Raw genomic sequence first — 57,671 nt, forward strand, 5'->3', positions numbered from 1 at the left:
AGACCTCCAACGCGTTGAAGCATACGGACAATCTGTTGTGCTAACCAGCAATAATTTTGATGTAAAATATCTTCAATTGTTTTTAAACCAAAACGCTACGGCCAAAATCAAAGCCACTGTGAGCAGTATCTACAGTGTAGTGTCTGATAATGCAGTATTAAAAATAAGCGGCGCTGCAGATCAAAGTACAATAGTAGCAAGCAATATGAGCAACGTTAAGCTCAATAACTTCGCAAGTTTAAAATCTTCGCAATTTGCATCAGAGGCAATAATGATTGCGGAAAGATCAATAATTGCCAACGCTAAATAATAGTTGCCAAACCCTTTCCACAAATACCGCCTGGTAACTGCTAAATGTTTACTTTGTGGTATTGGTAAGCAAACTACATGAAAAAAATAGCATTACTTATTGGCGCTACCGGGCTTGTTGGAAATGAGCTGGTGAAATTACTCCTTGCAGACGAGCGTTTTAATAAGGTGTTGGTATTTGTGCGCCGTCCAACGGGACTTTCGGCAAGCAAATTGGAAGAGTACCTGGTTAATTTCGACGATCCTGCAAGCTGGTCTCATCTTGTAAAAGGCGATGTATTATTTTCCAGTATGGGCACCACACTTTCGCAAGCAGGGAGCAAAGATGCGCAGTACAAGATTGATTATACCTACCAATATAACTTTGCAAGCACAGGGGCGGCAAATGGTGTTCCTACTTATGTTTTGATTTCCTCGGCAGGCGCAAGTACAGATTCAAAGCTTTTTTATTCCAGGATGAAGGGGGAGTTGGAGCGAGATGTGAAGCTGCTCAATTTTTCCAGCATATACCTGATACAGCCAAGTTTATTAGTGGGCGATAGAGATAAGAGCCGTCTTGGTGAAAAAGCAGGCTTTTGGGTGCTTACAGCTTTAAATACATTGGGACTATTTAAAAAGTACCGCCCTATAACGGGATCAACTGTTGCCTGGGCAATGCTCAATGCCGGCATTAATGCAGATCCTGGCCAACATACCATCACATTAACCGAGGTTTTTAAGCTAGCGGGAGCATAGCGATAAGCATATTTAGTGGCAAATAAAAAGCAATCAGATAAGGTGTAAATTTACTTGATCGCTTTAAGTATTAAATTTTTATTATTTTCTTCCGCCAAAAATTCTCAATAAGAAAAGGAAGATGTTGATGAAATCTAAGTATAAAGAAAGCGCACCCATTATTGCTAATTTCTTAGCATCTGCAGCAACAATTTCACTTCCATCAGCTTCAATACCTTCGCCAATTTGTTTTAGTTTTTGAACATCGTATGCTGTTAAGGCAGTAAAAATAGCTACGCCAAAGAAACTCATTACGTAGCTAAATGTGCTGCTACCAATCCATAGGTTAACAAGACTGGCTATAAAAAGACCAGCAACACCAACCATTAAAATGGGTCCAAATTTAGTCAAGTCAACATCCGTAGTGTAGCCTAAAAATGCCATTATCCCAAATATAGCTGCGGCGGCTCCAAAAGCAGCAACGATAGAGCCTGCTGTATAAATCAATAAAATGAAACTTAAACTCACGCCCAGTAGTACCGAGAATAATACAAATACGCCAATTAATGCGCCGTAAGATAAGCGGCTAAATCCTGCGCCCATCAATAATACCAAGCCAAGCGGTGCAAACATTGCAATGTAACCCAAAACAGTTCTTTGTCCTGTTTGAAAGTTAATCAACTGACTAAGCGCTGCTTCAGAAGATGATATTAAAAAAGCTGCTGCTGTCGATAAAGTCAAGGCAACGAACATCCATAAGAAAACATTTGCAAAGAATTTCTTGGCTACTGTTTTTTCCTGCTGTACAAAGACAGATTCCTGTGCCCACTCGTAATTATTTTTATTATCCATGTGTCTTAAATTTTATATAAATATAGCAATACTTTTATAGATACAAATGTTATGCCCCGAGCCTTTTTGTCAGGATTTCTTCAACTTTCTTAAATATCTGAAGTGGTTTAAGTGTGCGCCATGCCAAATCGTCAAGCTGTCCGCCAAAATTAATGTAGTAATCAATATTACTGTCCCTAAATTCTTTTATAACATGCTCTTGGAAATTGATGCCTGATATCCAGCCATCTTCTACATCCTGAAACCACTCTTCGTAATAACTATCTTCATCTGATGAATGGAAGGTAAGCACATTCTCACCTATCAGGATAAACTTATTGACGCCTTCGTCAATTATCAGCTCAATAATCTCCCTTTTTAGTAACATAATATCATTGTTGATGGCATCGTTCCATTCCCCAATAAATTCTATAATGGTATAACCCCTTTCATAGTCCGTATACAGTACTTTGATGTATAAGGTGTTGGAGCCGAAATCATCCCATTGCGGGTGAATCAGGAAATTGTATAACTGTTTATCGAAATAAAATTCAGAGTACTGGGTTTCAAAGAACGGAGATCTTTCATCTTCAGCAGCGATATAATCGTCCCTCCATTGGTAATAAGGTTCTATCTCGTGCATAACTATTTGTTCTTTTGAGCAGCTTCTACAGCCTTACGCACACTTCCGTAGCGAATAAGCAATTCTGCCGCCTCGTTATGCACTATGTTCAATTCTTCCATCACCATTTGCGTACCCCTATCTACCAGTTTATGGTTAGTTAACTGCATATCCACCATTTTGTTCCCTTTTATCCTGCCCAATTTTATCATCACTGTGGTACTCAGCATATTTAGTACAAGCTTTTGCGCGGTGCCAGATTTCATTCTGGTTGATCCGGTAAGAAATTCCGGGCCCACTACAACCTCAACCGGATAATCACTTTCGGCAACAATTGGTCCCCCTTCATTGCAAACGATGCATCCTGTTAACACTCCAACCTCACGTCCAGTATTTAAACCGCCAACTACATAAGGCGTAGTACCAGAGGCTGCCAAGCCTACTAGGCAGTCGCCACTTTGGATATTGTATTCCTGCAAGTCCTTCCATGCTTGCTCAGTATTATCTTCGGCGTTTTCAACCGCACGTCTTATGGCTGTATCACCGCCCGCAATAATTCCCACTACCTGATCAAACGGTACACCAAATGTAGGTGGACATTCAGAGGCATCAACTACACCAAGGCGACCACTTGTGCCGGCACCAATATAGAATAGCCGGCCTCCTTTAAGCATCCTTTCGGTAACTGCCGAAGCGAGTTTTTCAATTTGGGGCATGGCTTTTTCTACAGCCAGGGGAACGATTTTATCTTCTGTATTTATATTTTGAAGAATCTCGTTTACAGACATTAGATCAATGTTATTGTATTTAGATTCCTTTTCTGTTATTCTAATCATATTGTTTATTTTGTTGTAATACTGAGCGTAATCTATAACCACTCTCAAATAATTTTATAAAATTCGGCTTTTTCTTTTTAAACGAGAAATTATAGTGTTAATCAATTGAAGCCACAAAAAATATTAGGATAAACAAATAAAATTGATATGGGTTTATAACATAGATGATCTCTATTTTGTTAACTTTGTATGCGTTATCACGCCAATGAAGAAGACTACTCGTTATAACCTTATTATCTCCTTAACCTATTCGGCAACCTTAATAGGAGGGATGTTTATGGGCTATAAATTTCTGAAAGATCAGGGTTATCATTTTACGCGCAGCACCCATCTGGCAGACAATAATGCAGAAAAAGTAGACGAGATTATTCACATCATCAACAAGAACTACGTTGATGATATAAATGCAGATTCACTAAATCATTTGCCGATTGACAGCTTGCTGCATAAACTAGATCCGCATAGTGCTTATTTGCCTCCAGCAGCAGCCAATGATTTTGCAGAAAACCTGGGTGGTAATTTTGCCGGTGTTGGGGTAGAATATTATATCTTAAAAGATACCTTATTGGTTACCAATGTGGTTAAAGATGGGCCTGCCTATGTTGCTGGTATCAAGCAGGGCGATAAGATCTTGAAGATTGATACGTTGGTTGTAAGTGGTATGTCTCTACCTAGAGCACAAGTAATGGGCAGGATAAAAGGACCACGTGGTACACCGGTAACGTTAACAATCCTTCGCCCTGGAGCTACACAGCAGGTGGCGATAACCATGAAACGGGATAGGGTAAAGGTTAGTTCTATAGATGCTTCGTATTTGCTTAATCCAGAAATTGGGTACATACGGATCAGTAAATTTGGTGCAGATACAGATAAAGATTTTGTAGAATCTATAAAAGACCTAAAATCAAAGGGAATGAAAAAACTTGTTCTTGATTTAAGGGACAATGGCGGTGGGTACTTAACAGCAGCCACAGGTTTGGCTAACCAAATTCTTCAGGAAAATAAGCTAATTGTCTACACAGAAGGTAAGCATGAGCCGCGTACAGATTATGTAGCTACTGGTGGTGGTGAGTTTCAAGACGGTAAACTTGCGGTTTTAATCAATGAGAATTCAGCTTCAGCAAGCGAGATACTTGCAGGTGCCGTGCAAGACCTCAATAGGGGTATTATTATCGGTCGCCGTTCATTTGGGAAAGGCCTGGTACAAGAACAGTTCCCTTTTGGTGATGGCTCTGCACTTAACCTAACTATTGCAAGGTACTACACCCCTCTAGGTAGAAGCATTCAAAAGTCCTATAAAAATGGTTACGATGCCTATCAGAAAGAAATTGAAGATCGCTTTCACGATGGGGAATTAACTGACAGCAAGCAAATGCCGAAAGACACGGTAAAGAAAAGGGTTTTGACAGAAGGTGGCATCCAGCCGGATGTTTATGTAAAACTTGATACAGTTGGTTACAATAAGTTATACGCAAATCTAGCGGCTAAAAAAGTGCTTATTGATTTTGTTTACGATGTGCTGGCAAACAGGTATACTTCATCTTTTATTGATCAGAATTTAAATTCCTTTGCCATCAATGATACCGATTACAAAGACCTTGTGAAATACATTCAAAGCAAGAATATTTTAATTGATCCACATCAAATGGCTGCTGCAAAGCCCATCATTCTAAATGATGTTAAGGTGTTGCTTTGCAAATACCATCTTGGTGGCGCCGGCTATTACAAGGCACTTAACCTGGGCGATGCTGTAGTAAAGCAAGCCATTAGCAGCTTGCAGTAAGTTTACTTCTGTCTAAAATAAATTTGGATAGGTACTCCGGTAAAATCAAAATTCTCCCTTATTTTATTTTCAACAAACCTCTTGTAAGGTTCTTTGATGTATTGCGGAAGGTTACAGAAGAAGGCAAACATTGGAGAGGTTGCATTGATTTGTGTAATGTATTTGATTTTAATGTACTTTCCTTTAAGCGCAGGAGGCGGATATTTTTCAATGATTGGCAGCATGACATCATTCAGCTTAGAAGTAGGTACTTTCTTAGCCCTGTTCTTGTGCACTTCCAATGCAGTTTCTATAGCCTGGAAAATCCTTTGCTTGTTTATTACTGATGTAAATACGATTGGTACATCTGTAAATGGCTGTAACTTGGTGCGGATTCGATCTTCAAACAGCTTGGTAGTTTTGCTATCCTTCTCCACTAAATCCCACTTGTTTACCAAAATCACAATTCCTTTTTTGTTTTTCTCTGCAAGGTGGAAAATATTCACGTCCTGAGACTCTAAGCCCTCCGTGGCATCAATCATTAAGATCACAACGTCGGCTTCTTCCAGCGCCTTAATTGTGCGCATTACAGAGTAGAATTCTATGTTCTCTTTAACCTTGGTCTTCTTTCTTAGTCCGGCGGTATCAATAAACATAAACTCATGACCAAATTGGTTGTAATGAATGTGTATGGAATCTCTTGTAGTTCCTGCAATTGGTGTAACAATATTTCTTTCTTTACCAATAAGCGCATTGATAAGGGATGATTTACCTACGTTAGGCCTCCCAACAATAGTTATTTTAGGTAATGCATTCTCGTCTTCAGGAATATCTTCAAAATGAGTAATCACTTCGTCCAGCAAGTCACCGGTACCAGAGCCCGTCATAGACGAAATCGGGTAAATCTCTCCTAAGCCAAAACCATAAAAAACAGCAGCTTCATTTTGCAGCTGTGTATTGTCAACCTTGTTCACTATGGTGAAAACAGGTTTTTTGCTTCTTCTTAACAATTGGGCAATTTCATCATCAAGATCTGTAATGCCGGTAGTAACATCCACCATAAATAGCAAAACAGTTGCTTCTTCAATGGCAATAATTACCTGTTCGCGGATGGCAGCTTCAAAGACATCTTCAGAGTTGGCTACATAACCGCCGGTATCAATAACGGTAAATTGCTTGTCTGTCCACTCAGCAGACCCGTAGTGGCGGTCACGTGTAACACCGCTAAAATCATCAACAATGGCTTTGCGACTTTCTGTTAAGCGGTTAAAAAGGGTAGATTTGCCTACGTTTGGTCTTCCGACAATTGCGATAATGTTACTCATGTGTATTTGTGAATTGTATTAATTATTAAGGGGTTGCAAAGGTAAGCTTAATTTTCGTACCCGAAACCTTTTAAGTAGTTCTTTTTGCTACGCCAGTCTGGAATTACCTTTACAAAAGTTTCAAGGAATACTTTTTGGTCCAGGAATTTCTCAATATCCTTCCGGGCCTCAGTACCAACTTTTTTAAGCATGGCACCACTTTTCCCTATCAGGATGTTTTTTTGCGAGTCGCGTTCCACTACAATTTCAGCGCTAATGCGGGTAATTTTTTCTTCTTCTTTAAAAGCAGTAATTACCACTTCGGTGCTATAGGGGATTTCTTTCTGGTAGTTGTTGAATATTTTTTCACGGATAATCTCAGATACAAAGAAGCGCTGGGTGCGGTCTGTCAGATCTTCCTTGTCATAAAATGGATCATGCTCTGGAATATAATCCAAGATCATATCCATGATACCTTCCAGGTTATACTTATGCAGGGCTGAAATGGCGAATATATATTTAGGATTAAGCTTCTCTTGCCAGAAGGCAGTTTTCTCCTCAACTTGTTCCTGGGTGGCATTATCAATTTTATTGATCAATACGATCATTGGTATAGTTGTGTTGATGATCTTTTCAAGTACGTCGTTCTCATCATGTTGCTCGTTAATGTCGGTAACAAACAAGAGTAAGTCTGCATCTGTTAACGCACCTTTTACTGAGCTCATCATAGAATCTTGCAATCCGTACCGTGGTTTTATGATACCTGGTGTGTCAGAAAATACAATTTGATAATCTTCTTGATTGACTATTCCAAGAATACGGTGGCGGGTAGTTTGAGCTTTGGGAGTAATGATAGAAAGCTTTTCGCCCACCAGGGCATTCATTAGGGTAGATTTGCCAACATTTGGCTTTCCGATTATACTTACAAAACCTGCTTTATGCGCCATGAAAATATTTTTTAAAATAAATTTGCACCGCAAAGAAACGAATTATATCTTTGCATTCCAATTCGGAAGAAGAGTTAAGGATTTAACAGAAGCTTTTAAATTGTTTATAGTGCGGGGTGGAGCAGTTGGTAGCTCGTCGGGCTCATAACCCGAAGGTCATCAGTTCGAGTCTGGTCCCCGCTACCTAAAAAGGTTCGTAGTTTTGCAAGAAACTAAGGCAATCTTAAATGGCCCGTTCGTCTAGGGGTGAGGACGCCAGATTTTCATTCTGGAAACAGGGGTTCGATTCCCCTACGGGCTACGATCCCGCTTTACGATGAGTAGAGCGGGATTTTTGTTTAATTGCAGTAATGTTAATGTATGATTTTGGCCCACTCCATTATAAGCAAATCCCCCTTCGTAAAATATGTGCTTTGGCATCTATCCTAGACATTCTAACTTACTTAATCTCGCTGTATGGACTTGTTTTTATGTTGAACTTTTCTCAAAATCTTATTTTGTTCCTCGACTCGGTTAACATACGCTTTCATTCCCGGGTTTTCGATATTTTCCAGCATCTCTTTTTTTAAGTGTAGCTGCCCATTGCGAATAAACAAGCCTGTCACTTCGCAGTATCTATTTCTGTAGGATATCTTCTTGTGGTTAACAAAAAAACCATTTCGTTTGATAAGTGCAAGTATTTCTGGAAGATGATTTTTAAATCTTCTTGTCGCTGAAAACATAAGATCATCCACATAATTCGTGAAGATGATACCCTTATCTATGCATAATTCGGCTAACTCTTTAACTGTTGAAGAGAAAACAAGGTTTGCTAGTGTTGGTGAGGTTGGTGCGCCTTGAGGCAACCTACCTTCGAAAGTAGTAAGCCTGGTAATAATACGTGCTTCGCTAGTTAAAAAGCCTAACGATAATAATGTTTGGTGGACTTGGGTATTTGTGATATTTGAAAAGTAATTTTTGAGATCTATTGTTAGAAAATTTGAGCTATGAACATGAGCTATGGCATTCATAATATTGTCTTTCCCGATAATACTTCCATACATTTCGTGGGGTAGAGGAATTTTTTGAAGTACGACGTTTATTTTTCGTTGCAGCCACTTTAGTTCTTGAATAGGCTCTTGAGTATTACGATATTTGAAGATGCCGTCTTTATTTTGTTGTGGCTTCCCATATTTCTTCTTTTTTCTTACCGTATTCCGATAGATACCGAGCGATTTTGTGTTCAGACGTTCAAGTAGGTTTTTATCAATTTTTAAATCTGGGATGGTATACATCAAAATTGTTCAAAAATGAAACCGGGTCTAGAACTTGGACAGAATCAGATTTAGTAACTTAAAGATTCTTTGCATAAACCATTTCGTGATTTGCGTTGGATGTTTCCTTAATTTAAAAATCAATAACTCCATTAACCATTGTTCCGTTCTTGATAAATTTTTGCGGTTCTTTAGCAAAAGCTTTTTCATTTGCTTCTGCACCAATTTTCTTTTTTTCATGTTCATGATGCTTATAAATCCCAGACAATTCTGGCCGCAAGAACATTTTAATCACCATGGCAAATCAAGAAAACGACCCGGTTTATGAGTTCATTATTTTGGGTGCCTTGCCGCAAGGCACCATTCAAGTATGTGCCTAAAGACACTTAAAAATGGCTTTTTAGAAAATTGGTTTTCAAAGAACGGTCTAAAATAAAAAAAAGCTCTAATATAATGGTAAAAAAAACTTGTTTCTCAGCTAGTCTTATTAAATCATTAAAAATGGGTGAAATTATTTTCCTGAAGGTTGCTTTTTCTGATTGGAAACAACATTGGAATATACCTTATAAGACTATTGCAAAAGCGTTAATGAGCCGGCTATAATTTGATAGGTAACGTTGAAGTGTAATCTATTTTTTGAATAAGTCAAGGTAATCTTTAAAAACATAAAGCTTGTTTCTTTGCGCACCGGATATCTCGCTCAAAATCTCTAGCTGTTCTAAATCATTAATCAGTTTATAAGCTGTTACATAAGACTTTTGGATGATTGCTTCAACATTGCCGACATTAATCACAGGCTGGGTATATAAATAATCAATTACCTTCTGTGCATTTACATTTCGGTTACCTAATGTTTTCAGTTTTATTTCTAAGCTTTTTTGCAACTGAAGAATTGCATCGAATGTAGTGACGCCTTTTTTGGCGGTTTCTATAATCCCTGTTAAAAAAAACTTCAACCATTGGGATATGTTGTTTTGAGTCCTCGCCAACATCAGATTATCGTAATATAATTGCCTGTTATTTTCGAAAAAGTCCGAAAGATATAGGATAGGCTGCTTAAGAATTCCTTTACTTACCAAGTAAATGGTGATAAGAAGCCTGCCTACACGGCCGTTTCCATCTAAAAATGGGTGGATGGTTTCAAATTGATAATGAATAATAGCAATTTTTATTAGATCGGGTAATGGGTTTAAGTCATCATTTGCAAACTTCTCTAGATCAGACATAAGTTCATCTATTGATGTATGTACTGGCGGAATAAAAATTGCATCATTTAGAGTTGCCCCACCAATCCAGTTCTGACTACTTCGATATTCCCCTGGGAGCTTGTGCTCTCCTCTGACTCCTTGTAATAATATCTTATGAGTTTGTTTAATAAGACGAGACGAAAAAGGTAGGCGGTGTAATAATTTTACAGCCTCATTCATGGCACTTATGTAATTCTGAACTTCTTCCCAGTCATCTCTTTTCTCAGCAATTATTTCGTCTTTACTTAAAAAGGCTTCTTCCATATTTGTTTGAGTACCTTCAATTTTCGAAGATTGTGTAGCTTCTTTTGCAATATGCATTCGTATGAATAATTCTATGTTCACATATTCTGAATACATATCTAGCCGTCCTACGTGTCTATCAGCTCTACTCAACAATTGTATTACTTCCATGTTATCAAGATGCCATTCTCTGTCTATCAGGTTCGGTTGGAAGCTTTTATAATACCCCTGGTTTATTTGCTTTCCTGAATTGTATTTGTTCATTTTCAATAATCTTAAATAAAGGTATGCTTATTTAAGTAAACAACAAAACAACTTAAATAAGAAAGCGACTATTTAAGTTTATGCTGCGTTTGGTTAATTAATGCGAAGCTAATTTAAGAGATTGATCGATTTACAAATACTCAATAATTCAATGTTATCTCTAACATTTGGTCTCAATATCACTGCTATCTAAATTAGCTAAAAACATCAAATCGTCCTGAAAGGTGTTCGACAAATGTAACGCTTGGGCTACACATTGTGGATAAAACGCTAATAAGTTGATTATTAGCGTTTTTTGCGTTAAAAGCTGTCAGATATTTATATCAATGTTTTGGGTAAAATGGCAAAATCAGCGATCGCATACCTTAATGAGCATCATGAATGTGTATGCAGGGATCATTAGTACCACTTCAGTTAAATGAAATGTGTGATTAAGATTTGCCGGTCTGCTACCGGTAGCGGGTGGCAGGGTAACGATTTAAATTTAGTTATTGCAGACTAAAAGTGCTGCCGCAATCTTATTACCTGCCTTGTCCGACTCAAATGTAACTAAGGTTGCCCTGTCGCCAATTTTCAATTTAGCTTCCGTTATTGTTCCCGATGGATCTTTGATCTTCGTTTCTGGTGTTACGATAATGTTTACCAGCAGGCTGTCGCTATCCTTTATGGTGATGAGATGATTTGTAATGCCAACAATTTTCCCCAAGCCATTTGTCCCTCCGCATGGGTCATCGTTTTGGGCTTTTGCGCTCCCTGGCTGATTAACAGGTGGAAGTGGCTTATTGCTTGGTGCGGTTTCGAAACGAACAGGTAAATGGTTCGTTTGCTGGGCGATGGCCACTCCCATGGCAACCGCAACAAAAATTACGACAATAGCCGTTGCCATGGTATTCTTTTTTTTGTGAGGCATTGAAGACAACTTACGCACAGCGATAGAAAATATCCAATAGCCGAGCAGCACACCCAGTCCGTTTAAAATCACATCATCAATATCAAATATCCCAACGCGGAGCAGCACCTGTGTAGCTTCAATTGCAAAACCAGCTAGGAAAGCTATGGCCAGTCTTTTACTCCAGTTTAATGTGCCAAATGCGAGCGGTAATAGAATTCCGACCGGCATCAATAAAACGATGTTGCCTATCAAGTTGATGCCGCTAATCATTAGGCCGTTTTCACCCATCAGGTATATAAGAATTGTTTTAAAGGGGACCAGGTTTGCGGGGCCAGTTTGTGATCCCCCGAAATAAATCATCAGCTTCCCAATCCGTATCAGGGGTACGTCTTTGAATATCATTACTTTAACTAGCAGCGCACTGTATGCGAGTAGTATGAAAGCTGCGAGGTATTTCCTTTTCATTTTCTAAATTTATTATTTTTTAAATAGTTACTATCCACCGTTCTCTGAGCCGGGTGCTGACCTTGGAGCCTTTCCGGCAAATTTTTGCAACCTCAGCGAAACACTTAACAGGTAATAACGACCCAGACGGTTCACATTGGTTTGTGTAATTGCATAGGCGTTTTGCGTAACTGCAAATCCTGCATTTTCGTTAAATAGGTCGAACGCCGAGAATCGGATGGTTGAAGCATTATTCTTCAAAAAGCGCCTTTCAACAGATACGTTCAATAAATCCGGGTTTGTATTGTCTTCAAACCCTTTATAAATGGCTTTACTGTAGTCGTAACCCAGTGTCCAGTTTTTGAGGACATACAACTTCCCATTTGTGCCTAGTGTAAGCGTTTGAAAGGTATTATTGACGCCCGAGCGCTTTATGGAATTGTCGGCATGGCTGATCAGGTAACTCACATTGGTCTCGGCATCGATAATATTTGGAATATCGGCTCTGAAGCGTGCGCCTTGCAAAAGGACGAGATTTTTTGCGGTATTCTTTTGAACGGTTTGCAGATTGCCGAGCGGATCCAGCAGATCGGTTAGGTAGGATCTATTATTGTTGAACGACAGGTTTCCGTTGAAAGACCAGCTATACTTGCGTTTAGCCCAGGAGCCGACCAGCACATAATAAGCGGATGCGTTGTAGAATCCGGAGGCGTTTCGGTATTTAGTAAGTATTGTACCTGCCAGTCTGGGATTTGCACTATAATCGCCCGGATAGTTGACTGTGCTTGGGACAATTTTATTGTCGGTCTGCGTAAAGCTAAGGGTACTAAAAAATGTCCTGCCGGTGCCATCGCCAAATTTATTGTACCTGATTTGAAAGGTATTGTTAAACTCAGGCAAAAGTTCGGAATTCCCTTGTAGCGGATAGCTGGGCATGGAGAAGTCGGTAACCGGCTGCAGCTGTGCATAAGTAGGCGCAACACTTGAGCCCTGGTAATTAAAGGCGAGTGCCTGCAGATCTGTGAAATTGTAGACATATCGCAAGACAGGAGTGACATTAAATTTTGCCTTGCTCTGGTAAGCGGTTTCGGCCGACCAGCTGTTAAGCACAGTTGGCTGCGCTGCAACGCCTAAAGTAAAGTTGTATTTTTTATCCACCAGGCGATAATTTACGCACAGGCGGTTAACTGAAAACTTGAAATGATAGTCGCCACTTAAATCCGGATCACGATCTAATGTCCCTGCAGCGGTGACGGTGTCTGTTGTCCGGTTTGCCCTTGTAGCAGAACTGCGGTAAAGATAATTGAATTCCAGAAAAGATTTTTGAGCTAGCGGTTCCAGGTAGGACAGGGACAAGCTCCCGCTGTCGGTACGGTTGTTTATGCCAATTAATTGACTGGCGGGCAAGTTTGCCTTACCGGCCAGATAGGTGAACACGGGATTTTGGTCATTTTCTTTTGTAGCGGTTGCGCCTGTTAGCAACACATTGAAATTCCGTCCCTTTTTGTGGAAACGGTGGTTGAACAGGGCGATCCCGCTAAAGTCGGGAGTTGCGGAATGGCTTGATGTATTTCCGGTGTACTCAGCAAGCAAATTTTTAGATGCATTTAAAGCTTGTAGTCGGCTGGCGAGGAATTCAGCACTGTTTATACCTGCATAAGAAAAAGCCGGACTGAACTTAAAAAAGTTTACCGTATCTGGTTTGTACTCCAAATTGAATTGTAGGCGGTGATTAAGGATCTGCTCCTTCTTGTTACTGCTGGAATTCTGAACAGAGGGGAGTTGGTTGGATAGATTTTCCTGAAGGGTCGTGGCGACCGTATTGATAGCGTTGCGTGCAAAGCTATAGCTTCCGTAGACAGACAGCTTACTGTTCCAGTTATCCCGATAGTTGATGCCGAAGGCGCGGGTAGTAGTGATCCCCTCTTGCTTGTCGCCCATCAAATTAGGACCTTTTTTAGTTAAGGTATTAAAATCAAACAGACTGGCGTTGGTATTATTTAATTCGCCCAAAAAGGTGATCTGTCGTTTACCCTTGAAATTAAAGACATTGGTTGATGCACTGTACCGCTTGTCGCTGCCGCCGCCTAAAGTCGACTGGGCGAAATAGCCGTAATTCTTCTCCTTTCTAATATTGATGTTTAAGACTTTCTGCGACTCCCCGGTTTTAACCCCGGTTAGTTTGGCTTGCTCCCCATGATCGTCAATTACCTGTACATTTTGAACCAGTTCAGCAGGTAAAGTGCGGGTGAGGCTTTTGACATCACCCGCCATATAATCTTTACCGTTCAGCTGCACCTTGCTGATTTGTTTACCCTGTGCCATGATGCTTCCATCGCGGCCAACCTCCAGTCCGGGCATTTTCTTAATTGCATCTTCTACAACTGCGCCTTGTTGCACTTTGTAGGCTGCGGCATTATACTCGATCGTATCCTCTTTTATTTTAATAGCTGCGTTGGTGACCGTTATGCCCTTAAGCGCGATGGGATCAATTTCCAAAACGATCGGGTCCAGTATAGCTGCTGTACTTTCTTGATTAAGACTGTACCTGCGTTTGATTCCTTGATAACCCAATAATGAAACCACTAAGCTGAATTGATTAAGACTAAGCGAAGCAAACCTGAACCTGCCGGAACTGTCTGAAGCGACGAGAATACTGTCGCCTCCGACGAACAGTTTAATGGTTGCGTAGGGTAGGGCCAGTCCCGCTTTATCGATTACCCTGCCGGAAACCTGTCTGCCATTTTGCGCAAACACCTGTTTGGAAAAGATCAACGAAAGGAGTAAAATGATCGCTATAAGTTTCATGTTGTTTTTATCATCGATCCAAAGCAAACGGAATAAAATCGCAATGAAAAACCAATGAGACCGGGAGTGGATGAATGTAGATGAAGGATTTATCTGGCACGATGAAAGGATTGGTAGCGGATAAGGCCGTGCTAGTCGGCACAAATAGCCCCTACAGCGTATAAACTTGCAGATATTCCGCCAATGCATGATATTGCCTTTTTTTACCACTAAATGGAGAAATGAAAACAGTTGATCAAGGCCATTCGGGATTGTCGAAAAATAGGGCGATCACCATACTCATTCACGTGCTGGTTTGGAGCGGGTTTAGTCTGGCTATATTTTACGTCCCGATTTTCTCAGGTATCGAAATTGTTTATGGTCTCTGGTTTAAGCAATTCATCACGCTGGGTTTAATCGTGATCGCGTTTTACCTCAACGCGCTTATTTTAGTGCCCAGATTTCTGCTGCGAAACCAGTCGGCCAGCTATTTTGCCATTATTATCGCTTTGGTGATCTCGATTGTGCTGTTTAACGGTTGGGGCGACTGGGTTAATCCTGAGCGCATGTTTAATGCAGCATTTTTAAAAAAGATAATGCATCACATACTCGGGCATCGCGGAGAAAACATATTGCAGATGCTTACCTTGATCATGGCTGTTTTGGTGATTGGAATCAGCACCAGTCTGGCCATGGTATGGAAATGGCAGAAAGATAAAAGAGTGCGACAAGAATTGGAAAAAGAAAAGATAGCAGCGGAATTGTCCTTTTTGAAAGCCCAGATCAATCCACATTTCTTTTTCAATACCTTGAATAACATCTATGTGCTGACCCAGGTCGATTCCGTGTTGGCGGGTGAAGCCATTCATCAGTTGTCCAGTATGATGCGGTATTTGCTGTATGAAACCAAGCAGGGAGTAACACAGCTGAGCAAAGAAATTGCTTTTGTTAAAGACTATATTGGCCTGATGCAGTTGCGGTTAACTGACGCTGTTGCTGTAAGTGTAACACTTCCGGAACGCATGCAGGACTTACCGATGGCTTCCATGCTGGTGCTTCCATTTTTAGAAAATGCTTTCAAACATGGCGTGAGTACTGCGCAAAAAAGCTATATTAACATAGCGGTTTTTCAAAATGGAACGCAATTAAATATTCATCTAACCAACTTGATTGTGATTGATAAGGGGAGTAGCATAGCTGATGGTAGCGGAATAGGACTTGCCAACACGCGGCGGCGACTGGAATTGCTGTATCCTGGAAAACACCTATTGGAAATCTGTGAACGCAATGCGGCTAATGAATATACTTTGCACCTTATGATCGACTTGTCATGATCCTGAACGCGATAGCCGTGGATGACGAGCCGCTAGCCTTAGATCACCTGAGCAGATTTATTGAGCAGACCCCGTTTTTGAACCTTGCAGGGAGGTTTGCCAATCCATTAGACGCTTTGAAGGCAGTCCACACCATGAAGGTAGATGTAATATTTCTCGACATCCAGATGCCTGACCTCAACGGAATTGAACTTGCAAGTGTGTTAAACAGCGCCAACGGTAAACCGCTAATTATTTTTACCACAGCTTATCATGAGTTTGCCCTGGATGGCTATAAAGTTGATGCCCTGGATTACCTGCTTAAACCATTTAATTATCAGGAATTTCTTCGCGCCAGCCAGAAAGCCCTGAATTATGCGAAGCAGATAAATAGTAACAGTCAGCAAAGTGTAGGTATGCTTGACCCGGAAGAGGCTGATGACAAGTACCTGTTTGTGAAAGTAGAATACCAGCTGGTTCGCCTCGCATTTGAAGATATCCTGTTTATAGAGGGATTAAAAGATTATGTGAAGATTGAGCTTGTCAACTCCGATAAAGCCATTCTCTCCAGAACAAGCATGAAGGCACTTGAAGAAAAGTTGCCGCAAAAGCAATTTCTGCGCGTACACCGGTCATTTATCATTTCACTGGACAAAGTAACTTCTATGACCAAGAGCTCGGTTAAAATTGGTAAAACGCTGATCGCTGTTGGGGACCAATACCGGGACGGATTTGCATCCTACTTCCGTAAATGGAGTTAAGGAGCTATATGGTGGTCAATGAAAAACATTTTTGATAAGTGGGTGTTGGTTTTCTAATATGGAAGTCAAGTCGCGAGAACTGCTTTGTCACTATTTCCATCCGTATAAAATTTTAGCCTTAGCTCTTCACTAAGTTCAGGAATGAATAACTTCTCTTTAAAAACAGGATGAAGACTTCAATATTGAAATAAAAAAGCCCGTTTCTGCAATAGAAACGGGCTTACTAAATTCTCCACCGGCTGTGGAGTGTGGCTCCCCGAGGCGACTCGAACCATTTAACTTGCTAATCGTTTCAAATCTTCTAGAAAGCGGTTCGATATCTTTCCCCTACGGGCTACAAAACAGGATGTTAAATCATTCAAAAAGGTGTAAATTTCTGATTTACACCTTTTTTTTGCAATAAGCATCCGTATTTTCTCTATTTATTGCTAATCTTTTTCCCTTTTAAAGCCCAGTTGCCTGCTGGTAGGTTGAATATTTGGAGTTTGCCCTTGTCTTCTTTGCTCCATACTTTTTTATTGTTTAGTAGGATATAATCATAATTGCCTTTGGGCATAGTAACTATTCCTTCTGTTCCATTTGGTACTGTAACGGATAAACTGGCTGTTTCATCCTCATTGTTCCAGAATACTTTAATGTCACCCGCCACAGAAGGAACAAGGGTTTTAAAACTCTTAACACTACCGGGCTGCGGCTTTATGTTAAACTTTTTATACCCCGGGATAATTGGAGATACTCCTGATAGGTATTGCGAAAGGATCGTGAGCCCACCGCCGCTCCAGGCATGGTTAACCGTACCGCCTCCTACGCCATTGCTATCTACGTTCCAGCCTTCAAAAAGAGTTGTGAATTTGGGGTTCATCACCATAGATTTAAAGCGTTTCTCATGTCTTGCAAGCGCCTCATTTTCATATCCCATGAAGAACATAGCTTCAAAAACATACTTTTCCATATAGGGACTTGCATGTTCTTCAGTTTGGAAGATCTTTAACAAAGCTGGGTATTTCTCAGCATCCGCCACGCCTGCCAATACTGCAAGCGCCTGTGTACGGTCATCCGTTTCTCCATTATAGTCAGGATCACGATAGCTGCTACCGTTCCAAAATTGAGTATTGAAGGAGATTTTAAATTTCTGCATGAGCATCTTGTAATGTGCTTCATCCGCAGTTTTTCCTAGCTCGTTCGCGCTAAGGTGCATGCCCTTAAGACCAATATAGTACCATAAATTGTACAAAAGCAACATGTCCCTATTGTCCCCCCAGTCGCCCCATGTCCAGCCTCCAGGTCTGAAGACAATTGTATTTTTCTCATTGAGTTTCCATGCAGCTACGTAGCGCTTTGCGCCATCATAAAGGTCTGTTAATGTGTTTTTATCGCCAGATTGCTGGTAATAATTCCATAAACCATAATAGCCCACACTGGCCATTGATTGATCTGGCAATTCTTTATCCCAGTTACCCGCAGGGGAAGGGGCGAAGAGACTGCTGTCTTTTTTTTGCCAGCTAATCAGTTCATGAAGCCACTTACGAGACATAGCAGCACTAGATTTCGATAGCGCGTAGAATGCTTGTCCTGATTCATTTACTGCGTCGCCGGTCCATTGTGCCCGCTCCCGTTCAGGGCAATCCATATAACCATCACGCATATTAATGTATAAGGTACGCTGTGCTTTTTGCCAAAGTTTATTAAGAAAGGTATTGGAGCTGGTAAAGCTACCGCTCAACTCAGTATCATAGCCTGTTTCCCTAAATTTGAGCTCGGTAACCTTAACTCCTTTTGGAATAAGGTAGTAAACCTTATGCCCATTTATCCAGCCCAGACTTTCATATCCCTGAACTCCATTTTTGCTAATATATTCTGCCCTTAAATTTGCCTCTCCTCCCAGAAAGAGCAGGTAGTTGTCGGTATACATCGTAATTTTCTCTCCAGCCTTGCTGTCAATTTTGAAATATGGTGTGATTTGGGCGTTATACGGTAATTCGCAAACAATGGTATCGCCCTTGCTAATGAAAGGTAGTTTTGGACCATTTATATAATCTTTTAAGCCATAGTCCTTAAAAAAGGGTATCGGCCTTTTTATAAGTTTATTCCATGGGGATGTTCCATAAGCCCCAAATTCTACAGCAGGCTTCATGTTGCTGTCATTAAAGTCTCCGCTCTGCCAATTTCCGATTTCTTTTGAAGCATCGTATAAAATGCTGGATTCAGGAAGACGATAGTTTGGTAGCGGAGCTGCCGCTGTTTGATAGGCTTTTAATTGAATGATTTTCCAGCTTTTGTTGCTGTTAAAGGAAATAGCCTGGCTCTTTATGTAAAGCCCTGCTTTACCGCTGCTCTTGTGTGAAAAACCGTCTTTTCCAAAATACCATACCAATATTGCGACAGTGTTTTTACCCTTGCGGACAAATGGTGCCAGGTCAATCTCATCGTAATAAGTATTCTCTGGATCTGGACCTCGTTTTAGCCCTCCTTCGAAAACAACCAGCTTTTCATTGATCCATAACCAATATTTGCTGTCTGCTGCAATTTTGGTTACCATGGTTTTTGGTACTTCGCTTAGGCTAATTACTTTTCTGTAAGCCAGCCAACTGTTGGACTCGTTCCTAAACGCCGATGGACCAACCCATTGAGATTCCATGTAACCCTGGGCATTGGCATTAAAATAAGTGCTTAGACAAAGCAGAAAGAACAGAATTATGCGGTTTCTATTGGGTTTAATCATTTGGTTAGTATTTAAAATATTGCAATATCCTAAAATAATGATATTAATATCAATAGTTAGGTATCTGACAAAAATGTAACTAAATCCGTGTCTATTTTTGCATTGCAGTATTGCCGAATTTACTGTGTAAAATATGGATAGGACTAACCGCAAATAACTGACATTAAATGAATAGCGGAAGAACAATCATTGATGGAAAATTAAAGCTTAGTGTTATATTTGTTTCGTCAAACTACTAAACCGATGTATTTAAAACCACTAACCTGGCAACTGGCTTGGGGATATCCTGCTTTTAGAATTAAGTTCCTGCTAGGTATTGCCATTCTTATTGGGATTCTATTATTTATTCCTCAGTTCTTTGAAAGGATAGAGGATCGGGAAGGTATAGTGTTAAATGACATCATCTTAAGTAAGATACCCTCAGCAAATGTCTCTATCTACATATTTTCTATTCTATACTCTTCCATTATTTTTTTCTTTTTTCGAATTACAAAGGATATGGAAATTTGCATAAGTATGCTTTGGTCATTCATATTTCTCTGCCTGATACGGATGATTACGATTAGCCTGGTGAAACTAAATCCACCTATTGGAATGATAGATTTGGCAGATCCTTGCTCCATTATATTTTACAGGAGTAATTCTATTACTAAAGATCTCTTTTTTTCAGGGCATACCGCTACCATTATTTTGGGTGGATTTTGCCTTAAGCGGAGGAAAGATAAGTGGATAGCTTTTACAGCAGGAGCAGCTATAGGAATACTCGTGCTGGTACAACATATTCATTATACCATAGACGTGTTAGCGGCACCCCTCTTTTGTTGGTTGTGCTGGTATCTTGGTCAAAAGGTAGCTAAAATCTAAAACCTACACAGTATTTCCTTTAGTAACTTTTCCCTAACTATAGGGTAGGGTTAGCGTTTACATGTGTGCGCAATCTGTGAGGACTGTTTCCGCGGTGAGTCCGCCTTTTTACTGAAAAAAGGCGGACTCATGGCGGACTCACCGCGGACTCGGGGCGGACTCACTAAAACTCCTTCTATAACCCTTTTCATTTGAAACCCTATGGCATCTTATGACTGCCGCTTTCATTACTTCATAAATCTGTTATGCGGATCTTTGACTCCCGGTAGTCTCTAATAGCCTCAATGCTATACTCATGTTGTGGATCTAAAAAGGCACGTTTTTAACCTTGGCGGGGCTAGTGCCTATTGAAATTGTTTTATGTGCCATATCCACAAATGCTTAGCTACTTGGTGTTAAGGTGAAAGTATGGAGGAGTTTAACGATATAAATCTCTGATCACATTGCCCAGCTCATCTGCACTTTCCGTAATCATTCTTACAACATCCTGTATATCTTCGGCACCATTGGCTTCTTTCATCAATTTTCCTAACCCAATCAAATTGGCAACGTGCCGCCGCACTTGGTGGGAATGGTCGTATTTTATTTGTTGCAGGTCGCCTTTGGCTTGAAGGAGCTCTGTGATGTTATGGCCTAAGCAAAAAATACCTGCCGGAGCACCCTGATCGTTGAACATGGCTCTATATTCCCATCTGGTAACAATAAAAGCCCCATAGCCATCATGCTTTCTGAGGGTGGCCGGGAAAACATTGTTGGGATAACTGAAGGCAAGCTGGGATACAATCTTACAGGTCTGCTGATCATCTGGGTGTAGGGTTAAAGCATAATGTTTGCCAACCAAATTGCCATGCACTGGTTCAAACATTTCTGAATAACGCCTGTTAATGAAGCTATAATTAGATTCCATATCTACCGCAATCAGGTAGTAGGTGCTGGATTCGCCCAGTAGAGCCTTTAGTTGTTTAAAATGCTGCATGAGCGTTTTTGTATTGGTAGCTGTGGTACAAATATAGTTTAGTTCATACAATTTAAAGCTTAGTGTAAATGTCTTTTATAACCCAATCCGTCTCTAGATCACGTTTAGACAGATAATCTTCTATTGTATACTTAATATTAATATCAGGTAGTATTCCTCTGCCTTTGAATGGTGAATTTCCTAGTGTTTTTAGCGGAACTTCACCATAATTAAGAGTTAATGTTGAATTTTTTAAGCTAAGATACTTGAAAGTTCCTCCCGTGCAACCATCTCGTCCTCCGCCACTTTCTTGTCCTACAACGATGATTTTTTTATTCAAAGACTGTAAATTTGCAGCGAAAATGGCCGCAGCAGAAAAACTTCCACCATTTATGAGCAGGTATATTTTCCCGTTAAAAGCACTTTTGGAAGGTGTGATTTTTGTTTCTATTCCAGAACTAATACTATTGGGAGATATCTTCTTTGCTTTGTTAAGAAATTCTTTGGGGACGGTACCAAAATAGGCGGGTTCATTAATCAAAAAAGAAAATAAATTAGTCGCATTCGTCTGATCTCCGCCAACATTGTCCCTTAAGTCCAAAATGAGTATTTTGCTATCGGCCCGCATTAAATCTACGAACCAATTTTGGTAACCTGCCTGAAAACCAAAGGATAGATTTTTGTCGAAACTATTAATCTTCAATGTTGCATACTTTCTGTCATTCGAGATGCTAAATGTAGAATTCGGTTTTGTAAGTGAGGCTGGAGTAATTTGTGATGATGATATGGTTGTCACTAATACTGATTTTTCCACTCCGTTTTTCTTTATCTGAAAGACAATAGAATCCTGATATCCGAAAGTACTGCTGTAAACATTTTGGAAAACATTAGCATTTAAGGTAAAGTATTTAAAAGCATTATTGAAACCATCTGCACATATGCCGTTACACATTTTTTCTATTACCTGTCTGGCAGGAATTCCATTTATCGCCATCACCTTGTCGCCTATAGTAAGATCGGTATGATACCAGCTGGCTGTTAGGAACAAATTTGTATCAATTACCTTATAAGTAAATTGTTGGATAGGTAAAAATCGTTTCCCAAAATAGCCATCATAATCTTGCTTATGGATACTGCTGGCATCCATAATAAGGGATAAATGTCCATCTCCTATACTTTGCAGTACCGTAAGGAGTTTATACCTAAACTCCAATCTTGTTATGGGTTCGTTGAGTGTATGTTTAAGGCTGTCAAATTTTTTAGTCAGCTTTTTTTTATCTATAAACAAATATAAGTTTGGATGATTTTTGTTTAATTCTTGGTAAACCGCATCAACATCTTTTGAAAGTAAGTTTGGATTAACCTTTCCCTCAAATAGTTCTTTTGCTGTTTGGGCACTTAAAAAGAATGGGAAAAATATAAAGAGAAAGCTGATTAATTTAATATGATGTTTCATATTTCAAGATAGTATTTCTAAGGGTTACAACCAAGCTGTATTATTTATTGAATTGATTATGATTTCTTTCAATATATTTTCTGACAGTTCCTCATCGCTTTGTGCAAGAGCGGTGTTGAGCCCCCAGAAAAAGAAGAGTACTGTAAGAATAAAAAGTAATATGGTAGAGCGTTTTAAGCTCATCACAATAGGTTATTTTTTTAAAGCTTTTTCGTATTTTACAACAAATTACTTAGTCGTAAATTAATGAATCTAACCAAATTAGTGTTGTGCATCTTGTTATTGGGCACATCTGTAGGATGTAAGAAAAAAGTATTACATGAGATACCTCCCGAGGTTGTAGTTCCGGTAATACCGCCACCTGTTGTTCCTCCGGTAGTTGTAGCCAGCGACGTTGTTGGGAAGATCACTGTTGGTTATCAGGCCTGGTTTTCTGCCCAGGGTGATGGTTCCCCAATAAATGCATGGTGGCACTGGACACAAGATTGGGGTCAGGCTCCATCAATCACCAATATCGGTATTAAATCATGGCCTGATGTCAGGGATTTTACCAATACCTATCAAACAGCTTTCTCTAATCTGGGTAACGGTCAGCCTGCCAAACTTTTTTCATCATTTAGTACCCAAACTATCGAGACGCATTTCTTCTGGATGAAACAGTATGATATTGATGTTGCCGCATTGCAGCGCTTTAATCCAAATGGAGTAGAAGGTCCGGTGCGTGATGCCATTACCGCAAAGGTTAAGGCTGCAGCGGAGACCTATGGCCGCAAATTTTACATCATGTACGACGTGAGTGGCTGGAGCAACATGCAGACAGAAATTAAAGCAGATTGGACCAGTCGCATGGCATCTTACACACAATCTACCGCTTATGCCAGGCAAAATGGGAAACCGGTTGTCTGTATCTGGGGCTTTGGTTTTTCTGATGATAACCATCCGTGGTCTGCAGCTGCTTGTTTGGATGTGATCAACTGGTTTAAAGACAAAGGTTGTTATGTGATTGGGGGTGTTCCTACCAATTGGCGTTTATCGCCCGCAGGGCAAGACTCCCGTCCAGGCTACCTTTCTGTTTATTCGGCATTCCATATGCTTTCGCCCTGGATGGTAGGCAGAATTGGTGAGGCTGCTGATTCTGATAATTTTTATACGAATATTAACCTTCCTGATTTAACGTACTGTAAAGCGAACGGTATAGATTATCTGCCATGCGTACTACCCGGCGATTTGCAGGAGCGCCAGCGTAGTCACGGCGATTTCATGTGGAGGCAATTTTATAACATGACTAAATTACACAGTCAGGGGCTCTATATCTCTATGTTTGACGAATACAATGAAGGAAATCAGATTGCTAAAACTGCGGAAACGCAGGCCGATGTGCCTTTAGGGTCATCCTTTCTGGCCTTAGATGAAGATGGTGTGGAGTGTTCTGCTGACTATTATTTGCGACTAACTATGGATGGTGCGAAGATGTTTAAAGGCAACGCTCCACTTAGGGAAAATCGGACAACAGAGGTTATTCCCGGAAAAGGTTTGGGTGTTAGGCCAGTTCCCTTCGGACAGGTTGTTGGTTTAAAGGGGCATAATGGAAATTTTATTGGAATACAAAATGGTACCGATCAATTATTCTGTACTAATGCGGTTGTAGGATCCTCCGGACAATTCAGTATCGTTGATGCAGGAGGCGGTAAGGTGGCCTTGATGAACCAGGGCAAATACGTTTCTTCAGAGGATGGCACTCAGCCTGTTTCCTGCAATCGATCAAGTATAGGCTCGTGGGAAAGATTTACATGGATCATTAATTCTGATAAAACCATTTCTCTAAGGGGAAGTAATGGTAAATATCTATCTGCATTAAATGGTGCCAGCGCTATGACTTGCTCAAAGACCATTGTAAGTTTAGAGGAGGAATTTACAGTGTTAGTTCAGTAGTAAAATTCACTTGTTATTAACCTGTACAGCTTGCGATAGGTGTAGTTTCGGGCTATAAATCTGAATCGTGTACAATGAATTTCACATCCGGGTCTTCTCCTGATGCACACTCATTTACATATTCAGAATCAATAGCATTTAGTTCAGTTACTGTTCCTGCAACAATTTTTTGAGGGATGATCTGAAAAGCTGCTTCTTCTATTTCATCATACATTTCGTCTTCTACAGTTTTTAATACCACATGCGTGATTCCCTGTTGTTGCCAGTAGGTTTGTATGGAGGCATCAAATTCTACATATCCGTATTTCAGTACTTTCATCAAATTTAAATTGGTTGGCAAATATGCGAAAAAAAAGGTGCCCGCTTAACTGCGGACACCGTCTTTTTTGAGATTTCAATAAAAAGCAAGCTATTTTAGTTGCCTAACTATTTCCAGCCACCGCCCAGGTTACGGTAAACATTGGTAGCTGCAGTTAACTGAGCCTTACGGGTTTCTATTAGTTCAAGCTTGGAATCTAGCGCATCACGTTGTGTCATCAACACCTCAAAATAATCTACACGGGCAGATTTGAATAGATCGTTGGATACATCGATTGCTTTATTCAGTGCGGCTACTTGTTTCGATTTTAAATCGTAGCTTTTTTGCAGGTTACTAACGTTAGATAGCTCAGTAGATACTTCCATGTAAGCATTTAAAATAACTTTCTCATAGTTGTACATGGCCTGAAGCTGCCTTGCATTTGCATTTTTAAACTCTGCTTTAATTCCATTTCTGTTGATAAGTGGTGCGGCAATGTCTCCGGCAAGGGAGTACAAAAGCGACTCTGGTGTTCTAAACAGAAAAGTAGGATTGAAGGCCTGAAAGCCTGCTGCGGCAGAGATATCCAGTGATGGATAGAATTCTGCACGGGCAACTTTAACATCCAGTTTTGCTGCTATCAGGTCCAGTTCTGCCTGTTTGATATCAGGTCTATTGGCCAGTAATTGCGAAGGAATTCCGGATTGTACCAGCGCAGGTGTTACATTTAAAAATTCAGCTTTATCTCTTTGGATGTCCTGAGGATAGCGGCCAAGCAGAAAATTAATCCTGTTCTCTGTTTCCTTAACGTTTTGCATGATTTCAAATTCCAAACTTTGAGACCTCAATACCTCTGCCTGGAATTTTTGAACGGCAAGTTCCGTTGTACGGGCAGCCTCTTTCTGAACCTTTACAATCTCAAGGGCATTTTTTTGCAGCCCGATGTTTTGTTTTACTATCAGCAATTGGTTGTCCAGGGCCTGTAGCTCATAATAAGAATTTGCTACTTCAGCTATCAAATTAGTTGTTGCGAAATTCTTGCCTTCAACAGTAGATAAATACCTTGTAATCATGGCCTTCTTCGCATTGCGCAGTTTTTTCCAGATATCAACTTCCCAGTTTGCGTATGCGGCAATGGTAAAATCACCAAGCGGATCAGGGAATTCCTGGCCGGGAGCTACTTGTGTTGAGGCATCGCCTGCGCCCTGGCTGGTATAGCGCCCAACTTTTTCCACTCCTGCACCCGCCTTTAAGCCCACCTTTGGAAATAAAGCGCCTTTTCTGGATTGTATTTCGTTTTTGGCGATCTCTATTTCCTGCATCGTGATCATTAGCTCCTGATTATTTTTAAGCGCCGTATCAATCAGGGTAACCAGATTTTTGTCGGTAAAGAAATTTCGCCACTGTCCCGCTGCAGCATTTGTGGTGTCTTTATCTGAACCGAATGATTCAGGAACTGATCTGTTCTCACTGCGTTGGCTGATTTGCGGGATCTTGCAACTTACAACCGCCAGGCATAAGCCAAGCGGGATGATATATCGATTTAATTTGAGTTTATACATTGTGATCGATTTCTTCTGTTAATGGATTTTCATCCTCATTTTTAACAATGATGTGTCTTTCTGATATTTTTGCGAATACGTAATAAAGGCCTGGGATGATGATAACTCCAAAAAGAGTACCTATCAGCATTCCGCCTGCAGCTGCAGAACCAATGGTTCGGTTTCCTGTAGCTCCTGGTCCGGATGCGAAAACCAATGGAATTAGCCCTGCTATAAAGGCAAAGGAAGTCATTAGAATGGGACGGAACCTAACCGCCGAACCTTCAATAGCCGCTTTTAATACAGAATCTCCAGCTCGGTGTCGCTGCACGGCAAATTCTACAATTAGTACCGCATTCTTACCTAGCAAACCAATGAGCATAACCATGGCTACCTGCGCGTAAATGTTATTTTCCAATCCACATATTTTAAGCAGCATAAATGCCCCAAAAATTCCCGCAGGAAGCGAAAGTATAACTGCGAAGGGAAGCAAGAAACTTTCATATTGCGCGGCCAGAATCAGGTATACGAAACCAAGACAGATCAGGAATATATAGATGGCTTCGTTTCCACGAGAAACCTCATCTGCAGAAATTCCGGCCCAGTCAATGCCAAATCCTCTCGGCAATGTTTTCTTAGCCACTTCTGCAACGGCTTCAATGGCAGAACCACTACTGTACCCTGCTGCTGAAGCGCCGCTTATTTCAGAAGCGTTAAACATATTATGCCTTGTGATTTCAGATAAGCCATACACCTTTTCCATTTTCATAAAAGCGGAAAATGGTACCATTTCATTCCTGTCATTTTTAACGTAAAGCTTCAAGATATCTGATGGCAGGGCACGGTACTGAGGCAAGGCCTGAACCATTACTTTGTACTGACGGTCGAATTTGATAAAACTGGTTTCATAATTACTGCCAACCAAAGTGGAAAGCGTATTCATCGCATTGTCTATGCTTACGCCTTTTTGCTGCGCAATGTCATTGTCTATTTTAAGCATGTATTGCGGAAAACTTGCGCTGTAAAAGGTAAATACTGATGAAAGCTCTGGACGTTTGTTCAGTTCTTTTACAAAATCTCTGCTAACAGTTTCCATTTTCTTGTAATCACCTGATCCAGCTTTGTCCAGTAAACGCAACTCAAATCCACCAGCTGCACCGTAACCGGGAACTGCTGGTGGCTGGAAAAATTCTATGGTTGCACCTTGAACGTCTTTAGATTTCTCTTCCAGCTCCTTCATGATTTCACCTACAGAATGTTTTCTTTCTTCCCAGCTTTTTAAGTTGATTAAGCAGGTTCCTGAGTTTGCTCCTGTTCCTTCAGTAAGGATTTCATAACCGGCAAGTGAAGAAACGGATTGTACACCATCAATTTTTTCAGCAATTTTCTGGAGTTTTTGTGCAATTTGGTTTGTACGTTCCAACGTAGAACCCGGTGGCGTCTGGATAATGGCATAGAACATTCCCTGGTCTTCATTTGGAATAAATCCTGAAGGCAGGCTGCTGTTTAATAACCCTATTCCTGCACAAAAAACAATAAGCATTATAAAAGTAACGGATCTTCTGTTTACAATTTTGCCCAGTAATCCTTGATAACTTCCAGAAATTCTGTTAAACCAATTGTTAAAACCATCAAGTACCTTATTCAATGCATTTTTCTTTTTCACTACGCCATGGTTATTTCTAAGCATGATTGCACATAGGGCAGGTGTAAGTGTTAACGCGATAACTCCTGAAAGTACAATTGCCGTTGCCATGGTAATCGAGAATTGCCTGTAGAAAATCCCCACAGGACCTGACATGAATGCCACAGGAATAAATACTGCGGTCATTACGAATGTGATGGCTATAATTGCACCGCTGATTTCATGCATGGCTTCTTGTGTAGCCAATAATGGCGACAGGTTTTTTTCTTCCATCTTGGCATGAACCGCCTCGACGACGACAATCGCGTTATCGACAACAATACCAATAGCCAGCACGAGTGCGAATAAAGAGATTAAGTTCAGCGTTATTCCAAAAAATGACATTACAGCAAAAGTTCCGATAAGCGATACTGGTACTGCAATGGCAGGGATTAGGGTAGAACGCCAGTCGCCAAGGAATAGGAATACAACAATTCCAACTAGTATAAAAGCTTCTACCAGCGTATGGATTACTTTTTCGATAGAAGCATCAAGAAATTTCGAAACATCATAACTAATCTCATAATCAACACCTTTTGGGAAGGAAGTGGATTTGATTTCGGCGAGTTTTTCCTTCACATCTTTAATAACCTGACTTGCGTTACTTCCGTACGATTGTTTCAATACGATTGCAGCCGAAGGACGTCCATTCATATTGGAATAGATATCGTAAAATGAACTTCCAAATTCAATGTCTGCTACATCTTTTAAACGAAGCAATTCTCCATCTGTGCTGGATTTTAGGATGATGTTTTCATATCCTTCTTTGGTGCTGAAACGACCCGGATATTTTAATACATATTCAAAAGCTTCAGAACGTTTCCCAGAACTTTCTCCAGTTTTACCAGGAGAGGCTTCAAGACTTTGCTCGTCAAGTGCTTTCAATACTTCGTCAGCAGAAATTTTATAGGCAAGCATACGGTCTGGTCTAAGCCAGATTCTCATTGCGTATTCACGGTTTCCGAGAATATCGGCATCTCCAACACCATTTACCCTTTTTAACTCCGACAGGATATTAATATCTGCAAAATTGAATAGGAATTTCTCATCCATTTTTGGGTCCTTGCTGTATAAATTGATGTACAGCAACATGCTCGATTCTTCACGTGTAATTTTTACACCCTCACGTACTACAAGTGGTGGAAGTTTATTTACGACAGAAGCAACCCGGTTTTGAACATTGATAGATGCCTGGTTTGGATCAGTTCCAAGATTGAATACAACCTGAATTGATGCTTCACCATCATTACCAGCGTCAGACGCCATATATTTCATTCCAGGTACGCCATTGATCGCACGCTCAAGCGGTATAAGGACTGCTTTGGTCATCAACTCTCCATTGGCACCTGGATACTCTGCAGTAATGTTCACCTTTGGTGGTGAAATTGAAGGAAATTGTGTTACCGGTAACTTTGTCATCGCCAGCGCACCCAGAAAAATAATGATGAGTGAGATAACGATAGACAGTACGGGTCTATGTATGAATTTATTAAACATTTGTTTTTGTTTTATGGGTCGACTACTCAGCGTTTAATTTCAGTTCGGAAATGGCCTGTTTTGGCGCCACAAATTTGAATTTTATTTTGTCGTCGTCTTTCACATTTTGCACGCCTTCAAGAAGGATTTTATCAGATGCGGTAATCCCGCTTCCTACTACGTATAAATCAGGCATTTCACTGCTGATGGTAATGTTTTTGGAGTGAACCACATTGTTATTCCCTATAACGAAAACATAAAATTTATCTTGGATTTCATAAGTCGCTTTTTGCGGAATGATGAGTGCATTTTTAAGCGGAACGGTCATTTGTACTTTTCCCGTCTCTCCATTTTTCAGCAATTTTTCAGGGTTTGGAAATTTAGCACGAAATGCAATGTTTCCTGTTTCGCTATCAAATTCGCTTTCTATGGTTTCTACTTGTCCTTTGTATTTCAATGGTTCATTGTTGGCTAATAGCAATCCCACTTTCTTGCTTCCGCGGTCTTTAACGTCGGTTTGGTAATTGAGGTATTCCGGTTCAGAAACATTGAAATAGGCATACATCTGACTGTTATCTGAAAGGGTTGTCAGCAACTGGCCTTCATCGATAAGACTTCCCAGTTTTTTCGGGATACGGTCAATTGTCCCATCAAATGGCGCTTTAATTACTGTGGCTGTTAAATGGAATTTTGCCATTGACATTTCCGCTTTAGCGCCATCTAGTTTTGCTTTTGCCATTGCCAGTTCGTTATTGGAAACGATATTTTTATCAGATAGTAATTTGGTGTTTTGTAGTTCGATTTCTGCAGATTTTACTTCAGCGGCAGCTTTTTGTGATTCGGCTTCATACATTTTTGGAACAATGCGGAACAAAATCTGCCCAGCTCTTACAAATTGACCTTCATCTACATAAATGTTCTGAAGGAAACCCTTTTCCAGTGCCCTGATTTCAATATTGCGTACAGATTTGATCTGCGAAACATACTCTTTGGTGATGGAGGTGTCAACTACCATTGGACTGGTTGCTGTGTAGTTTTGAGCCTCTTCTTTGACTTCTTTTTTAGATGTACAGCTGGTGTGGCACAATATGGCGCACAAACCCACGAGCATTACTATTCTTTTCATGATATAAAATGGTTTATTAGCAATTTGATGATAGGGGATTGGGATTTCCTAAGGAATTAAAAACCAGCTAAGCGGTATAAAACACAACTATATTGGAAAAGAATAATTTCTATTCTACCCCTTCCATAATGATATGATCTGACCTACGTTAACTGAATAATAGTCTAATCATATCCGCAATGATCTTTGCAGGATATATTTATTGGAGGAGGTATGTAATAATTGGCTGCCGAATGGCAGGCGGGATTTTAATTGACGGCAAAAAAGAATAAATACAGATACGTATGCAAGTGTGATATAGTAATTAGTGAGCAATACGTATTTTCGTGCGATAGCAATATCCTCATCATCATCTTCAACACTAAGAAAATCTTCCTTTTTTTCGCTAACGCTATTGTGATTGGTTAAAATAGACTTGTGATTTGATACTTCTGTGTTAAGTAGTTTTTTTTTATCTATTTGCTGTGCAATGATAGAATGGTGAGTGCCATAATGCAATCTTTTATAAATGGAGTCATATCCTTTAAAAAGAAAGAAGCACAAGGAAAGAAATAATACAGCGGTAACCTTCATATCCAACGCCAAAAGTACCACCACCATTGATAGAAATGGTGGTAGTAGTAATTTTAAACAGTCATTTTTTTGTAAATAGTTTTTAAAAGAAGAATTTTTGGTGTTTATAGCATGTGCAAACTAAGGTTCTGATGTCCTTGAACCCAACATGTCTCCTTCCTGGCTTCGTATATTTGGTATTGCTTCGATGGGCTAAGAATACCATTTAGGTATCATTAGATATACCAATGATACAGAACCGATACCCAACGGATACCGAACGGATAACCGACGTACGAACCCAGGCCGAAGCCAGGTACTACCCAGGCCGAAGGCGTACCTGAACAAACGGGCTAAAGGTTTTTGATTAGGTAACCCTCTTCTGCTCTTTGAGGGGCGCGGTTCACATAAAATTGACGGTTTTGCGGAGCCGTAGTTCCCAGGCCATCTACATATCGGTTAAACATACAGAATGCAGCCGAAATCAATACTGTGTCGTGAATTTCCTGGTCTGTTGCGTTCTCTTTTTTGGCTGCGGCAATCATTAACTCCGTAACCTGTTTTCCTCCATTTTGCACTGCGGCAGCTATGGCTAGCAGCGCTTTCATTTTGGCTGAAATTGTGGAGGTATTGAAATTGGCTTTTATTGCGTCAATCTCTTCAATATTGCAATTTAAGTAATGCCCCGCCAGCGCACCGTGTACATTCTGACAGAAAAAGCAATCGTTAAGATAGGAGACGTAGGTGCCTATCAGTTCACGCTCTCCACGGCTAAGAGAATTGTTGTCATCGCGAAGCAGCACTTCTGCCAGGGCATTTAGTGGAGCTGCAGTTTCAGGTCTATATTGCATTAAGCCCCTTATACCCGGAAGCTCGTTTTCTAAATTGATGTAGGACATTATGATTTGCTTTGAGCTGGAAGGTTATATCCTTTTGCCATGTGTTTTCCCATTTCCTTATAGAGTTCAGGATCTGTTGGCGTAAAGCTGGCGAGCCCATCTACGTATCTGTTAAACATGCAAAAAGCTGCAGCAATCAGTACTGTATCATGAATCTCCTTATCGGTGGCTCCTTCCTTTTTTGCCAGATCAATATCCTCCTGCTTAACCTCTTTGCCTAATATTTGTACCTTCCCGGCGATGTGCAAAAGGGCTTTCATTTTGTTGCTAATATTAGCCTGTTGTACATCTTTTAATACCTCATCCACAACTGCTTCTTCCTCTCCGTATAAACAGCGGGCTGCGGCGGCATGGCTACTCATACAAAAAAAACATTCGTTACGTTTTGATACATGTGCAGCAATCAATTCCCTATCGGTCTCTGAAAGTGGTGATTCACCTCTTAAAAGTTCCTGAGCCAATGCATATAAGTATTTTCCTGTTTCCGGTCTGAACATAACCAGTGATCTGATTCCTGGAACGCCTTCCGGTACGTTGATATGTGCCATATTATTTAGTTTAAATTGCGATCTCTTTTTTATCCTTAACAAATAGTACCACTACAAAGCCAATAAGGAATACAATAGAAAAAATGAATATTGCATTTCCATATCCACCCAATGATGAGACCAGCACACCAATAAACAATACTGCAGTACCCGTAAAGAGTCTGCCTATATTGAAACAAAAGCCAGTTGCTGTTGCACGTATTCCAGTATGGAAGAGTTGAGGGATATAAGCAGATAATACGCCCTGACTGGCGCCAAAGAATATTGCAAGCAATCCGATCTCGGCAAAAATGATTGGGCTGAAGGTTTGGTTTGTTTTGAATAGTACAAATGACATGACCGAACAAACTGCAAAGCAGAGCAACATTGATTTTCTAAGTCCAAGCAAGTTAACCAGCCATCCCGAAAAGAATCCACCTGTTAGTCCACCCATTCCCATACACATCATACTTAGTCCGCGCTCCTTTGGCGCATCAACATTAATTAGGCTTTGAACCCAAGTAGGGAGCCAGGAAAATATAGCCCATAATCCGATGAGCATGGTGCCAAACATCAATGAGCCAATTAAAAGTTCTTTACGGTTCTCTTTAGAATACCAGAGCGTTCTTGCGTTATATGCTTTTTGCTGTTTGTGCTCCAGCCATGTATCCGATTCCTTTAAAAGCCAGGCACCGGCAATCGCTAGTATCACCGGTACTGCCCCAATAAAAAATCCTTCCCGCCAGGAAGATACGATGAAGTTGATTAACCCAGCTGAAAATATGCCCACAGGAAATGCAATGGAGATGATTCCGGTTACAACAGCCCTGGTTTTTTGCGGCCATACTTCACTTAGCAGCGTAAAGGACACTACCAATACGCCACCTACACCAAATCCGCTCATAAACCGGCAAATTACTACACCCATCCATTGTGGCATTAGGCCGGTCAAGAATGTGAATATACCATAACATGCGATGGCATAAAGTAATGCCCGTTTCCTTCCAATTTTATCGCTAATTAAGCCCCAGCTGAAACCACCGAATGCCCAGCCAAATATGAACAGTGCATTGATGAACCCGCTAATGCTGTTTAACTCTTCCGGATTGAGATCTCCCTGTAGGTCTTTCACCACAACAGGGAGGTAAACTGACATTAGTGTAGATACCGTTCCGCCCAGCGCACTGCTAACAAAGCACAATATGAATAAAATGCTGAGGTAGGTTTTGCTTAGTTTAATGGTGCTCATGTCCTGCTTATTTAAGAGGGTTGTCAAATGACAAGGCTACATAGTAAACTGCACCTACTGCAGGAGATCCGTATGCTTGTGAAACATATTTGTTAAAGATGTTGCTGCCACCAAGTTTAATTGTGGTATTGATGGATGGTATTTTTTTGTTGATCTGCGCATCTACCATTGAATAGGCTTTGATACGACCGGGCCTTACGCCATTAAAAGTACCATACCAGTCGAACGCGCTTTGCCAGTGCCATGCCAAATTGAAGCCAACATTTTTGAATGCATTTGAATTGCCAAAGGTTGCATTTGTGCTATATTCTGGTGTATTGAATTGCGCAATGTTGTTAATGTTTGCACTGCCAAGGTTGAAGTCCGACCAAGTTGCGTTGCCACCCAATACATAGCCGCCATTAAATAGATAAGTAAGTCCAGCGCTTACCCCCTGCGCAGATACTTTGTCTTCTGCATTGGTATACAGCTGAAAAGCACTTACAGTACGGGCTGCAACTTCAGCTGCAGCAGCAGGATTAATTTTTCCATCAGTTCCCAGTACGTTACTGGTTGGTCTTATGACCACTGTATTTAACAAAAAGTTGGTATAAGAGCTGTGGTAATAATTTAGGTCTACCAGAAGTTTTTCGTTGATCAGGCTTTTGTAACCCACCTCATATGCTTTCTGTTGCTCAGGTTTAACATAAGCTACATTTGACTTAACAAGCAAGTCTTTATTCTGATTAATGGCATTGGGAGGCGTTGCGCCGCCGCCAATTGCTGCGCCAACAGCAGGCCCAAAGATATTAACAGAAGCAGCAGTAAATGAGTTCTCGTAAACATTAAGGCCGGCGCTGTTGCCAGGTGCACCACCAAGTATGGTAATTGGCCCTACGTTTAAGTGAATGAACTGATCAACGGGTGTTGGGTTTCTAAAGCCGGTTTGATATGATGCCCTGAAATTGTGAATCTTATTAACAGTATATACACCAGAGAAACGAGGGGTAATACTGCCTTTAAAGTTTTCATTTTTATCGTAGCGGATAGAGGCACTCAGTTTAAGTTTATCATCTAGTAATTTTTTACCCGCTTGTAGGAACGCACCATATTCTTTAATCCCTATTTTGTTGGTTTTATCGTCAAATAAACTTCCGTTGGTAAACATTTTGTAATTGCGGAAGCTGCCCCCGGCAAGTAGCTCAACCACTTTTACCGCATTAGAAAAATCATATTGTGCATCTGTGTGATAAAATTTGCTGTTACTGAATACGCCGGCGCCACTTAATCCATAATTGTGGATAGAAGCATCTTTTGATTTTTCAAAAGCATCGGAACCCGGTAAGAATCTGCCCTGATCGGCAAATGTTCTTGCAGCAGTATTGTTGTTTCCAGCAACACCTGGTCTTGTACCGTTAAATGCGGCCGAATATCTTGCAAACCAGGTGTCATCTGCCAGGTTTGGCGCCACTGTATTTCCGCTCAAATCTTTCACCCAATCTCGGTTTATAAATTGTGCAAGGGAACGGGTATTGTAAGAATCATGAGAATTTTCGGTAACTACATAGCTGCGCACAAAGAAGTTGCTGCCTTTTAGTTCCAATCTGTGGTTTTGTAGAACAAAATTATTGAGGTCAAATCGGCTGCTGCCAGTATAGCTGGCAGTACCTACTCCATAATTGTATTGATAAATAGCTTCCAATCCGCTGGAAATGCGGTAATGTAATGCGCCGTTTAGCTTAAGACTGTAAACATTATAGTTCATCAGGTTTTGCTCTTCATACCCGGTGCGCGATACCACTCCTATACCCGGGAGGTTTCTGGAAACCTCATCACCATATATATTAAGGCCGTCTTTTGCAGGGTTATTTGGTCCACGCAATTCGGGCGCTGTTGTGGAGCTGATATCTGTGTAATCATTTGCATACCAATCAACTCCTTGTAAATAGGATGCGTTGATCTTAATAGCAAAACGGTCATTAAATGCATGTGCATATCTCAATGCGAAATCGTTGAGTTCTTTTGAACCACCCTGATTTGAACCCAGGTGGTTAACCCCTGTTTTTATTTGATAAGAAAGGCCCTGATAAGTAAAAGGATCTTTAGTTTTTATGTTTAGTAAACCATTAAATGCAACTGGTCCGTAGAGCGCCGATGCGGCTCCGGGAATAACCTCAGCAGATTCTATATCAAGGTCTGACGCGCCAAAAAGATTACCTATGGAGAAGTTTAGTCCCGGAGTTTGGTTGTCAATTCCATCAACCAATTGAAGAAATCTGGAATTTCCGGTAGTATTAAATCCACGGGTGTTTACCTGCTTATAGGTTACACTGCTGGTAACAGCTTCCATTCCTTTAAGGCTTTGCAATCCATCATAATAGGTAAAGGAAGGGTTTTCTTTAATGGTTTTTAGCGACATTTTTTCAATGCTCACAGGAGATTGCAGGATACTTTGGCTTATTCGTGAAGCAGAAGTTACTACTTCGTTGAGCATTACAGCCTGTGGGTTTAAAGAGATGGCGGCATCTTGCCCTGCCGAAGTTATTTCAATTTCTTTGGTTTCAAATCCTATTGCGGAGATGACAAGGGTAAGGGGGAGTTTGCCGCTATAATTCAAAGTGAATTTTCCGGCACTGTTTGTTGTAGTTCCGGCTATCTTGTCTTTTACCTTTATGCTGGCGCTTATAATTGCCGCACTGTTGTCTGTAGAGTTTACTGTTCCTGTGATCTTGGTTTCCTGAGCAAGGAGGTTGATTGAGGAGAGCAATAATACAAAAAGTAATACTTTTTTCATGTTGTTTGGTTGGGTGTAAATTGGCTAATTATTTTTTAAGATGATCATAACCTTGGGGTAATCTGGTATACCCGTGGTTAACTAATCGGTCTGCTAAAACGTTGTAATACGCAGGTTCTGTGGGCAATGAAGTGCCCAATCCGTCAACATAACGGTTATATAAACAGAACAGCGCTGCAATAAGTACGGTGTCATGTATCTCTATATCAGTTGCGCCGGCCTCGCGGGCATTGTTTATTTGGGTTTCAGTTACTTGTTTTCCACCTTTTCCAGTTGCGGTTGCAATATGAAGAAGGGCCTTCATTTTTTCGCTTACTGGTGCGGTATCAATATTTTCTTTAACTTTTTGCGCCGTGTCAGATTCTCCGGCAAGTAAGTCGGCAGCTGCAGTATGAGCTGTCGTGCAAAAGGTACATTCATTTCCATAAGATACTACAGTAGCAATGAGCTCCCGATCTGCCTCTGATAAAGTAGATGGGCCTCTTAATAGAAATTGAGTAAGGTCACGTATAGGCTGAGCGGTATTTTTACTAAATTCCAGCAAGCCAGTTATTCCTGGAAGATGGTCTTGAAGTTTTATAAATGGCATCTTTAAAGTGGCGTTGGTTTAATTTGGTTATTCGAAATTAGAATAATTATTTAATTAATCAACTATTTTTCATTTGAAAAGGCTATTTGTCAGCTTATAAATAAAGCTCAAATGGAAAATAATTAAAGAGAATAAAATATTGTGTTTTTTGAATTACCTTAGTGTTCTTAAATTTAATCACACATGAAAAAAACATTTATCGCTGCAGCCCTGATGCTGTTATGCACAGTATCATTTGCGCAGCAGGCCAATACCCTTACAAAGAAAGAGAAGAAAGCAGGCTGGAAGTTATTGTTTGATGGCAAGACTACCAAAGGTTGGCATACTTACCTTCGTGATACCGTTGGTTCCAAATGGCAGGTCGCCAATGGAGCAATTATGTTTGACCAAACTAAACCAAGTAGCGGTGGTGGTGATTTGGTTACTAACGGGATTTATGAGAACTATGAGCTTAATTTGGAATGGAAAGTTGCCAAAGGAAGTAACAGCGGTTTGATCTTTGATATTCAGGAAGACCGTAAATACGGCGCAACCTATACCACTGGTCCGGAGATGCAAGTTTTGGATAACATCGATGCAGATGATAATAAAAAGGAAAATCACCTTGCCGGATGTCTTTATGATATGGCTGGAGATGCTTCAGTTTCTAAGCCTAAACCAGTAGGAGAGTGGAATAAGGTTAGATTGATACAAAATAAAGGTCACCTAATGTTTTATTTGAATGGTATTAAAACATTTGAAGGACAAATAGGAAGTGATGAGTGGAATAAATTGGTAGCTAACAGCAAGTTCAAAGACAAATACTTTTCAAATTTTGCTAAAGTTGCTAAAGGAAAAATTGCTCTACAAGAACACCCAGGCTCAAGTTATTGGAGAAATATCAAAATCCGTACTTTATAGTATTTAAGATTATAATACCTGCTGTGGCAGTGATGATTAACGAATTTCTAATTATCACTGCCGCAGTTTTTTTATGGGTTGTTTCAACAGCCCCCAAAAGTTGTAGCGGTTAAGTTAAGGCTATATATCAAGATGTCACAGCACAGTAAAAGACTTAAAAAAACTCTTTTGTTTTGTAACAATTTTGTACATTTGTTATAGTATTTAAATAACTCATTAAACAAAACCCATCTATTTGACGCAAACTTACCTAATAAAGTATAAACACAGAGAGTTACAAAAACAGATTCTATGAGAAAATACATTTTAGGCGGAGCAGGTGTTCTTCTACTCACTTTTTCGCTATTTACTTTAAGCTGGAAGTCTCCTATTGAGACTGGACCTATAGTGCGTACTGCATCTGAAGATTCTTTATACAACAAATATGTAAATGATCTTTATGATACTGTTCATTTGGCGAATTCTGGATTGAGCAAGATTGTGTTTGAGAAAGCCATTACTGGTTACTTTAACCTGAAGATGATTGGTAAAGTGTCCAATTCAAAATCTGTGATCAGTATTGCAGACATGGATCAGGCAAGCACGTCAAAAAGGCTTTGGATTATAGACTTGGATAAGAAGAAGTTATTGTTGAATACTTGGGTTGCGCATGGACAAGGCAGTGGATCTGATATGGCCACGCATTTTTCTAATGTGAACGACTCTTTCCAAAGCAGCATTGGCTTTTATGTTACCGGAGAGATTTATAGCGGTAAACATGGTCGCTCATTGAAACTTGATGGTATGGATGATGGTTATAATGATAATGCACGCCTACGTTCCATAGTAGTTCATGGAGCTTCCTATGTTGGTCAGGGTACCATTAATGCGCTAGGCAGATTAGGACGTAGTCAGGGATGTCCGGCCGTTGCTCCCGAACTTGCAGATGAGGTGATCAATACCATTTCTGATAAGACTGTTCTTTTCATAAACGGTAGTGATCAACGTTATACATCTAGGTTTTTAAATCATCATTTGGCAGCAGATCTGGCCCAAGTAAATACTTCAGACATTATAGATACCACCACCAAATCTATTTTGGTAAATAATTAGTATTACAATTTTGCTGTTAACCTTTGCATATAGCTGTCCAATACGATATCTAATCCATATACGTCTTTTCTAAATTGTACGGTGCCCTTGTCATCTACCCAAGCAGTGATATAAGTTAAATATACAGGAACCTGAGGTTTAAGACTAATGTCTTTAGCTTCAGGATTTTCGCTTTTCATCTCAGTGCCAATGGTTTTACTCTTTTCGCCTTCACCGAATAGCGCTTTGGCAAGTTCAAGTGGCTTTTCTACACGAACACAACCATGACTTACTGCCCTCATAGAAAGGTTAAAAGCTGCTTTTGCTGGGGTATCATGTAAATAAACACTCTCGTCATTTTGGAAAAGAAATTTAATCTTGCCTAGAGAGTTGTCATCTCCTGGACGTTGCTTAAAAGCATATTTAGTGCCCGCGTCTGCTGCAGAAAAATCAATAGTTTCAGGATCTTCTACTAATTTTCCATTTTGATATACATCTATATTTTTACTAGACAGGTAATAGCGATCTTTGGCGGCATCTTTAACAATTTCTTTTGAGGCGATGCTCTCAGGAATGTTCCATACCGGGTTTACTTGTACACTATGTATCATACTGTTTAGTTGCGGCGTTTCTCTAGAAAACGGTCTATCCTTACTTAGCCCGGTTTCATCGTATTCTTTTAATGAATCTGTAAAGTTTTTATTCCGTCCTTCTCCAACACATACTTTCATGTTTAGGGTTGACTTCCCATTTTCCATTACATCCAGGTTGAAATCGGCAATGTTTACAATTACATATTTATTTTCCTTAGGCTTGTTTTTCCACCTTAGTCTTTCCAGGTTGGCTTTTAATATGCGACTGCCATCTTCCATTGACAATCCAGTGCCTGTAATACCCGTCTTTAAAGCTTTTTGAAGCGCAATGTAATTTGGGTCTTTTGGTTGTATGCTATCTAAATACGTCTTAATGTTGCTCACAGCAAAGATCTTCATCATACTGGTACTATCTGGCCTTTTTGTTTCTGTGTAATAGTTCGCATAGATTTTACGCGGACTAAGTACGCCGAATTGCATCGCATTACTGTAATCGATTAAAGAATTGGCAATTAATATTTCTAATTGGGCCAGATCAGTATAAGCCTCTCCAGCTGTCTTTATGGCTTTTTTATCATAAAACTTATTCACTAGTTGCACGATTCGTTCTGCATTAAATAGCCTTGGATCTAAACCATGCTCAGCAGATTTACTTAAAAACTCAGGTACATTTTTCAATTCTCCTTTTGGAAAGTGCTTTAGAATCAGTTTGGGTTCAAAATCATTGGCGGTGTAATATGCGGTGATTAACTTTGGATTACCGAGCTGAGATTTCTCGTCAGTCAGCATCTTTTCCATCACGACTGCAAAAGTATCTGCATTCAGATTTTTAAAAGCTTTGTTCTTTGTTTCGGCAAACAATACCTTTGAAATATCTGATCGTACTTTTTTCTTACATGAAGTAAGGACAGAAGTTGCTGCCAATATAATAATCAGAAGAGTTTTAATGCCGAAATACTGCGGATTAGTAGATTTATTCATATTGAATTCATACGAATAATTATGCCAATTATTTAGCAGCCAGAATAAAAATAGGTTAAAGCAATTTTATTAGTTTAGACCATACATTTTCTGCAACTATAACCTGGCCTTTAGCAGTTGGATGGATGCCATCAGCTTGATTTAGTGATGGAATACCCGCAACATTTCTCAATAGAAAAGGAAGAAAGGTCATTTTATTGTCTGTTGCGAGTGTCTTAAACATATTCCTAAAATCTGTAGTATACTTTTTGCCCATATTTGGTGGTACTTCCATTCCCGCAAGCATCAACTTGGCTTCGGGATATTTCTGCTTAACCCTATCAATTATTGCTTGTAAGTTACCGGTTGTTTCCCTTACAGGGATCCCACGCAGTCCATCATTGGCACCTAACTCTAGTACAAAAATATCGATATGCTGCTTCAGCATCCAGTCTATTCTGCCTTTTCCAGCCGCAGAGGTTTCGCCACTAAGCCCCGCATTAACCGTCTGATAAGGAAGTTTTAGCGAGTCGATTTTATGCTGGATCAATTGAGGGTAGGCTTGATCAGTTGATTCTAGTCCGTAACCTGCTGTAAGGCTTGTGCCAAAAAAGAGGATTGTCTTTTTACTGGGTGCTTTTTCGTTTTTTTTAAGCTCATCTGTCTCCCCGGTACCTTTAACTTCCTTTTCACTTTGTTTTCCGTTACAGGAAAAAAGCATAATCATAACTAAAGCTGAAATGGCTGAACTGCTGATGCGTGACATATTGATGCAATAAAAGCATAAATTTACGCTTTAGCAATAGATATTCTATAATTTGAACAATATGGCAGCAAACACGATCCTCCAAATTGAACAATTAACCAAAATTTACAAAAGTGCAGGCAAAAGCCTCACTGTCCTTGAGGATGTCAATTTTAGTATTGTTGCCGGAGAAACTGTTGCAATTACAGGTCCATCTGGTAGTGGTAAGACCACTTTACTTGGGCTTTGTGCAGGCTTGGATAGTACTTCTTCTGGTACCGTTACATTAAATGGTATCAAATTAGATTTGCTGTCTGAAGATGAGCGGGCTGCAGTTAGAAATAATCACATTGGATTTATTTTTCAAAACTTCCAGCTTATTCCAACATTAACAGCGTTGGAAAATGTGATGGTACCGATGGAGCTTCGCGGCGAAAGGAATGTTAGTGGTTATGCTATGGATTTGCTGGATAAAGTAGGATTGGCAGATAGGTCTCACCATTACCCTTTACAGTTGTCTGGCGGCGAGCAACAAAGAGTTTCATTAGCAAGAGCTTTCTCTAATCGTCCTTCTATTCTGTTTGCAGATGAGCCAACAGGTAATTTAGATGCTGAAACGAGCGAGAAAGTTGAAAAGTTAATGTTCAATTTGAATAGTGACGCCGGAACTACGCTGATTATTGTTACCCATGATCCTGAACTGGCTATGCATACCAACAGATTGATCAAACTTAAGGGAGGGAAAGTAATTGCTGATCAGACCAATGCGAAGTAAAAATACATCAACATCATACAAAAAGGTTGGCTATGCCTGGCTTACTAAAATGGCTTGGCGCGACGCAAGAAAGAACCGTTCCAGGTTGCTCTTATTTGTTTCTTCAATCGTGCTCGGAATTGCTGCCTTAGTGGCTGTATATTCTTTTAGGGACAATATGGAAAGGGATATTGATGATCAGGCTAAGACCCTTACAGGTGCAGATTTAATGGTTGAATCACGCCAACCATTTTCTGCTAAAGCTGTGCAATTACTATCCAAATTGGGTAATGAAACTTCGACCGAAAGAAGCTTTGCATCCATGATCTACTTTCTCAGAAATGAGCAAAGCAGGTTGGTTCAGGTAAAGGCAATTGAAGGGAACTTTCCATACTATGGTAAGTTAGAAACCACACCTTTAAGGGCGGCAGGTCAATTTAAAGATTTGGAGCGGGGTGCATTGGTTGATCGTACTGTAATGCTTCAGTATAACGCAAAGGCAGGTGATTCTATTAAAATTGGATCGCTTAGTTTTTTAATTTGCGGGTCGTTAGACAAGGCACCAGGACAGTCTAGCCTATCTTCTACAGTTGCGCCTGTTGTTTATATTCCATTAAAGTACCTGGAGCAAACAGGCTTATCTAAAATCGGAAGCAGAATTCAGTATAAATATTACTTCAAATACAATAGTGGTAGCCAGCTTAATCAGGATTTGAAAAAGCTTCAGCCAATGTTTGATAAAGAAGGACTGGATATAGAAACCGTTGCTTCAAGAAAAGAACGCATAGGCAGGTCGTTTCAGGATGTTAGCAGATTTCTGGCGCTCTCTGGGTTTATAGCGCTTTTGTTAGGTTGTATTGGCGTTGGCAGCTCTATTCAGGTTTATATAAAAGAGAAGCTAACCACTATTGCGACACTAAGGTGTCTTGGTTTGAGGGTAAAGGAAGCCTTCCTAATTTACCTGATCCAAATAACGGGTTTGGGAATAATCGGATCAGTTTTAGGGGCTGTTATTGGAACACTTATTCAATTCGCTCTTCCTGTTGTTTTCAAGGATTTTATTCCGGTTGAACTGAGTATGCAACCTTCTTGGTCTGCCATTGGGCAGGGCATCCTATTGGGGGTTTTTATCTCCATCTTGTTTGCCATGCCTGCATTGCTTGCCGTTAGAAATATCTCGCCGCTAAATGCCATCAGGCAATCTTTGGAGCGGTCAAAACAAAAGACCGATTATCTTTTATATGCTACTTATTGTCTGATCTTCATTTTTGTGCTTGCTTTTTCCCGTCTTCAAATGAACAACTGGTTTGAGGCAGGAATCTTTTGCCTTAGTTTACTGTTTGCCTGCTCAATTTTATATGGCATTTCAAGATTGTTAATGTTTCTGGTTAGAAAGATGGTATCTAGATTTTCATCCTATTTATACAGACAAGGGTTTTCAAATTTATACAGGCCCAACAACCAAACATTAATGTTAACGGTGTCCATAGGCTTATCAACTACGCTAATATGTACGCTATTTCTAATCCAGGGAATTCTTATACAGCGCGTGCAGTTGTCTTCTTCTAAAAGTCAGGCCAATATGATTTTGTTCGACATACAGAGCAGCCAACAAGACGCAGCAGCAGCTTTAGCAAAATCTTACGGACTACCAGTAATTGCACAGGTACCAGTTGTAACCGTAAGGATTGATAAAATAAATGGGCGTAGTGCAATGGGTAAACGACGTGACGACAAGGCTTTTCAGGGAGAATTGCGCGTTACCTTTCAGGATACACTTACTGCTGCTGAGAAGATCGTTAGCGGTACGTGGCGAGGTCGAAAGGGGAATGATGGTAAAATATTTGTGTCACTGGAAGATGGTTATGCGAGGCGGATTAATGCCAAAATAGGGGATACCATACTTTTTAATGTTCAAAGGCTCCCCATTTCTACAATAGTAGGGAGTTTGAGAACAGTGAATTGGACGAGAATGCAAACAAACTTTAGAGTAGTATTCCCAACCGGCGTATTGGAAGATGCACCGCAATTTCATGTACTCATGACAAAAGTTCCCTCAAATATTGTCTCTGCAAAGTTCCAGGGAGCCGTAGTGAGGAACTTTCCTAATATTTCTGTAATTGACCTAGGGTTGGTTCTTAAAGTAGTCGAAGACTTATTGTCTAAAATTAGTTTTGTTATCAAGTTTATGGCGTCTTTTAGTATGGCCACAGGCTGGGTAGTACTCATATCTGCTGTGCTGACTAGTAAAAGTCAGCGATTAAAAGAGATTATACTTTTGCGTACTCTTGGGGCAAGTAAAAAGCAAATTATGATAATCACGATAGTAGAATATGCTTTTTTGGGTGTATTTGCTGCAGGGGCAGGCGTCTTGCTTTCCTTATCGGCCAGCTGGGCATTATCAGCATTTTTGTTTGATGCAACTTTTAACTTTCCAATTATTCCTGTGGTTGTTATATTCTTGTCTGTGTGTTTGATTATTGTTATAACGGGGGTGCTAAGCAGCCGCAAGACACTGAATACACCACCTATTCAAATTTTAAATGCTTAGAAGCACCATGTAAATAACTATTTCTGTTAAAGCTGAATAGGCTTATATCCCTTACAATACAGGAGTAAATATTTTATACAGCAAGCCCGATAAAACACAAGGCTGAAAATCCCGTTATTAATGAAACTACTTTTATTCGATGCCCGAGAAACGACACTTCTTTAAAGGAATTAAAGGCAAAATTATATTGTCATTGTTGCTGGCTTGCCTATCATTGCTAACCGCTTGGAGTGTAAGTAAGTCTGTATTTCAGGAAATGTTAAACACGGTTGATAATGTATCTGCACCAAGCGCAAGGCTTGCTCTGGTAAATGCTATTTCCAGGAATATAAGCAGTCTGGACCAACAGCAAAAGAATCAGGCACTTATTGAGCCTGGTAACTACAATAAAATTTTTAAGGCATCATCTCAGTTGAGAAAACTTATAGATTCCCTGTCGATACTCTATGCCAGAGATTCAGTTCAAACAGCAAGAATTCTTACCATAAAGCGGCTGCTTATAGAGCGGGATAAGCAATTCCTTAACTACCTTTTGATCAGGTCAAAGTTGGTCAATAATAAGCCCCTGGCTGAAAAAATGAAGCAACTTAATGAGGTAGTTTCGAAAAGCCCAAGAAAAAAGGACAGTACAATTCTTGCGACTGAACAAAAAACATCCACCACAACATTTTCTCCGGATGATAAGAAGCCCAGGAGTTTGCTAGACAAGATATTCGGGAAAAATAAAGAAAGTGGAAGCGGTCAGTCGTTCATTATCAAAAGTGAGGAAAAAATTAAACGCGATACCATCGCCCTCGCTGCTCAGGACGCGATGATTAAAAACATAGAGCAGTCTTTAAAATCTATCGAAAATGAGCAGCGGCAAAAAAATGCGAGCTTCCTGAACCGCGAAGGTGAGTTGGCAAGTGTAAATAGCAAGCTTACCGTACAAATGCTGGAGGTGCTAAGAATGGTAGAAGGCAAAGTGCTTACACAAATTGACTTAAATGCCATTCAGGCAAAAAAGGTAGTAAATGGAGGTATAGATACCATTACTGCAATTTTTCTTGCATTTTTGCTAATTACAGTCGTGTTGCTTTACCTGATCCTAAGTGATATAACCCGAAGTAACAGGTACAGACAAGATCTTGAAGTTGCCAAGGATGAAGCAATATATCATGCACAGGCAAAGCACCGCTTTTTATCAAACATGAGTCATGAGATAAGAACTCCACTGCAATCAATTGTAGGCTATACAGAAATCATGAAGAGTGATAATGAAGGTAATCCGGCTCATATTCAAGCCATTTATAACTCATCTGAACATCTGTTGCAAATTGTAGATGAAATCCTGGATTATAATCGCATCATATCCGGTAAATTCAGTTTTCTCAATGAAGCCTTCAGTATGAGTAAGCTTCTTGATGAAATTATTAACGTGATAAAGCCTCAGGCAGAGAATCTTTCTTTGACGCTCATTACAAATTTTGAGCTAAATGATTTGAGTTTATTAAAAGGGGATGCATTCAGATTAAAACAAGTAGTTTTTAATCTTTTGGCAAACGCTATAAAATTTACCGAAAAAGGTGAAATCCTTTTATCAGTAAAATTTAAGAAAAAGCTGAATAATCATCATTTCACTTTTACAGTTGCCGATACAGGCATAGGAATGTCTGAAGAAGATACGAAAAGAATATTTAATGAGTTTGAGCAAGTCAATCTTAATCAGGCAGATTTAAAAAGGCAATCCGGTGCAGGTCTTGGTCTTACAATAGTTAAAGCATTAATTGAAGATCAAGGGGGTAGAATCTATGTTAAAAGTGAATATAAAAAGGGCAGCACTTTCACTTTTTATCTGACATTTGACTCAACAACAGAAACATCTAAAGAAAAGGTCGAAACCCAATTAAGTAGAGCGCCCTCTTATGGCAAGGTTTGGGTAGTGGATGATGATCCATCAATTCTCGAACTTTGCGGAATCATTTTTAAAAAGGCAGCGGTTGAATATAGGTGTTTCCAGAGTCCCATTGATTTGCTGGAGGCCAAATTAGACATAGATATTTCTCATATATTAATGGATATCCGAATGCCTGAAATGAATGGGGAGGAGCTATGCAGCCAAATTAGAACAAAACAAAAACACCATGTGAAAATAATTGCTGTAACCGCACAGGTATTGCCAGATGAGCGAAATCATCTTTTAGAAAAGGGATTTGATGCCCTGATTACCAAGCCATTTAAATCTGACCAGTTGTTAAATGCCATCAGCATAGATCAATTATCTTCATCAATTGATGCAGAAGTAGGCCACAGCAGATTGGAGAAGATGACCTTTGGCGATTCTGTATTAATGAAGCAAATATTGGATCAATTTACGAAAGACAGTATTGAAGACACTTTATTGATAAGGACAGGGTTAAAGGAAAATGATTTGGATAAAGTTTCATTGGTTCTACACAGAATAGCAGGTAGAACAGCACAGATTGGATTAGTAGACTTAGCTTCCCAATTCAGGGTAATGGAATTGAGATTGAGAGAAAAAAGTAATGAGGGTATTAATGAAAACCGGCAGGAAATATTCGCAATGCTTTCATCGTTGTCGCATGCACTTAAAGCACTGCAAAAAGACGAATTGAATTATTCGATCTCGTAGCGTTCCATTTTACTATAAAGCGTTTTCCTGTCTATATTTAGCAGTTTGGCCGCTTTTGATTTGTTGTACTTTACCTTTACAAGTGTTTCCAGTATAAGTGATTTCTCATTCACTTCATTGATTGCTTTAAGATCAGTCCCACTTGGTTTCTGATCCATATTAACAGCAATAATCATTTCTTCAGGCAACGATAATAATCCGGCAGTTTCCGTTGGCGTTAGCAGCACCATTCTTTTAATCACATTTTTTAGCTCGCGCAGGTTTCCTGGCCAATCGTACCTGATTAAAATGTCGGTTGCTTCAGGAGCTATAGTTCGCACTTCTCTTCCCAGCTCCATATTAGCCTGTTTAATAAAATGCTTAATGAAAATCTCCAGATCTTTCTCCCGCTCCCGCAAAGCTGGAATTTGTATTTTGAACTCATTCATTCTGTGGTACAAGTCTTCACGAAATATACCCTTGGAAACTGAATTTTTCAGATCGTCATTAGTGGCAGTAACTACCCTTACGTCTACCTTAATATTTTTTGTTGTACCCAGTGGTTGTATGGTTTTCTCCTGCAGGGCACGCAACAATTTAATTTGTACTTCATAGCTCAGGTTCCCTACTTCATCCAAAAATAGGGTTCCGCCATTTGCTGCCTCAAACTGACCTTTTTTATCATTTATAGCTCCAGTAAAAGCACCTTTGGAATGCCCAAATAGTTCACTGGCTGCAAGTTCTTTTGAAAGGGTGCCGCAGTCTATTGCAACAAAAGGTTTGTCTTTTCTTTTGCTTTGTATATGCAGCGCTCTTGCAGCGTATTCCTTTCCAGTTCCACTTTCTCCCTGTATCATTACCGACATATCTGTCGGTGCAACCAATGCGATATACTCGTAAAGCTTGTCGGCTATTTTACTTTTACCTTTAATGGCATCGTCATGATGTGCAAAATCAGCATTTATAGATTTATTCTCGGGTGTATTCAACGCCTTATTAATGATCATTAATAACTCATCGGGATTAACAGGCTTAGTGATGTAATCTATTGCGCCTAATTGAATTGATTTAACAGCGGTTCTTACATCGTTAAAACTTGTCATGATGATTAGCTGGAATTCCGTTCCCTTAGCTCTTAAAAAGGAAACTACATCCAGACCGGTTCCGTCAGGCAGTCGATAATCTGCCAAGATTAAATCAAAACTTTCATTTTCCAGTAGCGATATACTTTTTTTAACAGTATAGGCAACATCAGTTTGATGATTGTTCTTGCCTAAAAAGCCCTCTAGTATTTGAGAAAAGGTACGGTCGTCTTCAATGATAAGTATTCGTGCCATAGGGATTTTGCATCAGATGCCGTAAAAATACAAAACAACGCTGATATACCAGTGTTGGAAAAATAGCGGGTAATTTTACCTAAACTTTTTGTTAGCTTTGTTATATATGCTGTCTAAGAAAACTAAATATGCAATTAAAGCACTTGTAGCGCTTGGCAAAAATACAGGAAATCCGCCCATGCAGATCGTTAGGCTTGCTGAAATGGAAATGATACCCAGAAAATTCCTGGAACAGATCTTACTTGACATGCGAAATGCTGGCTATCTTTATAGTAAAAAAGGAGCCGGGGGTGGTTACAGCCTGAACAAAGATCCTAAAGACATCTACCTAGCAGATATACTAAGGATAACAGACGGACCAATTGCTATGGTGCCATGCGCCAGCTTAAAATTTTATCGCAAATGTGACGAGTGCCATGATGAAGTTACCTGCGGTATCAGAAAAACATTTATTGACGTGAGAGATGCCACTTTGAATGTTTTGGCTCAGACATCCATTGCAGATGTTATTGCAAGGGAAACAGATGAAAATATCCTAAGTTAGCATAACTTTCCTTAATTTTTCAGGACCTTAATCGCTTTTATATTTTTTCCATTAGCAGAGATAAATTGCAATATATATAGCCCTATGGGTATATTTGCCGTGTTGATTTCCATCTGATTTCCATCATTCCTGATCTCTTGTTGGAATACTGTATTTCCCATAATATTTCTTAATACCACTTGCGATCTTTCACCTGAGTTTAAGTTTGTATTGAAAGTGATTTTCTCCCGAAATGGGTTTGGGAATGCGGTGATCTGCAGTTCTTTTTCAGGTTCAACTTCCATCTTTTTTATCAGCAGTTGAAAGCGCGCTTCACCCTCAGTTGCAGGGATGTCTTTATTAATAGAAATTTCATTGCTCAAAATGGATCTCCCAACTTCCTGTTGTGTTCCCATATATTTGTCTATCAAAAAGGTTTCAATAGCTGTTGATTTTCCAGGATCGATTGTTAGTTTATAAGTTCCCGAAACTGCAACTTTAATGTACAGATCTACTTGTTTTGTAATATCCGTGAGCGCCCTTTCGTCTATAGCCAATTTCACCTTTCCTGAAATTCCTCCAACGTTTACTATTCCATCGCCTAGTTTAAGTGCATCTTCATCTGTAACGTCATCTGACCCTCCTTCTTTTAATTTGAGGATATAAGATTGCTTAATGTCTTCTTTTGAGAGTGTAATCGTAAGCATATTGTCTTTTAGGATATTTCCTGTTACAGAAGATTTATCGGACATCAAAACGGGTGTTGAATAAACTGGCCCAGTATACCGGGCTTCTTCTGTAAAGCTTATTGAGCCATCTGTTCTTCCAGAATTAACCCTAACAAAAAATGCACCGCCCAGCGGTATGATAGTCTCCGGAGATTCACTCACGATATAAGCATTGTTTAGTGGGTCAAATTGCCAAATATAGGGCACAATGCCAGTTTTCCCCAGGCTGCCCCATCTTATAGGCGAGGCATAGGGATTTCCAATCAGGTTAAATCCGTCCCCCTCGCTATTGGTATTCTTATTGCTCAAGGCAACGTTTAGGGTTCCATTAAAAAGTTGCCCCTTATATTTTATGGTATAAGATTCAGGATTAGAAAATGGATTAGTCTGAATCTGTCTGAGATATGCATCTTGAGCATATCGGCTTCCTCTAGAGTAAATATATATACCTTTACCCATCTGTATCTTATCGTTGATTGTTTTTACCGCAATATATTTTTGTGATAGCGTTCCAGGCAACGATTGATCATGTGTATAAACGGTAGCCCCATTTAGTGGAGATGGGTCAAAGCCGTTCAACTGCCCGCCATTGCCAGTAATGAATATTTCATTTTTCAATGCTTGCAGGTCATATTGCGTAATGCCGCCTGATGTAATGGTATATACAGGTGAGCTGAGTAACCGCCAGCCTCTGGCGGATGCAGGGGCCGCATAGCTTCCTGAAATAAATTGTTGTACTATCACCTCTCCATTGATACTTGAATTATTAGGGTCATTAATTGGCATTACTGCAGCCGTATTTGTAGCAGATGTGGAACGCAGTATCAAATTGCCATTAGAAATAAGTATTCCTTTTTTGGCTTCTACAAAACCTTTAACCTCAACAGCCGAATTAAGTACCAGCTTGAATAGCGGATCTGTTTGTTCGTTTTTAAGTCGCTGTACTTTCAATATTCCAGTGCCGCTATAATCCTGAACTTGCTGTACTCCTGAAAATCTGATGGTGCCGCCAGAGATATCAGAAGATATTGAACCATTGTTGAATACATTTGATGAAAATGTAAGTGTTGCCCCATTGCTAAGGATTATAGCACCTCCCGATGCCACCTGCGATATGCAGCTAGCCTGCATGTCTGCAGCCAAAGTCAAACTGCCACCCTTTTCAATGATGAGCTTATTCAGTGTGCTCTGACTGCCACCAGAATAGCGTACGGTTTTTCCTGAAGGGATAACTATATTCGCATTTAAACCCGGTAAGCTGGCTGGGCTCCAGTTTGAGGTTAGATTCCACTGATTACTGGATCCTGTAAATCTATAAAAACCGGAAGGACTATATTCCTCTGCAGATACGGTGTAGAACCTGGTGGGATCATTCTGGTTGTTATATTCAGTTTTCATCCATTCTGTACCGATTGTGATTTTCTGAATCCTAAGCTCGTCAATGATGCCGTAAAATTTGTTATTTCCCAGACGATTGCGGCCAATTCTTAGCGTGCCGCCAGACCCGAGGTGTAATGCTGGATTGGAGGCTGCGACAACTGGGATTCCATTCAAGTAAATGGTACCTACCGTTCCGGAAAAGATCACACACACATGGTACCAGGTTCCAACATTCAATGCAGTCAAGTTCTCTGTTATGCTTGTCGCAGCAGAGGGGCTCTTAAAAACATCCAGCACCAGTTTGTTATCCGTATTCATCCTCAACTGGTAGCCACCTCTTGCCAAACTATCGTTCGTCAATATGACTTGATCTCTGCCAATTTCACTAGGTTTTATCCATCCGGAAATACTAATGGTTGTACTCTCTTCAATGCCAGCATTGAAAGCCGCCGATGTAGCGTTAAACTCAAGGCCAAAACCTATTTTTGCAATCTTAAATGTATCACTGTTAGAAACGTCACTACTCAGATTCTGTGAGCCCGGTGCACCATATAGTGCATTCATGTGTAAGACTTTTGAGTAATCTGCATTCCATGTGTTTAGCGCTGGTGTTGAATATGGATTGTGCAGATTGGCTGGGGATGAACTTCCATAATAAAGGTAAATTGAAGTAGCTGTAGTGGTTGTCTTGTTTGCTGATAAAGCATTGATTTTAACCCAACATATTAACCTACCGGAGGCCGGTTCATAGTGCTCAACCTGAAAATTTAGCGGAATGCCGGGCGCAGTGCTTAAAGCAAATGAAATATCTTTACCACCAGCATCTTGTATTTTATTTCCACAGGTACCAGGGTAGTAGATCAGATCGTTGTCTGTAAGGTCTATCAACACCGGAAAGTCAACCAAATCATAATCTACCGTATTGGTAGAGCTATAAACTATGGTTTTGGCGATAACTTTACTTTTATCTATGGTTATTTTTTTGCGGTAATTGAAGCCGCTCATCCATGATTGTGCTTGCAAGCATTGGGCAGATATCATTATAATCACTAAGAATCCAGCGTATTTAAGGGTCATACTAAATAATTTCTGAGCCTAAACTGGATGGATTTTAAATAAGAAAACAACCTGAAGTGCAAAAATATTTTACAGGATAGTTGTATTTCTAAAAATAAACCCGTCAGATTTGAACTATGAAATACTATTTGCTAACATTCTTGCTCTGCATCATTGGATCTACTACTGCACAATATAGTGATCCGGGTCTTCCCGGCGGAGACCCGGATGTCCCCTTGGATGGTGGTGTAACCTTATTGCTTATTGCCGGGGTCTGTTACGGTATAAAAAGAATAAAAGAATCTAAGCAGTGATGCCTTCTTTTTTCAGAATGTAATTGTAGATGCCTTCAATCGGCTTTTGGAAGATTTTCCCAACGTTTACCTGGTTTTTTTTGCAAATCTCTCTAAGAACCTCTTCGTAGTAATATGCAATCGACCCAACAAAATGACAATTAAGGTCTTTATAATTTGGATAATCCTTCACATTGGTATCAACGAATTCCTGAAAACCCTCACGCAGGATGTTCAGTATAAAAGGGTGGTCCGTACGCCCGGTCATAAAACGACTAATAGATGCCAGAAATATGTTTGGTGCAGGTTTCTGATACACATTCGTGATGACCATTTCTTTATTCAAGTCAAACATCGCTTTAAATTCTGCACTAAGATCAGCAGGCATTTCATTGTATAGAAAACTTTTAATCAGTTTCCTGCCGAAATGGGTGCCCGAGCCTTCATCACCCAGAATGTAACCCAATCCATGTGCCCCGCTATGCACTTCTTTCCCATCGTAATAAGAAATGTTTGAGCCTGTTCCTAAAATACAGGTTATTCCTTCTTCATCGCCACAGGTAGCATAGGCAGAGCCTATAAGGTCATGCTCTACAGATACGTATGCATTAGTAAAATAGGAAGAAATCCCATTTGATATCACTTCAATTTTATCAGGTGAGGAACAGCCTGCTCCAAAAAAATAGATTTCCTTAACGCGATCTGCAAAACTTAATAGCTCCTTTTTCTTAGAAAAGATCTTGAAAATATCGTTCGCGTTTAAAAAATAAGGATTTATCCCCTGTGTGCTAAAACTAATTTTTTCATCGGGGCTATAACCCATCCAATCCGTTTTAGAGGAACCGCTATCTGCTACCAAAATCATTTGCTAAAATTAGTAATCTTATTGGATATTTAAGGTTCCGCTAATCTCTTTTAAACTGATCTCCGTAAGCTTCGCCTGATATTGTGCTTCCAGATATCTTGCAATGGCATCAATAGAATTTCGCTGTGCTTCTCTTAATTCTAAAGGAGCAATGCTACCTAATCTGTATTTTTCTAAAGTTATATTCAGGTTTTGCTTGGCAACTTCCACATTGCTCTTCTCAACAATCAGTAAATCCAGGTTAGTTCTATAGCTCTGGAATGTTGAAGTAAGCTGCGCATTGATGTCCAGCTTTGCCTTGCTTAAACCAAGCGCCGAGGAATTGATTTGTATTTTTGCGTTTCGCTCATTTTGCCGCTGTAGAAAACCATTGAAGATGTTTAAACTTGCTGTTAGCCCATAAGTTAGTCCGTTCGCACGCTGTTGAGTGTTAAATCCTGTCGGACTGGTGCTTTTTTGGTATTCATAACCGCTGTTAACTGCTAGTACAGGATAACGCTGCCCTTTGACCTGTTTCAAATTAAGTTCTGCTATCTTTTTATTGATAAATGCAATTTGTAAGTCTGGGTTTAATCGTTCTGTTTGACCAATCAAGGCGGCATAGTCCAGATTTGTATTAATGTCGAAAACTGTATCTACACTAAAAATAATGTTCAAATCTCTGGCCATTATCTGATTTAATGACACCATTGAATTCCTAAATAGGTTCTTTTCCTGAAGATAAGCAGATGTATCTGCATTGTAATCAACTTTTGCACTCAGCAAGTCGAGCTTTGAGCCTCTTCCTATACTGAGTTTGCTTTTGGTAATACTCAATCTTAACCTGGAAACGTTCATGGCACTGTCCCTCGCAATTACCAATTGCTGTTCTTTGGAAACCGTATAGTAAGCATTTAAAACGTTACTTATTGTGGTTAAAATGGTGGCTTTTGAATTTACTTCACCTTGTGTTTGTAGGGTTTTAAGGCGTTCCAGATTGGTAAACATTTGTAAGCCATCAAAAATTGTCCATCCAAGACCTACACCATAGCTCATGTTGGTATTGCGTACACCATTAAGTGTTTGTTGTGCCCCACTGCTTTGTGTTCTGGTAGTATTTTGAATACTTCCACCTTTACTAAAACTTCCATCCAGTTTTGGCAAAAGACCTGCGTTACCCAGATTCACATTGTTCTTGGTGATCTCCACATCGTTGCTCACTAACCTGATGTCGTAATTATTTTGGAGTGTTACCGTTACCGCTTCCTGAAGAGATAATTTCTCCTGTGCAGAAGCAGTGCTAAAAAAAGAAATTAGCAGTATCATTGAAGAAATTACGGATTTTATGATCTTCATACTTTAATTAATTAATTAATGGGTTCATTTTTCTCATTCTCAATTGCAGCAACTAAGGATTGTTCCAGGTCTTTATTGACCTTGTGTTCCTTAGACCAGTAAGAATAAACTGCGGGAATAACAAATAAGGTCAACACGAGTGAGAAAGTTGTTCCACCTACAATAACAACGCCCATGCCGATCCTACTTTTTGCTGCGGCTCCAAGTGCCATTGCAATAGGCAATGCCCCGATGGCTATGGCTAAACTGGTCATTAAAATGGGGCGAAGCCTTGAAACGGCAGCTTCCCTGATGGCATCATGTATACTTGCGCCTTTCTCCTTCAGCTGGTTTGCAAATTCTACAATAAGAATCCCGTTTTTGGTTACAAGCCCGATCAGCATAATGGTTCCAATCTGGCTGAAAATATTCCAGCTTTGTCCAAAAAGCCAGAGCGACAAAAATGCACCTGCAACGGCCATTGGTACGGTAATTATAATAATGATTGGGTCTATAAAGCTTTCAAACTGCGCACTTAATATCAAATAAACTAATAAAAGCGCAAGTCCGAATGCAAACAATGTATTTGAAGAACTTTCTTTAAAATCTCTGGATTCTCCCCCAAGGTCTGTAGAGAATGTTTCATCCAATACTTTTGCAGAAATTCTGTCCATCGCCTCAATTCCGTCACCGATGCTTTTTCCCGGAGCCAGTCCTGCAGAAACAGTTGCCGCAGTAAAACGATTGTTCCTATATAGTTGGGGTGGACTGCTCTCTTCTTTTGCAGTGACTAAATTGTCCAGTTGTATCAATTCATTCTTGTTATTTCTTACATAAACAGAACTTAAATCAAGCGGATCTTTACGGTCACCCACTTCAAATTGTCCAATTACCTGGTATTGTTTGCCATTCATAAAGAAATAAGAGAACCGCTGCCCACTTAACCCTAACTGTAGTGCAGAACCAATATCTGCGGCAGATACACCCAGGTTTTTAGCTTTATCCCTGTCAATGGTCAAGTTGATTTCGGGCTTGTTAAATTTTAGGTTAACATCAGAGGTGGTAAAGGTTGGGTCTTTGGAAACCTCATCCATAAAAATGGGCACTTTAGACCTCAGCTTTTCAAAATTTTGTGCTTGTATGATATAACTTATTGGTAAGCCTCCCCGTCTGCCCACAGCAATGGTTGGCTGCTGCGTTACGGTTACCTTGCCTTCAGCGTATTTTTTGGTTATGGAAGTTAATTTCGTCGCTATATCTGCTTGCGATCTCTCCCTGTCGCCCGGATCTACCAGGCCCATTCTAACGTAGCCGCTATTCGTAGAACCCGCACCGCCAAAACCCGGCGAGGTTATGGTAATATTCACTTTCTTTTCCGGAACTGAATCAGCAATGAGCTGTTGTATTTTCGTGACAAAGCGGTCAGTATATGCGAATGAGGATCCTTCTGGTGTGCTAACATTCATATTAATGGCACTCCGGTCATCGTAAGGGGCTGTTTCTTTAGGGATGATCGTCCAGAATAAAGCGATCAGACCTATGCAGATGGCAATAATTGGAACTGCAAGCCATTTCTTGTCCAGGAATTTATTCAGGTTCTCCGCATAACCATCGTTCAGTTTAACAAAATAGGGTTCTGTTATTTCATAGAATTTAGATTTCTTATGCCCCGTTTTTTTCATTAGATAGGCATTAAGCATCGGCGTTAAGGTTAACGATACAAAGGCAGATATAAGTACTGCCGCTCCGATAACGATACCAAATTCCCTAAATAGCCGACCTACAAATCCTTGAAGAAAAATCACAGGTAAGAAAACTGCTGCAAGCGTTATAGATATGGAGATTACTGCAAAAAAGATTTCGTTGGATCCTTTAATAGCGGCCTCAAAAGGAGAGTAACCCTCCTCCACTTTTTTAAAGATGTTTTCTGTAACAACAATCCCGTCATCCACCACCAAACCTGTTGCCAGTACAATGGCCAAAAGCGATAGTACATTTATGGAAAACCCGAAAATATACATGATAAAGAAGGTAAATACCAAAGATACCGGAATATCTATCAGCGGCCTTATGGCGATGGCCCAATCTCTAAAAAAGAGGTAGATGATGAGAATTACCAGGATAAGCGATAAGATAATTGTTTCAGCTACTTCAGTTACTGACGATTTAATGAACTTTGTATTGTCCAGTGAGATGTTCAGTTTAATGTCTTTAGGGATGTCTTTTTGCAACTGCTCAAAGCGCTTGTCGAACTCTTTTGAAATGTCCAGATAGTTTGCTCCGGGCTGGGGGATAAGGGCAACAGCAACCATTGGCTTTCCTGATTCACGCAATATCGTTTCTTCATTCTCAGAACCAAGCTCCGCGAAGCCTACGTCTTTTAGTCTTACCAGATTGTTGGAGTCGGTTTTTAATATCAGGTCGTTAAACTGTTCGGCATTAGTCATTTTACCTAACGTTTTCACGATCAGCTCAGTGTTTGCTCCAGTAATTTTCCCGGATGGGAGCTCTACATTCTCTTTATCCAATGCCGTGACAATATCTTGCGATGTTAAACCGTAAGCTGCCAGTTTGTTTGGATCAATGCGTATCCGCATGGCATATTTTCGCTGTCCATATATCTGTATGCTGCTAACACCTGATATGGTTTGCAATCTTTCTGCAATCACGTTTTCCGCATAATCACTCAGCTGAATCACGTTTCTTTTATCGCTTTGCACAGTCATGGTAATTACGGCGTCAGAATTTGCATCAGCCTTACTTACAACAGGGTTACCATCAATGTCTTTAGGTAAACTTCTTGCGGCTTGAGAAACCT

The 57,671-nt window shown here is 40.0% G+C and carries 44 protein-coding genes and 2 tRNA genes (2 of these 46 cut by a window edge); 16 read left to right on the top strand and 30 right to left on the bottom strand.

Annotation, left to right across the window (positions count from 1 at the left end; genetic code table 11):
* Window positions 1-310, top strand: the 3' portion of a protein-coding gene (locus ACVWYN_RS11285) for a GIN domain-containing protein (RefSeq protein ID WP_457288968.1). It extends 305 nt beyond the left edge of the window; the window shows 310 of its 615 coding nt (coding positions 306-615); its start codon lies beyond the left edge, outside the window; the stop codon is at window positions 308-310.
* A gap of 77 nt (window positions 311-387) precedes the next feature.
* Window positions 388-1,044: an NAD(P)H-binding protein gene (locus ACVWYN_RS11290; protein ID WP_457288969.1), complete on the top strand. Its 657-nt coding sequence runs from the start codon at window positions 388-390 to the stop codon at window positions 1,042-1,044.
* A gap of 81 nt (window positions 1,045-1,125) precedes the next feature.
* Here ACVWYN_RS11290 and ACVWYN_RS11295 read toward each other — a convergent pair whose 3' ends face one another.
* Genes ACVWYN_RS11295 through murQ form a run of 3 tightly spaced genes read right to left on the bottom strand, consistent with a single transcriptional unit; the run spans window position 1,126 to window position 3,312 of the window.
* Window positions 1,126-1,875 (bottom strand): Bax inhibitor-1/YccA family protein, encoded by a 750-nt coding sequence (locus ACVWYN_RS11295; RefSeq protein ID WP_457288970.1) that lies wholly within the window; start codon window positions 1,873-1,875, stop codon window positions 1,126-1,128.
* Between the two features lie 49 nt (window positions 1,876-1,924).
* Window positions 1,925-2,497 (bottom strand): hypothetical protein, encoded by a 573-nt coding sequence (locus ACVWYN_RS11300; protein ID WP_457288971.1) that lies wholly within the window; start codon window positions 2,495-2,497, stop codon window positions 1,925-1,927.
* Window positions 2,498-2,499: 2 nt separating this feature from the next.
* Window positions 2,500-3,312 carry an N-acetylmuramic acid 6-phosphate etherase gene (murQ, locus tag ACVWYN_RS11305; RefSeq protein ID WP_457288972.1) on the bottom strand — a complete coding sequence of 271 codons (813 nt, stop codon included), beginning with the start codon at window positions 3,310-3,312 and terminating at the stop codon, window positions 2,500-2,502.
* 205 nt (window positions 3,313-3,517) lie between these two features.
* Between murQ and ACVWYN_RS11310 the strand changes: the two genes are divergently transcribed.
* Window positions 3,518-5,095 (top strand): S41 family peptidase, encoded by a 1,578-nt coding sequence (locus tag ACVWYN_RS11310; protein ID WP_457288973.1) that lies wholly within the window; start codon window positions 3,518-3,520, stop codon window positions 5,093-5,095.
* Between the two features lie 2 nt (window positions 5,096-5,097).
* Here the strand turns inward: ACVWYN_RS11310 and der are convergent, their stop codons facing one another.
* The gene (der, locus tag ACVWYN_RS11315; RefSeq protein ID WP_457288974.1) at window positions 5,098-6,399 is read right to left on the bottom strand and encodes a ribosome biogenesis GTPase Der; all 1,302 of its coding nucleotides are present in this window, start codon (window positions 6,397-6,399) and stop codon (window positions 5,098-5,100) included.
* A gap of 47 nt (window positions 6,400-6,446) precedes the next feature.
* Window positions 6,447-7,325, bottom strand: coding sequence for a GTPase Era (gene era / locus ACVWYN_RS11320; RefSeq protein WP_457288975.1), 879 nt, complete (start codon window positions 7,323-7,325; stop codon window positions 6,447-6,449).
* A gap of 110 nt (window positions 7,326-7,435) precedes the next feature.
* Here era and ACVWYN_RS11325 point away from each other — a divergent pair.
* Both ACVWYN_RS11325 and ACVWYN_RS11330 read left to right on the top strand, forming a co-directional pair.
* A tRNA-Met gene (locus ACVWYN_RS11325) sits at window positions 7,436-7,508 on the top strand.
* 46 nt (window positions 7,509-7,554) lie between these two features.
* A tRNA-Glu gene (locus tag ACVWYN_RS11330) sits at window positions 7,555-7,626 on the top strand.
* A 142-nt stretch (window positions 7,627-7,768) separates the two neighbouring features.
* On the opposite strand, the gene ACVWYN_RS11335 is transcribed toward ACVWYN_RS11330, so the two are convergent.
* The 5 genes from ACVWYN_RS11335 to ACVWYN_RS11355 form a co-directional block, all read right to left on the bottom strand.
* The gene (locus tag ACVWYN_RS11335) at window positions 7,769-8,599 is read right to left on the bottom strand and encodes a reverse transcriptase family protein (RefSeq protein WP_457288976.1); all 831 of its coding nucleotides are present in this window, start codon (window positions 8,597-8,599) and stop codon (window positions 7,769-7,771) included.
* A gap of 112 nt (window positions 8,600-8,711) precedes the next feature.
* Window positions 8,712-8,876: a hypothetical protein gene (locus ACVWYN_RS11340; RefSeq protein ID WP_457288977.1), complete on the bottom strand. Its 165-nt coding sequence runs from the start codon at window positions 8,874-8,876 to the stop codon at window positions 8,712-8,714.
* A gap of 331 nt (window positions 8,877-9,207) precedes the next feature.
* Complete coding sequence (locus ACVWYN_RS11345; protein WP_457288978.1) at window positions 9,208-10,332, bottom strand: Fic family protein; 1,125 nt, start codon at window positions 10,330-10,332, stop codon at window positions 9,208-9,210.
* A 484-nt stretch (window positions 10,333-10,816) separates the two neighbouring features.
* Window positions 10,817-11,689, bottom strand: a complete 873-nt coding sequence (locus tag ACVWYN_RS11350) for a VanZ family protein (protein ID WP_457288979.1) — start codon at window positions 11,687-11,689, stop codon at window positions 10,817-10,819.
* Between the two features lie 30 nt (window positions 11,690-11,719).
* Window positions 11,720-14,476, bottom strand: a complete 2,757-nt coding sequence (locus ACVWYN_RS11355; RefSeq protein ID WP_457288980.1) for a TonB-dependent receptor — start codon at window positions 14,474-14,476, stop codon at window positions 11,720-11,722.
* Window positions 14,477-14,697: 221 nt separating this feature from the next.
* Between ACVWYN_RS11355 and ACVWYN_RS11360 the strand changes: the two genes are divergently transcribed.
* Both ACVWYN_RS11360 and ACVWYN_RS11365 read left to right on the top strand, forming a co-directional pair.
* A complete protein-coding gene (locus ACVWYN_RS11360; protein ID WP_457288981.1) occupies window positions 14,698-15,789 on the top strand; it encodes a sensor histidine kinase in 1,092 nt (363 codons plus the stop codon).
* A complete protein-coding gene (locus tag ACVWYN_RS11365; RefSeq protein ID WP_457288982.1) occupies window positions 15,786-16,529 on the top strand; it encodes a LytR/AlgR family response regulator transcription factor in 744 nt (247 codons plus the stop codon). The genes ACVWYN_RS11360 and ACVWYN_RS11365 overlap by 4 nt, the downstream gene beginning before the upstream one ends.
* A 418-nt stretch (window positions 16,530-16,947) precedes the next feature.
* Here the strand turns inward: ACVWYN_RS11365 and ACVWYN_RS11370 are convergent, their stop codons facing one another.
* Complete coding sequence (locus ACVWYN_RS11370; protein WP_457288983.1) at window positions 16,948-19,251, bottom strand: alpha-L-rhamnosidase-related protein; 2,304 nt, start codon at window positions 19,249-19,251, stop codon at window positions 16,948-16,950.
* 243 nt (window positions 19,252-19,494) lie between these two features.
* On the opposite strand from ACVWYN_RS11370, the gene ACVWYN_RS11375 reads away from it, so the two are divergent.
* Window positions 19,495-20,115, top strand: a complete 621-nt coding sequence (locus tag ACVWYN_RS11375; RefSeq protein ID WP_457288984.1) for a phosphatase PAP2-related protein — start codon at window positions 19,495-19,497, stop codon at window positions 20,113-20,115.
* Between the two features lie 418 nt (window positions 20,116-20,533).
* On the opposite strand, the gene ACVWYN_RS11380 is transcribed toward ACVWYN_RS11375, so the two are convergent.
* Together ACVWYN_RS11380 and ACVWYN_RS11385 are read right to left on the bottom strand one after the other, a co-directional pair.
* Window positions 20,534-21,091 (bottom strand): PAS domain-containing protein, encoded by a 558-nt coding sequence (locus tag ACVWYN_RS11380; RefSeq protein WP_457288985.1) that lies wholly within the window; start codon window positions 21,089-21,091, stop codon window positions 20,534-20,536.
* A gap of 52 nt (window positions 21,092-21,143) precedes the next feature.
* The gene (locus tag ACVWYN_RS11385; RefSeq protein WP_457288986.1) at window positions 21,144-22,526 is read right to left on the bottom strand and encodes a S41 family peptidase; all 1,383 of its coding nucleotides are present in this window, start codon (window positions 22,524-22,526) and stop codon (window positions 21,144-21,146) included.
* Window positions 22,527-22,772: 246 nt separating this feature from the next.
* Between ACVWYN_RS11385 and ACVWYN_RS11390 the strand changes: the two genes are divergently transcribed.
* A complete protein-coding gene (locus ACVWYN_RS11390; protein ID WP_457288987.1) occupies window positions 22,773-24,458 on the top strand; it encodes a hypothetical protein in 1,686 nt (561 codons plus the stop codon).
* 52 nt (window positions 24,459-24,510) lie between these two features.
* Here ACVWYN_RS11390 and ACVWYN_RS11395 read toward each other — a convergent pair whose 3' ends face one another.
* The 10 genes from ACVWYN_RS11395 to ACVWYN_RS11440 form a co-directional block, all read right to left on the bottom strand.
* A complete protein-coding gene (locus ACVWYN_RS11395; protein ID WP_457288988.1) occupies window positions 24,511-24,777 on the bottom strand; it encodes a hypothetical protein in 267 nt (88 codons plus the stop codon).
* 107 nt (window positions 24,778-24,884) lie between these two features.
* Window positions 24,885-26,318 carry a TolC family protein gene (locus ACVWYN_RS11400; protein WP_457288989.1) on the bottom strand — a complete coding sequence of 478 codons (1,434 nt, stop codon included), beginning with the start codon at window positions 26,316-26,318 and terminating at the stop codon, window positions 24,885-24,887.
* Window positions 26,311-29,478, bottom strand: coding sequence for an efflux RND transporter permease subunit (locus tag ACVWYN_RS11405; RefSeq protein ID WP_457288990.1), 3,168 nt, complete (start codon window positions 29,476-29,478; stop codon window positions 26,311-26,313). Before ACVWYN_RS11405 ends, ACVWYN_RS11400 begins: the two co-directional genes overlap by 8 nt.
* A 22-nt stretch (window positions 29,479-29,500) precedes the next feature.
* The gene (locus ACVWYN_RS11410; protein ID WP_457288991.1) at window positions 29,501-30,583 is read right to left on the bottom strand and encodes an efflux RND transporter periplasmic adaptor subunit; all 1,083 of its coding nucleotides are present in this window, start codon (window positions 30,581-30,583) and stop codon (window positions 29,501-29,503) included.
* A gap of 168 nt (window positions 30,584-30,751) precedes the next feature.
* Complete coding sequence (locus tag ACVWYN_RS11415; RefSeq protein WP_457288992.1) at window positions 30,752-31,183, bottom strand: hypothetical protein; 432 nt, start codon at window positions 31,181-31,183, stop codon at window positions 30,752-30,754.
* Window positions 31,184-31,488: 305 nt separating this feature from the next.
* Window positions 31,489-32,034 carry a carboxymuconolactone decarboxylase family protein gene (locus ACVWYN_RS11420; RefSeq protein ID WP_457288993.1) on the bottom strand — a complete coding sequence of 182 codons (546 nt, stop codon included), beginning with the start codon at window positions 32,032-32,034 and terminating at the stop codon, window positions 31,489-31,491.
* Window positions 32,034-32,582, bottom strand: a complete 549-nt coding sequence (locus tag ACVWYN_RS11425; protein WP_457288994.1) for a carboxymuconolactone decarboxylase family protein — start codon at window positions 32,580-32,582, stop codon at window positions 32,034-32,036. Before ACVWYN_RS11425 ends, ACVWYN_RS11420 begins: the two co-directional genes overlap by 1 nt.
* A 10-nt stretch (window positions 32,583-32,592) precedes the next feature.
* Window positions 32,593-33,810 (bottom strand): MFS transporter, encoded by a 1,218-nt coding sequence (locus ACVWYN_RS11430; RefSeq protein ID WP_457288995.1) that lies wholly within the window; start codon window positions 33,808-33,810, stop codon window positions 32,593-32,595.
* 7 nt (window positions 33,811-33,817) lie between these two features.
* Window positions 33,818-36,583: a TonB-dependent receptor domain-containing protein gene (locus ACVWYN_RS11435; RefSeq protein ID WP_457288996.1), complete on the bottom strand. Its 2,766-nt coding sequence runs from the start codon at window positions 36,581-36,583 to the stop codon at window positions 33,818-33,820.
* A gap of 28 nt (window positions 36,584-36,611) precedes the next feature.
* Window positions 36,612-37,172: a carboxymuconolactone decarboxylase family protein gene (locus ACVWYN_RS11440; RefSeq protein ID WP_457288997.1), complete on the bottom strand. Its 561-nt coding sequence runs from the start codon at window positions 37,170-37,172 to the stop codon at window positions 36,612-36,614.
* Between the two features lie 183 nt (window positions 37,173-37,355).
* Here ACVWYN_RS11440 and ACVWYN_RS11445 point away from each other — a divergent pair, with 183 nt between their 5' ends.
* Together ACVWYN_RS11445 and ACVWYN_RS11450 are read left to right on the top strand one after the other, a co-directional pair.
* Entirely contained in the window at window positions 37,356-38,072 is a 717-nt protein-coding gene (locus tag ACVWYN_RS11445; protein WP_457288998.1) for a 3-keto-disaccharide hydrolase, read from the top strand.
* A 291-nt stretch (window positions 38,073-38,363) separates the two neighbouring features.
* Window positions 38,364-39,164 carry a murein L,D-transpeptidase catalytic domain family protein gene (locus ACVWYN_RS11450; protein WP_457288999.1) on the top strand — a complete coding sequence of 267 codons (801 nt, stop codon included), beginning with the start codon at window positions 38,364-38,366 and terminating at the stop codon, window positions 39,162-39,164.
* A gap of 2 nt (window positions 39,165-39,166) precedes the next feature.
* Here the strand turns inward: ACVWYN_RS11450 and ACVWYN_RS11455 are convergent, their stop codons facing one another.
* Both ACVWYN_RS11455 and ACVWYN_RS11460 read right to left on the bottom strand, forming a co-directional pair.
* Window positions 39,167-40,717, bottom strand: a complete 1,551-nt coding sequence (locus ACVWYN_RS11455; RefSeq protein ID WP_457289000.1) for a L,D-transpeptidase scaffold domain-containing protein — start codon at window positions 40,715-40,717, stop codon at window positions 39,167-39,169.
* Between the two features lie 55 nt (window positions 40,718-40,772).
* Entirely contained in the window at window positions 40,773-41,462 is a 690-nt protein-coding gene (locus tag ACVWYN_RS11460) for an arylesterase (RefSeq protein WP_457289001.1), read from the bottom strand.
* Window positions 41,463-41,523: 61 nt separating this feature from the next.
* On the opposite strand from ACVWYN_RS11460, the gene ACVWYN_RS11465 reads away from it, so the two are divergent.
* From ACVWYN_RS11465 to ACVWYN_RS11475, 3 genes are all read left to right on the top strand, one after another.
* Window positions 41,524-42,216: an ABC transporter ATP-binding protein gene (locus ACVWYN_RS11465; RefSeq protein ID WP_457289002.1), complete on the top strand. Its 693-nt coding sequence runs from the start codon at window positions 41,524-41,526 to the stop codon at window positions 42,214-42,216.
* Entirely contained in the window at window positions 42,206-44,746 is a 2,541-nt protein-coding gene (locus tag ACVWYN_RS11470; RefSeq protein WP_457289003.1) for an ABC transporter permease, read from the top strand. Before ACVWYN_RS11465 ends, ACVWYN_RS11470 begins: the two co-directional genes overlap by 11 nt.
* 139 nt (window positions 44,747-44,885) lie before the next feature.
* The gene (locus ACVWYN_RS11475; protein ID WP_457289004.1) at window positions 44,886-47,378 is read left to right on the top strand and encodes an ATP-binding response regulator; all 2,493 of its coding nucleotides are present in this window, start codon (window positions 44,886-44,888) and stop codon (window positions 47,376-47,378) included.
* Here ACVWYN_RS11475 and ACVWYN_RS11480 read toward each other — a convergent pair.
* Complete coding sequence (locus tag ACVWYN_RS11480) at window positions 47,363-48,694, bottom strand: sigma-54-dependent transcriptional regulator (protein WP_457289005.1); 1,332 nt, start codon at window positions 48,692-48,694, stop codon at window positions 47,363-47,365. The two genes, ACVWYN_RS11475 and ACVWYN_RS11480, sit on opposite strands and share 16 nt — an antisense overlap.
* A 106-nt stretch (window positions 48,695-48,800) precedes the next feature.
* Here ACVWYN_RS11480 and ACVWYN_RS11485 point away from each other — a divergent pair, with 106 nt between their 5' ends.
* Window positions 48,801-49,238: an RrF2 family transcriptional regulator gene (locus ACVWYN_RS11485; protein ID WP_457289006.1), complete on the top strand. Its 438-nt coding sequence runs from the start codon at window positions 48,801-48,803 to the stop codon at window positions 49,236-49,238.
* Between the two features lie 11 nt (window positions 49,239-49,249).
* On the opposite strand, the gene ACVWYN_RS11490 is transcribed toward ACVWYN_RS11485, so the two are convergent.
* Entirely contained in the window at window positions 49,250-52,402 is a 3,153-nt protein-coding gene (locus tag ACVWYN_RS11490; RefSeq protein WP_457289007.1) for a DUF2341 domain-containing protein, read from the bottom strand.
* Between the two features lie 116 nt (window positions 52,403-52,518).
* Here ACVWYN_RS11490 and ACVWYN_RS11495 point away from each other — a divergent pair, with 116 nt between their 5' ends.
* Window positions 52,519-52,695 (top strand): PID-CTERM protein-sorting domain-containing protein, encoded by a 177-nt coding sequence (locus ACVWYN_RS11495; protein ID WP_457289008.1) that lies wholly within the window; start codon window positions 52,519-52,521, stop codon window positions 52,693-52,695.
* Here ACVWYN_RS11495 and ACVWYN_RS11500 read toward each other — a convergent pair.
* The 3 genes in view from ACVWYN_RS11500 to ACVWYN_RS11510 are tightly spaced (at most 18 nt apart) and all read right to left on the bottom strand, a layout consistent with a single transcriptional unit that may run on beyond the window.
* Window positions 52,685-53,539, bottom strand: a complete 855-nt coding sequence (locus tag ACVWYN_RS11500) for an N-acetylglucosamine kinase (RefSeq protein WP_457289009.1) — start codon at window positions 53,537-53,539, stop codon at window positions 52,685-52,687. The two genes, ACVWYN_RS11495 and ACVWYN_RS11500, sit on opposite strands and share 11 nt — an antisense overlap.
* A gap of 18 nt (window positions 53,540-53,557) precedes the next feature.
* Window positions 53,558-54,874: a TolC family protein gene (locus tag ACVWYN_RS11505; RefSeq protein ID WP_457289010.1), complete on the bottom strand. Its 1,317-nt coding sequence runs from the start codon at window positions 54,872-54,874 to the stop codon at window positions 53,558-53,560.
* 11 nt (window positions 54,875-54,885) lie between these two features.
* On the bottom strand, window positions 54,886-57,671 hold the 3' portion of the coding sequence (locus ACVWYN_RS11510; protein WP_457289011.1) for an efflux RND transporter permease subunit. Its footprint extends 331 nt past the window's final position; only the last 2,786 of its 3,117 coding nucleotides appear in the window; the start codon falls outside the window, past its right edge; its stop codon occupies window positions 54,886-54,888.

The sequence above is a fragment of the Pedobacter sp. UYP24 genome (assembly GCF_054057295.1).

Excerpts from the sequence above, each read along its gene's own strand:
- ACVWYN_RS11290 (WP_457288969.1), top strand. The coding sequence starts at position 388 with ATGAAAAAAATAGCATTACTTATTGGCGCTACCGGGCTTGTTGGAAAT.
- ACVWYN_RS11295 (WP_457288970.1), bottom strand. The coding sequence starts at position 1,875 with ATGGATAATAAAAATAATTACGAGTGGGCACAGGAATCTGTCTTTGTA.
- ACVWYN_RS11300 (WP_457288971.1), bottom strand. The coding sequence starts at position 2,497 with ATGCACGAGATAGAACCTTATTACCAATGGAGGGACGATTATATCGCT.
- murQ (WP_457288972.1), bottom strand. The coding sequence starts at position 3,312 with ATGATTAGAATAACAGAAAAGGAATCTAAATACAATAACATTGATCTA.
- ACVWYN_RS11310 (WP_457288973.1), top strand. The coding sequence starts at position 3,518 with ATGAAGAAGACTACTCGTTATAACCTTATTATCTCCTTAACCTATTCG.
- der (WP_457288974.1), bottom strand. The coding sequence starts at position 6,399 with ATGAGTAACATTATCGCAATTGTCGGAAGACCAAACGTAGGCAAATCT.
- era (WP_457288975.1), bottom strand. The coding sequence starts at position 7,325 with ATGGCGCATAAAGCAGGTTTTGTAAGTATAATCGGAAAGCCAAATGTT.
- ACVWYN_RS11335 (WP_457288976.1), bottom strand. The coding sequence starts at position 8,599 with ATGTATACCATCCCAGATTTAAAAATTGATAAAAACCTACTTGAACGT.
- ACVWYN_RS11340 (WP_457288977.1), bottom strand. The coding sequence starts at position 8,876 with ATGGTGATTAAAATGTTCTTGCGGCCAGAATTGTCTGGGATTTATAAG.
- ACVWYN_RS11345 (WP_457288978.1), bottom strand. The coding sequence starts at position 10,332 with ATGAACAAATACAATTCAGGAAAGCAAATAAACCAGGGGTATTATAAA.
- ACVWYN_RS11350 (WP_457288979.1), bottom strand. The coding sequence starts at position 11,689 with ATGAAAAGGAAATACCTCGCAGCTTTCATACTACTCGCATACAGTGCG.
- ACVWYN_RS11355 (WP_457288980.1), bottom strand. The coding sequence starts at position 14,476 with ATGAAACTTATAGCGATCATTTTACTCCTTTCGTTGATCTTTTCCAAA.
- ACVWYN_RS11360 (WP_457288981.1), top strand. The coding sequence starts at position 14,698 with ATGAAAACAGTTGATCAAGGCCATTCGGGATTGTCGAAAAATAGGGCG.
- ACVWYN_RS11365 (WP_457288982.1), top strand. The coding sequence starts at position 15,786 with ATGATCCTGAACGCGATAGCCGTGGATGACGAGCCGCTAGCCTTAGAT.
- ACVWYN_RS11370 (WP_457288983.1), bottom strand. The coding sequence starts at position 19,251 with ATGATTAAACCCAATAGAAACCGCATAATTCTGTTCTTTCTGCTTTGT.
- ACVWYN_RS11375 (WP_457288984.1), top strand. The coding sequence starts at position 19,495 with ATGTATTTAAAACCACTAACCTGGCAACTGGCTTGGGGATATCCTGCT.
- ACVWYN_RS11380 (WP_457288985.1), bottom strand. The coding sequence starts at position 21,091 with ATGCAGCATTTTAAACAACTAAAGGCTCTACTGGGCGAATCCAGCACC.
- ACVWYN_RS11385 (WP_457288986.1), bottom strand. The coding sequence starts at position 22,526 with ATGAAACATCATATTAAATTAATCAGCTTTCTCTTTATATTTTTCCCA.
- ACVWYN_RS11390 (WP_457288987.1), top strand. The coding sequence starts at position 22,773 with ATGAATCTAACCAAATTAGTGTTGTGCATCTTGTTATTGGGCACATCT.
- ACVWYN_RS11395 (WP_457288988.1), bottom strand. The coding sequence starts at position 24,777 with ATGAAAGTACTGAAATACGGATATGTAGAATTTGATGCCTCCATACAA.
- ACVWYN_RS11400 (WP_457288989.1), bottom strand. The coding sequence starts at position 26,318 with ATGTATAAACTCAAATTAAATCGATATATCATCCCGCTTGGCTTATGC.
- ACVWYN_RS11405 (WP_457288990.1), bottom strand. The coding sequence starts at position 29,478 with ATGTTTAATAAATTCATACATAGACCCGTACTGTCTATCGTTATCTCA.
- ACVWYN_RS11410 (WP_457288991.1), bottom strand. The coding sequence starts at position 30,583 with ATGAAAAGAATAGTAATGCTCGTGGGTTTGTGCGCCATATTGTGCCAC.
- ACVWYN_RS11415 (WP_457288992.1), bottom strand. The coding sequence starts at position 31,183 with ATGGTGGTGGTACTTTTGGCGTTGGATATGAAGGTTACCGCTGTATTA.
- ACVWYN_RS11420 (WP_457288993.1), bottom strand. The coding sequence starts at position 32,034 with ATGTCCTACATCAATTTAGAAAACGAGCTTCCGGGTATAAGGGGCTTA.
- ACVWYN_RS11425 (WP_457288994.1), bottom strand. The coding sequence starts at position 32,582 with ATGGCACATATCAACGTACCGGAAGGCGTTCCAGGAATCAGATCACTG.
- ACVWYN_RS11430 (WP_457288995.1), bottom strand. The coding sequence starts at position 33,810 with ATGAGCACCATTAAACTAAGCAAAACCTACCTCAGCATTTTATTCATA.
- ACVWYN_RS11435 (WP_457288996.1), bottom strand. The coding sequence starts at position 36,583 with ATGAAAAAAGTATTACTTTTTGTATTATTGCTCTCCTCAATCAACCTC.
- ACVWYN_RS11440 (WP_457288997.1), bottom strand. The coding sequence starts at position 37,172 with ATGCCATTTATAAAACTTCAAGACCATCTTCCAGGAATAACTGGCTTG.
- ACVWYN_RS11445 (WP_457288998.1), top strand. The coding sequence starts at position 37,356 with ATGAAAAAAACATTTATCGCTGCAGCCCTGATGCTGTTATGCACAGTA.
- ACVWYN_RS11450 (WP_457288999.1), top strand. The coding sequence starts at position 38,364 with ATGAGAAAATACATTTTAGGCGGAGCAGGTGTTCTTCTACTCACTTTT.
- ACVWYN_RS11455 (WP_457289000.1), bottom strand. The coding sequence starts at position 40,717 with ATGAATAAATCTACTAATCCGCAGTATTTCGGCATTAAAACTCTTCTG.
- ACVWYN_RS11460 (WP_457289001.1), bottom strand. The coding sequence starts at position 41,462 with ATGTCACGCATCAGCAGTTCAGCCATTTCAGCTTTAGTTATGATTATG.
- ACVWYN_RS11465 (WP_457289002.1), top strand. The coding sequence starts at position 41,524 with ATGGCAGCAAACACGATCCTCCAAATTGAACAATTAACCAAAATTTAC.
- ACVWYN_RS11470 (WP_457289003.1), top strand. The coding sequence starts at position 42,206 with ATGCGAAGTAAAAATACATCAACATCATACAAAAAGGTTGGCTATGCC.
- ACVWYN_RS11475 (WP_457289004.1), top strand. The coding sequence starts at position 44,886 with ATGCCCGAGAAACGACACTTCTTTAAAGGAATTAAAGGCAAAATTATA.
- ACVWYN_RS11480 (WP_457289005.1), bottom strand. The coding sequence starts at position 48,694 with ATGGCACGAATACTTATCATTGAAGACGACCGTACCTTTTCTCAAATA.
- ACVWYN_RS11485 (WP_457289006.1), top strand. The coding sequence starts at position 48,801 with ATGCTGTCTAAGAAAACTAAATATGCAATTAAAGCACTTGTAGCGCTT.
- ACVWYN_RS11490 (WP_457289007.1), bottom strand. The coding sequence starts at position 52,402 with ATGACCCTTAAATACGCTGGATTCTTAGTGATTATAATGATATCTGCC.
- ACVWYN_RS11495 (WP_457289008.1), top strand. The coding sequence starts at position 52,519 with ATGAAATACTATTTGCTAACATTCTTGCTCTGCATCATTGGATCTACT.
- ACVWYN_RS11500 (WP_457289009.1), bottom strand. The coding sequence starts at position 53,539 with ATGATTTTGGTAGCAGATAGCGGTTCCTCTAAAACGGATTGGATGGGT.
- ACVWYN_RS11505 (WP_457289010.1), bottom strand. The coding sequence starts at position 54,874 with ATGAAGATCATAAAATCCGTAATTTCTTCAATGATACTGCTAATTTCT.